The organism is Tamlana sp. s12, assembly GCF_016767215.1.
GTDB classification, from domain to species: domain Bacteria; phylum Bacteroidota; class Bacteroidia; order Flavobacteriales; family Flavobacteriaceae; genus Pseudotamlana; species Pseudotamlana agarivorans.
The window spans coordinates 3,607,672-3,665,342 of record NZ_CP068547.1; the positions used below are offsets into that span (position 1 = coordinate 3,607,672).

Annotated in this window: 38 protein-coding genes (2 of these 38 only partly in view); 19 read left to right on the forward strand and 19 right to left on the reverse strand. The window is 36.4% G+C overall.

All coding sequences use genetic code 11. The annotated features are described in order from the left end of the window. The 3 genes from JJL45_RS15570 to der form a co-directional block, all read right to left on the reverse strand. Nucleotides 1–1,736, reverse strand: the 5' portion of a protein-coding gene (locus tag JJL45_RS15570; protein WP_068604863.1) for a family 16 glycosylhydrolase. Its footprint begins 619 nt before the window's first position; 1,736 of the gene's 2,355 nt are visible here — the first part of the coding sequence; it begins with the start codon at nucleotides 1,734–1,736; the stop codon falls past the left edge of the window. A 165-nt stretch (nucleotides 1,737–1,901) separates the two neighbouring features. Continuing rightward, the gene (locus tag JJL45_RS15575; protein ID WP_068604865.1) at nucleotides 1,902–2,906 is read right to left on the reverse strand and encodes a sugar kinase; all 1,005 of its coding nucleotides are present in this window, start codon (nucleotides 2,904–2,906) and stop codon (nucleotides 1,902–1,904) included. Between the two features lie 174 nt (nucleotides 2,907–3,080). Then, nucleotides 3,081–4,385, reverse strand: a complete 1,305-nt coding sequence (der, locus tag JJL45_RS15580) for a ribosome biogenesis GTPase Der (RefSeq protein ID WP_067151173.1) — start codon at nucleotides 4,383–4,385, stop codon at nucleotides 3,081–3,083. A gap of 165 nt (nucleotides 4,386–4,550) precedes the next feature. Here der and JJL45_RS15585 point away from each other — a divergent pair, with 165 nt between their 5' ends. Continuing rightward, complete coding sequence (locus JJL45_RS15585; protein ID WP_068604866.1) at nucleotides 4,551–5,054, forward strand: GTP-binding protein; 504 nt, start codon at nucleotides 4,551–4,553, stop codon at nucleotides 5,052–5,054. A gap of 162 nt (nucleotides 5,055–5,216) precedes the next feature. Here JJL45_RS15585 and era read toward each other — a convergent pair whose 3' ends face one another. From era to JJL45_RS15600, 3 genes are all read right to left on the reverse strand, one after another. Further along, nucleotides 5,217–6,098 (reverse strand): GTPase Era, encoded by an 882-nt coding sequence (era, locus tag JJL45_RS15590; RefSeq protein ID WP_068604870.1) that lies wholly within the window; start codon nucleotides 6,096–6,098, stop codon nucleotides 5,217–5,219. A gap of 137 nt (nucleotides 6,099–6,235) precedes the next feature. Beyond that, a complete protein-coding gene (locus JJL45_RS15595) occupies nucleotides 6,236–6,832 on the reverse strand; it encodes an FKBP-type peptidyl-prolyl cis-trans isomerase (protein WP_202664195.1) in 597 nt (198 codons plus the stop codon). A gap of 178 nt (nucleotides 6,833–7,010) precedes the next feature. Further along, nucleotides 7,011–7,715: an FKBP-type peptidyl-prolyl cis-trans isomerase gene (locus JJL45_RS15600; RefSeq protein ID WP_068604878.1), complete on the reverse strand. Its 705-nt coding sequence runs from the start codon at nucleotides 7,713–7,715 to the stop codon at nucleotides 7,011–7,013. A 906-nt stretch (nucleotides 7,716–8,621) separates the two neighbouring features. On the opposite strand from JJL45_RS15600, the gene JJL45_RS15605 reads away from it, so the two are divergent. After that, complete coding sequence (locus tag JJL45_RS15605) at nucleotides 8,622–9,575, forward strand: alpha/beta hydrolase (protein ID WP_082935993.1); 954 nt, start codon at nucleotides 8,622–8,624, stop codon at nucleotides 9,573–9,575. 233 nt (nucleotides 9,576–9,808) lie between these two features. On the opposite strand, the gene JJL45_RS15610 is transcribed toward JJL45_RS15605, so the two are convergent. From JJL45_RS15610 to JJL45_RS15625, 4 genes are all read right to left on the reverse strand, one after another. Further along, nucleotides 9,809–10,558, reverse strand: coding sequence for a rhamnogalacturonan acetylesterase (locus tag JJL45_RS15610; protein ID WP_068604879.1), 750 nt, complete (start codon nucleotides 10,556–10,558; stop codon nucleotides 9,809–9,811). Continuing rightward, nucleotides 10,559–12,556: a pectate lyase gene (gene pelA, locus JJL45_RS15615; RefSeq protein ID WP_068604880.1), complete on the reverse strand. Its 1,998-nt coding sequence runs from the start codon at nucleotides 12,554–12,556 to the stop codon at nucleotides 10,559–10,561. It lies immediately after the preceding gene. A gap of 171 nt (nucleotides 12,557–12,727) precedes the next feature. Continuing rightward, nucleotides 12,728–13,507 (reverse strand): T9SS type A sorting domain-containing protein, encoded by a 780-nt coding sequence (locus tag JJL45_RS15620; protein WP_068604881.1) that lies wholly within the window; start codon nucleotides 13,505–13,507, stop codon nucleotides 12,728–12,730. 365 nt (nucleotides 13,508–13,872) lie between these two features. Next, nucleotides 13,873–17,466, reverse strand: coding sequence for a pectinesterase family protein (locus JJL45_RS15625; protein ID WP_082935994.1), 3,594 nt, complete (start codon nucleotides 17,464–17,466; stop codon nucleotides 13,873–13,875). 461 nt (nucleotides 17,467–17,927) lie between these two features. Between JJL45_RS15625 and JJL45_RS15630 the strand changes: the two genes are divergently transcribed. From JJL45_RS15630 to JJL45_RS15675, 10 genes are all read left to right on the forward strand, one after another. Continuing rightward, nucleotides 17,928–20,432, forward strand: a complete 2,505-nt coding sequence (locus JJL45_RS15630) for a T9SS type A sorting domain-containing protein (RefSeq protein ID WP_068604886.1) — start codon at nucleotides 17,928–17,930, stop codon at nucleotides 20,430–20,432. Nucleotides 20,433–20,894: 462 nt separating this feature from the next. Beyond that, nucleotides 20,895–24,155 (forward strand): SusC/RagA family TonB-linked outer membrane protein, encoded by a 3,261-nt coding sequence (locus tag JJL45_RS15635; RefSeq protein ID WP_242521397.1) that lies wholly within the window; start codon nucleotides 20,895–20,897, stop codon nucleotides 24,153–24,155. Nucleotides 24,156–24,174: 19 nt separating this feature from the next. Then, nucleotides 24,175–25,950, forward strand: a complete 1,776-nt coding sequence (locus JJL45_RS15640) for a RagB/SusD family nutrient uptake outer membrane protein (protein ID WP_068604888.1) — start codon at nucleotides 24,175–24,177, stop codon at nucleotides 25,948–25,950. A 31-nt stretch (nucleotides 25,951–25,981) separates the two neighbouring features. Continuing rightward, nucleotides 25,982–27,532 (forward strand): DUF5123 domain-containing protein, encoded by a 1,551-nt coding sequence (locus JJL45_RS15645; protein ID WP_202664196.1) that lies wholly within the window; start codon nucleotides 25,982–25,984, stop codon nucleotides 27,530–27,532. 181 nt (nucleotides 27,533–27,713) lie between these two features. Beyond that, nucleotides 27,714–29,030 (forward strand): polysaccharide lyase family 1 protein, encoded by a 1,317-nt coding sequence (locus JJL45_RS15650; RefSeq protein ID WP_202664197.1) that lies wholly within the window; start codon nucleotides 27,714–27,716, stop codon nucleotides 29,028–29,030. Nucleotides 29,031–29,236: 206 nt separating this feature from the next. After that, nucleotides 29,237–30,685, forward strand: a complete 1,449-nt coding sequence (locus JJL45_RS15655) for a glycoside hydrolase family 28 protein (protein ID WP_068604890.1) — start codon at nucleotides 29,237–29,239, stop codon at nucleotides 30,683–30,685. Nucleotides 30,686–30,690: 5 nt separating this feature from the next. Beyond that, complete coding sequence (locus JJL45_RS15660; protein ID WP_068604891.1) at nucleotides 30,691–31,710, forward strand: DUF4861 family protein; 1,020 nt, start codon at nucleotides 30,691–30,693, stop codon at nucleotides 31,708–31,710. 102 nt (nucleotides 31,711–31,812) lie between these two features. Beyond that, nucleotides 31,813–33,057 (forward strand): glycoside hydrolase family 105 protein, encoded by a 1,245-nt coding sequence (locus tag JJL45_RS15665; RefSeq protein WP_068604892.1) that lies wholly within the window; start codon nucleotides 31,813–31,815, stop codon nucleotides 33,055–33,057. Between the two features lie 11 nt (nucleotides 33,058–33,068). Then, entirely contained in the window at nucleotides 33,069–34,697 is a 1,629-nt protein-coding gene (locus tag JJL45_RS15670) for a glycoside hydrolase 43 family protein (RefSeq protein WP_068604894.1), read from the forward strand. 282 nt (nucleotides 34,698–34,979) lie between these two features. Next, nucleotides 34,980–35,930, forward strand: a complete 951-nt coding sequence (locus JJL45_RS15675; RefSeq protein ID WP_068604896.1) for an alpha/beta hydrolase — start codon at nucleotides 34,980–34,982, stop codon at nucleotides 35,928–35,930. Between the two features lie 161 nt (nucleotides 35,931–36,091). Here the strand turns inward: JJL45_RS15675 and pelA (JJL45_RS15680) are convergent, their stop codons facing one another. The 3 genes from pelA (JJL45_RS15680) to JJL45_RS15690 form a co-directional block, all read right to left on the reverse strand. Continuing rightward, nucleotides 36,092–37,405, reverse strand: coding sequence for a pectate lyase (pelA, locus tag JJL45_RS15680; RefSeq protein ID WP_082935996.1), 1,314 nt, complete (start codon nucleotides 37,403–37,405; stop codon nucleotides 36,092–36,094). A gap of 353 nt (nucleotides 37,406–37,758) precedes the next feature. Next, the gene (locus JJL45_RS15685; RefSeq protein WP_202664198.1) at nucleotides 37,759–39,393 is read right to left on the reverse strand and encodes a RagB/SusD family nutrient uptake outer membrane protein; all 1,635 of its coding nucleotides are present in this window, start codon (nucleotides 39,391–39,393) and stop codon (nucleotides 37,759–37,761) included. A 12-nt stretch (nucleotides 39,394–39,405) separates the two neighbouring features. After that, a complete protein-coding gene (locus JJL45_RS15690; RefSeq protein ID WP_068604898.1) occupies nucleotides 39,406–42,522 on the reverse strand; it encodes a SusC/RagA family TonB-linked outer membrane protein in 3,117 nt (1,038 codons plus the stop codon). Nucleotides 42,523–43,108: 586 nt separating this feature from the next. Between JJL45_RS15690 and JJL45_RS15695 the strand changes: the two genes are divergently transcribed. Then, nucleotides 43,109–44,161: a LacI family DNA-binding transcriptional regulator gene (locus JJL45_RS15695; protein ID WP_068604899.1), complete on the forward strand. Its 1,053-nt coding sequence runs from the start codon at nucleotides 43,109–43,111 to the stop codon at nucleotides 44,159–44,161. A 60-nt stretch (nucleotides 44,162–44,221) separates the two neighbouring features. Here the strand turns inward: JJL45_RS15695 and JJL45_RS15700 are convergent, their stop codons facing one another. From JJL45_RS15700 to kduI, 6 genes are read right to left on the reverse strand one after another with little or no spacing between them, the layout of a single operon-like run. After that, nucleotides 44,222–45,829, reverse strand: coding sequence for a UxaA family hydrolase (locus JJL45_RS15700; RefSeq protein WP_068604907.1), 1,608 nt, complete (start codon nucleotides 45,827–45,829; stop codon nucleotides 44,222–44,224). 33 nt (nucleotides 45,830–45,862) lie between these two features. Continuing rightward, nucleotides 45,863–47,317, reverse strand: a complete 1,455-nt coding sequence (locus JJL45_RS15705) for a tagaturonate reductase (RefSeq protein WP_068604908.1) — start codon at nucleotides 47,315–47,317, stop codon at nucleotides 45,863–45,865. 27 nt (nucleotides 47,318–47,344) lie between these two features. Further along, on the reverse strand, nucleotides 47,345–48,793 hold the full coding sequence (locus JJL45_RS15710; RefSeq protein WP_068604910.1) for an MFS transporter: 1,449 nt from the start codon (nucleotides 48,791–48,793) through the stop codon (nucleotides 47,345–47,347). Nucleotides 48,794–48,837: 44 nt separating this feature from the next. Continuing rightward, on the reverse strand, nucleotides 48,838–50,238 hold the full coding sequence (gene uxaC / locus JJL45_RS15715; RefSeq protein WP_068604912.1) for a glucuronate isomerase: 1,401 nt from the start codon (nucleotides 50,236–50,238) through the stop codon (nucleotides 48,838–48,840). 12 nt (nucleotides 50,239–50,250) lie between these two features. Next, entirely contained in the window at nucleotides 50,251–51,042 is a 792-nt protein-coding gene (locus JJL45_RS15720; RefSeq protein ID WP_068604913.1) for a gluconate 5-dehydrogenase, read from the reverse strand. A 15-nt stretch (nucleotides 51,043–51,057) separates the two neighbouring features. Continuing rightward, nucleotides 51,058–51,897: a 5-dehydro-4-deoxy-D-glucuronate isomerase gene (gene kduI / locus JJL45_RS15725; protein WP_068604914.1), complete on the reverse strand. Its 840-nt coding sequence runs from the start codon at nucleotides 51,895–51,897 to the stop codon at nucleotides 51,058–51,060. A gap of 649 nt (nucleotides 51,898–52,546) precedes the next feature. On the opposite strand from kduI, the gene JJL45_RS15730 reads away from it, so the two are divergent. The 6 genes from JJL45_RS15730 to JJL45_RS15755 form a co-directional block, all read left to right on the forward strand. Beyond that, a complete protein-coding gene (locus tag JJL45_RS15730) occupies nucleotides 52,547–53,266 on the forward strand; it encodes a DUF3575 domain-containing protein (protein ID WP_068604915.1) in 720 nt (239 codons plus the stop codon). Between the two features lie 72 nt (nucleotides 53,267–53,338). Beyond that, the gene (locus JJL45_RS15735) at nucleotides 53,339–54,076 is read left to right on the forward strand and encodes a porin family protein (protein ID WP_068604916.1); all 738 of its coding nucleotides are present in this window, start codon (nucleotides 53,339–53,341) and stop codon (nucleotides 54,074–54,076) included. A gap of 21 nt (nucleotides 54,077–54,097) precedes the next feature. Continuing rightward, nucleotides 54,098–54,778 (forward strand): hypothetical protein, encoded by a 681-nt coding sequence (locus JJL45_RS15740; protein ID WP_068604917.1) that lies wholly within the window; start codon nucleotides 54,098–54,100, stop codon nucleotides 54,776–54,778. 195 nt (nucleotides 54,779–54,973) lie between these two features. After that, nucleotides 54,974–56,020 (forward strand): HAD family hydrolase, encoded by a 1,047-nt coding sequence (locus JJL45_RS15745; protein WP_068604918.1) that lies wholly within the window; start codon nucleotides 54,974–54,976, stop codon nucleotides 56,018–56,020. Between the two features lie 10 nt (nucleotides 56,021–56,030). Then, entirely contained in the window at nucleotides 56,031–56,999 is a 969-nt protein-coding gene (locus JJL45_RS15750; RefSeq protein ID WP_068604919.1) for an AAA family ATPase, read from the forward strand. Between the two features lie 13 nt (nucleotides 57,000–57,012). Then, nucleotides 57,013–57,671, forward strand: partial view of a DUF58 domain-containing protein gene (locus tag JJL45_RS15755; RefSeq protein WP_068604920.1) — the 5' portion only. 292 nt of this gene lie beyond the right edge of the window; 659 of the gene's 951 nt are visible here — the first part of the coding sequence; it begins with the start codon at nucleotides 57,013–57,015; the stop codon falls past the right edge of the window.

Sequence of the window (57,671 nt, forward strand, 5' to 3'; positions counted from 1 at the left end):
TGAGCACCCGTATTTACCGTTAGGAATAGCCCTTCTGACGATTTCAATGAAATGGTTTGGCCTGATTGAGGTACCTCTGTATTGCTAGATCCATCATCTCCACTTCCATCACCGGTTGCTTCTGTAACCGTGATATAACAACTGGCTACGTGATTACCATCTTGTGTCGTTACTGTTACCGAAGCATTCCCTGCCTTTAATGCTGTTATTTGTCCGTTGTTCACCGACAACACTTGGCTATTACTAACCTGCCAAGTTACATTTTTATTGGTCGCATTTTGTGGGGACACGTTAGCAGATAACGTAGTTGAATTCCCTTCCTCTAAAGTCACAGACGTTTTATTTAAACTTACTCCCGTAACAGCTACCGGCTGACTAGTGTCTCCGTCAACTTCTTCAAGGGTAAAATCATCACAATAACCTTGTCCTGATGACCAATACCAAATACGGTAAACGGTATCACTATTACCTGTAGTTACAGAAACTTCACCTGTACTATATGAAGTACTATCAAACTCATAATTTCCAATAAGCGTATTGCTTGAAGATTCGCTAATACCTAAAAAGGTTGAAACTCCTGAGTTAGCCGCTTTACCTTTAGCTGTAACCTTATAAGTTGTATTCGCTTTTAAAGTCACTAATTGTGCGATGCTCGAATTATTTACATATCCAGCATGCTGCCCGCTACTCGCATTGTTTCTTAAAACTTCTGAAGCCCCAGCGCTAGCATTCCAACTTGACAAGCTACCCGTTTCAAATCCGTTGTTTTCTATCACTCCAACCGATGTACTTGGTGGTGTAACCGAGGTGCCACTTTTTTCCCAAACACGAACATAATCCACATACATGGTTGTTGGTATGCCCTTTAGTTTCTCTCTAGTTGCGGCACTAGATTCAGGGTTCACAGCATTATTGCGGTTGTTATAGAATTCCACAAATGGTTTTCGTAGTCCGAGTGACAGAGTAACATTCATTGGACGGTGCCAATACGTATTAGGTTTTCTAGCTACTTCAACGCCATCTATGTACCATATAATTTCTTGCTCGTTTACCTCACAACCATAAATATGAAAGTCTTGAGTTGGGTCCCAAGACGCTCTCCATTTATTTAATTGTTCGTCTGGGTGCATTTTTGGTCGCCTCCAAACACCTTGTCCGTTTTGTTTAACAACAGCATGAAGATTTAAATCGATATCTCTAACATCATCTTGATGGCCTTCATACCAATCGAATTGTTGTAATTCAACAATATCTATTTCACTGTAAACAGTTTGGCCTTCACCTACAGTATAGTCAAAATTACTGTATAGCCAGAACGAAGGACAAACCCCTTCTCCAATATGAGCACCTTTAATTTTAGCCTCAAAATACCCATAAGTAAACGTATTATAGGATTTAAGAATTCCCGATTTGAAATAGGTACCACCATCTGAAGCATTATTCGGGTTTTGACGCATGGTTAGAGCGGCAACACCATCGTTTGATATTTTAACATTTTGATGGTTGTCCCACTTCCATGCTGTGGTGTTAGGAAGGTTCCCAGTTTTGATCCATTTAGCCCAATCTGGCGTGCTATTATTAAACTCATCGGAGGCATTCCACTTAATTGTCCATTGATCGGCAGGGTTCTCAGTTTTGGTTGGCCTTTGAGCGTACGCCACAATTGTAAGCAATAAAAAGCTCGTTGCACTCAGAAAAAATTTCCGGTGCTTTTGGTAAAAATTTGAATTTTTCATCTTGTTTAGTTTAAGTTCTAAACAAAACTACAGGAGACACAAAGGTATAAGTAGCACAAAATTAACCACTTGCAGCACAAAATTATCTTGAAGTAAAAATATTACAAAAAAAAGAAGCTATTCTATATCGAATAACTTCCTTTATCTTTAAAAGCACAATGCTTCTTATCTATTAAATCGTCCAGAAACGTTTCCGTCTAAAATTCTTGTAACCTCATCGATGGTAGCATAATTAACATCACCTTCATAGGTATGTTTTAAAGCACAGGCTGCACTAGCGTAATCCATAGACTTATAATCATCAAAATGTTGTAAGCCATAAATGAGTCCAGCTGCAAAAGCATCGCCAGTACCAATACGGTCTACAATGTGCGTGATATCAAAATCTTGAGTTTCCCTAAACTCCTCACCATTCCACATTCTGGCTCGAATTTTATGCCATGAGGCATTTATAGAGGTTCTTATCTTATCAAATACTTTTTCAATGGATGGAAAGGTTTCCATAAGTAATTTACTAGCTTCAATAAACTCTTCGTTAGTATAACCGTATTCGGTACCTAAAACTTCATTCATTTCATTTATACCACCAATAAAAATGGTAGAACAATGTATTAACTCTGCTAAAGCATCCTTAGCGTTTACTCCGTATTTCCATAACCCACTTCTGTAGGTTGGATCGGCAGAAACTTGCATCCCTTTTTTCTTTGCTAATTTTAAGCCTTCTTTTAAAGTATCGAAACTCCCTTGTGTTAATCCTGGAGTAATTCCGGTCCAGTGAAACCAAGAACCATCGGCTAAAGCCGACTCCCAATCAACCATATCAGGTTGAATACTTGAAAAGGCAGAGTGCGATCGGTTATAGGAAATGGAACTAGGGCGCATTACGGCGCCAACTTCTAAAAAATACACACCTAGAGGACGTCCAGAACGCACAATAGCAGTTGTGTCTAAATCAAATTTATTTAAATAAGAAATGGCTGTGTCTCCAATAAAATCGTCTGAAATACAGGTAATATGCTTAACATTACCACCAAAATTAGCGATAGAAAGCCCCACATTTAATTCGGTGCCTCCAAAATAGAATTCTAAGGTATTGGCTTGAATAAACTTTTTATTTCCAAAAGGAGATAAACGCATTAGAACTTCACCGAAGGTAATAATCTGACTCATAAATATTGTTTTGAAGTGCTAAAAATAACCAATATCTACGATAAAAATATTTGTTTTAGGGAAATTTTATAAAAATGAAAATTCCCCAATTTTTAACAATTATACTGCATCTTTTATAACAAAATTCAGCAAATGCCATTTTTTATTCAACCACCTACCGTAAGTGTTCAAATACTACTTTTTACGCATATAAACACTAATTGGAACCCCGTTAAACCCAAAATGTTCGCGCAATTTGTTTTCTAAAAAGCGTCTGTACGGGTCTTTGATATACTGTGGTAAATTACAGAAAAAAGCAAACTGTGGTTGCGGTGTTGGCAACTGCATGATGTACTTAATTTTAACAAACTTCCCTTTATATGCTGGTGGCGGGTAGTTTTCTATAATAGGCAGTAAAACTTCGTTAAGCTGACTTGTTTTTATCTTCTTAGATCGGTTTTGGTATACCTCAACAGCCGTTTCAATGGCTTTGTAAATACGCTGCTTTGTTAGTGCTGAAATAAATACGATAGGCACATCGGTAAAAGGTTGCATTTGTAATCGGATGGCTTTTTCGTATTCCTTAACCGATTTATGATCTTTTTCAACTAAATCCCATTTGTTCACTAAAACCACAATACCTTTTCTATTGCGCTCGGCTAGCCAAAAGATGTTTTGTACTTGTCCGTCAAAGCCGCGATTAGCATCTAAAACCAGAATACAAACATCAGCGTGCTCGATAGCTCGAACACTTCGCATTACCGAATAGAATTCTAAATCTTCTTTAACCTTAGATTTTCTTCTAATCCCAGCGGTATCCACTAGGTTAAATTCAAATCCGAAGCGGTTATATTTCGTATCAATAGAGTCTCTTGTAGTTCCCGCAATATCGGTTACGATATAACGATCTTCACCAATTAAGGCATTGATAAAAGAGGACTTCCCTGCATTTGGACGCCCAACTACAGCAAAACGAGGTAGTTCGTCTTCAACCACTTCTTCTTTTTCAGGTAAAGCTTTTATAAGTGCGTCAAGTAAATCACCAGTACCACTACCATTAATACTGGCTACGGTGTAGTATTCTCCAAGACCTAAAGCGTAAAATTCCACAGCATCTTCGGCACGCTTCGCGTTATCAACTTTATTAACAACTAAAAAAACTGGCTTGTTAATACGTCTTAAGAGCTTCGCTACATCTTCATCCATTCCAGTTACGCCAGATTCCACATCTACCATAAAAATAATGGCATCAGCTTCTTCAATAGCTAACTCCACTTGCTTATCTATTTCTTCTTCGAAGATATCATCACTTCCTACAACATAACCTCCTGTATCGATTAAAGAAAACTCCTTACCATTCCAATCACATTTACCGTAATGACGGTCGCGTGTTACTCCACTAACGGCATCAACAATGGCTTCACGTCTTTGAATCAATCTATTAAAAAACGTTGATTTTCCAACATTTGGTCTCCCTACAATGGCTACTATATTACTCATAATCTCGATTTAAGGTTAACAGGTTAAAAGCGATTAAATTAAGCTGTCCTGAAAACTTGTGCAAAAATAGGAAATATACGCTTTGTCTCATCTTTTTTATGAAAAGAATAAAATTTACCCCGTATCAAAAAAAATAGTATTTTACTAACCCAAAACCACTGCTCTATGGCATTATCCAACGATATTGTTTTACGTCCGAGATTCAAAATTGAAATTCCTCAATACAATGAAGTCATTTTAAGTGATTTTAAAAATGCAAAAACCACGCAATCCGATTTTATTGTATCTGTTATCGACGAGCATGTTTTTATTAAATTCCCCAAGGCGAAACAAACCTATTGGTCGCCCCAACTCCACCTAGAAATAAATGCTATAGATGAAAACTCGAGTCGTATTTATGGCTTATTTGGTCCGAGTCCTACGGTATGGACATTATTTATGTTTTTACACTTTTTAGTGGCGAGTATTTTTATTGGCTTCGGAATTTGGGCCTACTCCAATTGGTCGCTAGAACAAGATTATGCCATTCAGTTTAGCATTGTCCTTTTTATGATTATAATTTGGATCGCTTTATATTTTGCAGGAAGTATAGGTAAAGCCTCTAGTATTAAGGAAATGCATTTGCTAAACGATTTTATGTACGAGGTTCTAAAAAAAGAAAAGCCTTAATTGCAGAAACAATTAAAGCTTTTTAAACCAACTAACTCAAACCTATTTTTTATACTTACGCATGATTAAAATCAACTAGTACCTATGAAATAGAATTCTGAGGCAAACTTACAGTCTATATATTACCCAAGTGTTACCTAATTAACAAGTTAGCATTAGTTTTTAGTTGTTATAGCCAAAACGTTTTAACTGATTCGCGTTACTACGCCAGTTTTTATTGACTTTAACATATAATTCGATGTGAATTTGTTTTCCAAAAAAGGTTTCTAAATCTTTGCGGGCTTCAACACCTACCCGCTTTAATGCACTACCCTTATGTCCAATAATAATACCTTTTTGAGTTTCGCGTTCAACCATAATAACCGAACGTACTCTAATAATGTTTTCCTCTTCAAAAAATTCCTCTGTATCTACTTCTACGGCATAAGGGATTTCTTTTTTATAGTGTAAAAGTATTTTTTCGCGTATAATTTCATTCACGAAAAAACGCTCTGGCTTATCGGTTAACTGATCTTTAGGATAAAACGGTGGTGATTCTGGAAGTAATTCTATAATTCTATTAAATACTTCATTTACATTAAAACCTTCAAGCGCTGAAATGGGATAAATTTCGGCATTAGGCACTTTCGAAGTCCATGCTTGCACTTGTTCTTCTAATTGGGTTTGATCTGACTTATCTATCTTATTTAATAATAAAAGTACAGGAATTTTAGAGCTTTTAATTTTATTGAAAAAGGCTTCATCTTTTAAAGCTTGCTCGCCTATTTCTACCATATAAATAAGCACATCGGCGTCTTCGAAGGCAGATTTAACGAAATCCATCATCGACGCCTGAAGCTCGTAAGCTGGTTTTATAATACCAGGGGTGTCACTTAAAACTACTTGAAAATCGTCGCCATTAACGATACCCAAAATACGATGCCTTGTGGTTTGTGCTTTAGAGGTAATAATAGATAATTTTTCACCTACAAAGGCATTCATTAAAGTGGATTTACCCACATTAGGATTCCCTATAATATTTACAAAACCTGCTTTATGGCTCATACGATTCTTATTTTAAGCTACAAAGTTACAACTTGCACGGCTTATTCTGTGTAAAATATAGTTACAAAAAAAAAATAGACCTCTTGCCTTTGAAGTTACAAGGCTAGAAAACTACTAGATTAAGGTGCTAGCTAATACTACAAAATCTCGAGTAATTCAACTTCAAAAATTAGAGTTTCATAAGGTTTTATGGCGCCTCCTGGTCGTGGATTTGCGCCATAAGCCAAGTCATGAGGAATATAAAATATGTATTTCGACCCTTCAGGCATGAGCTGCAAACCTTCGGTCCAGCCTTTAATAACTTGTGAAACTTCAAATTCTATGGGCTCACCACGGTTTACCGAACTATCAAAAACAGTTCCGTCGATTAAAGTACCATGGTAGTGTACCTTAACTTTAGAATCTTTAGTTGGCTTTGCTCCTGTGCCTTCTTTTAAAATCTTGTACTGCAAACCTGACGCCGTGGTATAAACCCCTTCTTTAGTTTTATTAGTCTTTAAAAAAGTGGTCCCTGGTTCTGATAGCTTCTCTTCCTCTGCTTTTTGTTTTTTTAGAAAATAATTTCTGATAACGTCCTTTGCAGCCGCTTCGTCAATTAAAGTGTTACCATCATTTAAACTGGCAACAAAGGCTTCAAAAAAGACATCACTATTAAATTCATCAAAGCTTGATTTTACATTTTTTGCAACATCAATACCTATGGCATAACTCACAGAATCTACGGCTGTTTGCATTTGACTTTGCGCTTGGGTAAGAGAACAAACACACAGGAAAACTGCGATTTTTATTTTAAGATAATTCATTTTAAATATTTAAATAGGTTAGGCAAAATAAAGAAATAATTTGGTTTTAAAGCAAAAAAACAGGAAGCTTAGCTTCCTGTTTTTCTATATATTTAAGTATCTAAATCTCTTATTTAACTTCTAAAAGCTCAACATCAAAAATTAATGTAGCATAAGGTTTAATTGGTCCTCCTGGTCTTGGGTTCGCACCATAAGCCAATTCTTGAGGAATGAAGAACTTATACTTAGCGCCTTCAGACATTAATTGTAAACCTTCTGTCCATCCTTTAATCACTTGTGTTACTCCAAATTCAGTAGGTTCTCCTCTATCAACTGAACTATCAAAAACAGTTCCATCAATTAAAGTACCATGATAATGAACTTTTACTTTCGAATCTTTTGTAGGCTTAGCTCCTGTACCTTCTTTTAATACAATATATTGTAAACCACTAGCTGTAGTTTGCACACCTTCTTTAGATTTGTTTGACTCTAAAAATGCAACACCTTCTTCTTTGTTTTTCTCACCTTCTTCAACACGCTTAGCAGCTTCTTCTTGTTGTTTCTTTTGGAAAAAAGCTCTAACAACCTTTTGTGCCGTAGCTTCATCCAACAATATGTTTGTTGAATCTAAAACATTCGTAAAACCTTGAACGAACAATTCATTATCAAAATCATCAAAACTCATTTTTACATTCTTTGCAACATCCATACCTATAGCATAGGATACAGAATCCAACTCGGTTTTAATAGGTTTATTTGAAACCGAAGACTGATTATTACAAGATACCACTAGTAAAACTAAAGTCAATAGACTTAAACATTTCATTATTTTCATTTTAACATTTTTTGTTATTCGAAGCCAAATGTAACAAAATTATAGGGACAAAAAAAAGAAATTAATCCGGACACAAACTCGCAATCTAGCTTTTCAAAATAAGCACAAAAAAAACTGTTCAACCTTCTTGAAGACTGAACAGTTTTAAACTAACCAAACATTTTATATGAAAAACGAACCACTGTTTTACATTAACAGGACAAAGTTCCGAATAAACCAAAGTGTATTTTATGATAAATGTCATAAACCCACACCAGCACTGTTAAACATGTGTTAAACGACTCTTAAAAACTACTAAAACACAAGCTGAAAACTACTTTTTGAGAACTTATTACGAATGATATCATTCCTTTTAGAATAATATAAAACACCCATTTTTAAATGCTAGAAATCGAAGCAAAAAAAAACTGTTCAGCTTTCTCGGAGGCTGAACAGTTTTAAATTAACCAAACATTTTATATGAAAAACGAACCACTGTTTTACATTAACAGGACAAAGTTCCGAATAAACCAAAGTGTATTTTATGATAAATGTCATAATCCTACGCCAGTGCTGTTAAACATCTGTTAAATACACAAAGGACTAATTATAGCAATCGAACAACTCTGAGTGAGAATTTCAAATTAAATAGACTAATTCATTATTTGTCCGAAAACAGCTATAATCCTAGCGTTCTATTAGGGTTAATCACATTTTATTAATGTTAAATTTTAACATAATATTAGGGGATTTAATGAAAATACGTATTTTTCGGCCAAAATAACACCATAACCGATCTCAAAAATATTCCGTGAATATTTTAAAAGGTTAAAAGCCCAAATCAACTAACCGTAGTTCTTTGCATTTTTCAACACTTCTCCCTCAATATAGTTGAAGTTGCCTTGAGCTCGAACTAAAATTGACATCATGAACTTATTATCCAAAATTAGTAGTCTACTATTATTTATATTATGCTGTACTCCTAATTGGACTATCGGACAAACAAGTGAAAGCACCTACAATTTGGTAGATATTTATAAGGCAACCAAACAGAATTACGATTCTGCTAAAATGATTACGCCTTTAAATACCGAGGACATTAAATATAATGAGGACATTGTATATAAGAAAACCCGTTATAAAAAATTAGAATTAGACGTCTACTGTCCTTCTAAAAAGCCTAAAAAACTTATGCCCGCGGTCATACTCGTTCATGGAGGCGGTTGGCTTACTGGTCAAAAAGAAAACCAACGTGTTATGGCACAACACCTGGCACAAAACGGTTTTGTTGGTGTTTCAATTGCCTATAGTTTGAGTTTAGAAGCGCGATATCCTGCTGCCGTTTTCGACGTGAAGGATGCCGTTAGGTGGGTTAGAAAAAACGCTAAGAAATATAAAATAAATCCAAACCAGATTGCTGTTATGGGTGCCGATTCTGGAGGTTTATTAGCTACTTTGGCAGGAGTAACATCTCACCTTAAAATTTTTAGCACAGATGATGAACCTTCTGATGAAATTCAAGCAGTTATAAATATTGATGGCATTGTGTCGTTCGTTCATCAAAACGCCCCTGCTGAAAATAGCATGGCCAGCATTTGGTTAAACGGCTCTAGAGATAAAAATGAAAATGCCTGGAAGGAAGCTTCTCCACTACAATACGTTGGAGAACACACACCTCCTATACTCTTCATTAATGGTCCGAATCCAGAAATTAATGCTGGAAAAAGCGATATGACAACATTATTAAAAATATTCCAAACCTACACCGAAACTCGTACCATCCCAAGTGCTCCGCCAGCATTTTGGTTAATGGATCCTTGGTTTGATATGACCTTGGATTATAGTGTAGACTTTCTAAATAAAGTATTTGGACAATCGTAATACTTTCCGACTAGAATTAAGGTTGGTGCAAAAAAAAACTGTTCAGCTTTCTCGGAAACTGAACAGTTCTAAACTAACCAAACATTTTATATGAAAAACGAACCACTGTTTTACATTAACAGGACAAAGTTCCGTATAAAGTAGGATGCATTTTATGACAAATGTCATGAATCCAGATCACCACTGTTAAAATGGCGTTAAAATGACTGATGTGAGTCAGAAACTTGGGTTGTTTATTTTAATAATTTTGATATATCAGGTACGTTTTTCTTTAGTTCAGCAACCGCTAATTTGGCTACTTCCGTGGCCCCTAGTTTAGATAGATGGGTATCATCATGCTTAGCTTCTTTATAATAAGAAGACGTTCCCGCTTCAAAATGAAGATGTAATAATTTTGATTTCTCTACGCCGTAGCTTGTTTCCAAAATTTCTGTTTCATACTGAAGGTCTATAAAAGGTACATGGTATTCTGAAGCCACCAAGCGCACTTCTAAGGGGTAAGCTCCATGGGTATCAATGAATACGCCTTCCTCATTAAAATTACGTCGTACTATAGATGAAAATAAAACGGGAATAGCGCCTTTTTCGCGCGCTTCTAATACATAATTAATCAAATTGTGACGGTAGGTCGTATGCGGATTCGTATAGCGTTCTGGTGATTTTTCCTTTTGGTCGTTATGCCCAAACTGGATAAAAACATAATCGCCCTTTTTTAAGGTTTTCAAAATGGCATCCCAACGTCCTTCGGCTCTAAAACTTTTAGAACTTCTGCCGTTTACAGCACGATTTTCAATAGTTATTCCATCTTTAAAAAAGGATGGTAAAACTTGCCCCCAGCCATGCTCTGGGTTTTCATCTGGATTCTTTTTGTTAGCCATGGTAGAATCGCCTATCATATATATGGTTGTATTTTGAGCAAAACCATTTACTGAAAATAGGATGGCTAAGGCAAGAACGTATTGTTTTAATTTAAGAAATATCATTTATTTATGGTTTTTACTGAAATCGGTTCCTAAAATATTATCAACGGTGTATTTTTTGGCTTCTTTCTTAGATAATTGGTGCGACCAATTAACGCGTTTGTCTGGCTGAAAACCAGCCCCTGAATTGTTATATTCGGCATAAAAAACTGTTTTTTCAGCTTCCTTTTTATTCCAATTATGCCAGCCTAAAGGTAAAATTTGACTACCTAATTCGCAATACAAAAAAACCGTTTTGGCATGTAAGCGCCAAGGTCTCCCCAGGTATACGGCATCAAGATTGGCATCGGCTGTAAGTTTACAATTTTTAAACACATAACCGAAATCCTCACCTTGGGGTGTTGATGCCGCTGTGATGTATGAATTTGTTTTGCTGTGAATTTGACAGGCGTCAAACAACACTGTAGCCTCACCAAAAATGAAATCGGTACTGCCTTCAATATAGCAGTTTTTAAAATACTGTTTATAACCTTCGCCTGAAGTATACAAGGTGTCTTGAAAACCTAAAAGTTTACAATTTTCAAAATAGCAACGGTTAGCATTTACAGAAAGTGCAATCGCCTGCCCAACAGGTCCTGCCGAGTTTTTTATAGTTAAATTTTTAGCAATAAAATCGTCGCCTTCAATTAAAACTGTGGATGTATGAAAGGTGCTGTTTCTACCTAAATTAGTTTTAGAGAAATAATCGTTATATGAAATGATGGTATGTTCTTGACTTTCTCCTATTAGAGTCACTTTAGTATTCCATGAATACACATGAACTTTTTCGTTATATAACCCGTTTTTTACATGAATAATAACCCGTTGGTAAGGAAAGGCTTTAGCTGCATAAATAGCATCCTGTATGTTATCGAAATCACCACTACCATCTTTAGCCACCACCATGTTATAAGGATCTTTAGCTGATTTTTTTACAAGCTTCGCATCGTATTTAGACTTCCATTTGGGGTATTTAGCTAAAATTTTTCGAGGCGTATCGGTATACCAAGCATAACCACTGCGTCTTTCGATACCGATTTCGGATAAAGTGGCTTTTTTTACACCATCACGATCGCAGAAAAACGGTGTATTATCATCGAGTTCCATAAAACGCGCCCAAATGGGATCGGCGTTTTGGTCTTCAATCATTTTTACATCGATATATTTTCCATTTTTATCTCGAATGGGCTGGCGTTTTAGGTTGGTTATTTTTACTAATTGAAACCATGCTACCGCTTTATTTACGGCATTTATAATTTCTGATGAAGGCTTATCTATGGACATTAAAAGCGATACAATGTTGGCAGACTCCTTTCCGCTTAATGATGGTAATTCATAAGAACGAGCTTTTGCAGGCTCTAGGCTATGTTCGTCATACTGTGCACACCAAGCGGTTAACACGCCGTTTTGTTTGTATTGTGTTTTAAGGATACAGTCGATGCCCTTATTAAAAGCCTCCTCTACTCTAGACGACAAGTCTGGAGACAACGTAATAGACAATTCATCGGACTGCTCCTTCAAGGCTTTTAAAAGCTCGAGGATGTTAACCATGGAATCATCGTTGTAAGTAATATGGGAATAATAGCCTTTTCTTAAGGGGTAAAACTGAGGCCATCCCCCATTATCGTATTGGGCTTTCAATAAGTATTGAACCCCTTTGATGAACGCCGATTTGTAGCGCGGGTCGGGCACCTGCTGGTATACCTTAGACAAAAACAACATTTCTTGAATGGTAGCGCCATTATCGGTAGTCACATCTTTACTGCTCGACTTTAGTTTTTTTAAATGAGATATTTCTGAAGGACTTAAACCCTTTTGCATTTGAATATTCTTAGGCCAGCCTCCAATATCGCGTTGGTAAAGCAATACATTTTCTGCTATGTCTATAGCTTCCTCTGAAGCAAACCAAGCGCCTTCATCTTGATGCACAATTCTACTCCATGATTTGGGATGCACTTGTGCCTGTACTTGCTGACAAAATACTATAATAAAGCCTACGAATAACAGCTTAAAATCTCGCATAAGTTTCGTTTATTTAATCGATTGCATAAAAATACTAAATATGATACATTTAAGCCTCTTAATTACTAAACAAAAGCAGAAATATCTAAGGTAAATTATTCTAAAAGCAAAAAGGGCATCCATAATGGATACCCTCTTTTAGTTCAAATAAGTTATTGTTGTGGTAACAATTTATTTTACTAGTAATTTCACTGATTTTTCGCCCTCAAATGTTTTTACGGTTGCGATGTAAAGCCCCGTTCTTAAAGAAAATCTAGTATCACCAGAAGTGTTTAAAGATTTCACTAAAGCTCCTGTAAGCGAGTAAACATTAATAGAAGTTGCACTTGAAACATTTGAAACTAACACTTGGTTTCCAACCGCTTGTATTTGAGTTGAGACTTTAGAATCAATATCCTTATTACTTAAAAGGGTAGAACTCACCTCTATTTTATAATAGTTTACAGCGTTATCAGATGAAAAAATATGAATATCAGTTCCCGCACCGGTATAATCCACTTCTAGGTAACGCGTATCTGTATCCCCTGGACTATCCAGTTTAGCTAAAACATTCCCATTACCATCGCTAATAATTAATGCACGAGGTGTACTTGTCCCACTAAATCGGTACCAAACTTTAACAGCTACTGGACCGCCTACTTCAAAATGAAAGTAACGACGCGTTGGTAACCCATCTGTACCTACCGCACTGTGTCCTTGACCTCTAAAACGATTTATTGATGTATACCCATCAGACCAGGTTTGAGCATTTGGTTCTCTTTTTCCAAAAGTTGAACCTCCAGGCACAATATTTAATCCTCGTATGGTAGTTGTTGTGGCGTAATCATCCCCTTCTGGAAATTCTGAAGTATTACCACCTAAGTCCCAAACTTCATCAGAGACTACTTGTCCTTGTATTGTTACCGAAAAAAGTAAAATTGGTAAAATAATTAAAAGTAATTGTTTTTTCATTTTTAAATAGTTTTTAGTTATTAAATTTAGTTATTGTAATCGATTGCCTAAATTATATATTATTTCTGATTAAACAAAATAATTTTCATTTTTATCATCATAATTTTTGCTTATTCGTGAAAAAAATATAGTTCTGTTACATATTTATCACCTATTAACGTTAAGAGATTCGGTTTTTCCTAAATAAAAAGAGGCTGTCCTAAAAAGTTGATTTTACATCAATCTGAATTTATTTCAGATGCCCATAATCATTATTTTTTTTAATGATATGATATTCTGTATCGTTTACAGAATAGCTATTTGTTCCACTTTTTGAGACAGCCTCCTAATTCTTGAAAAACCTAATTACTAGGCTTACTTGGTTATTAATGTGCTAAAACTTTAACTACTTTAACACCATCGGCATCCTTAACCTTAATAATATAGATGCCATTATTTATTTGAAAACTACGATCTGTAGCGGTACTAAATGTTTTTACAACGGCTCCTGTGATATTGTATACTTCAATCTTAGTATGAGATTTCACGTTCGCTATATACAAATGACCTTTATAACCCTTAATTTGTACAGTATTGGTAGCTTCTGTCGGATTAGTCACATCTAAAACAAACGCTCCTATGGGGTCCCAATTGTCGTTGCCCTTTGTAAACTCAAACGGTACAGCATCGGTCCCATCTTTTAAAACAGGAGTTGTTAACATAGTAGACCATGATGCACGGCTTCCAGAATTATCAACTGAGGCCTGCTCTATGGTTCCATATTCATACATTAAATCCGATTCGCCACCTAAAGAACTTGTCCACCCCACTGGATTAATTAGAGACAAACCTTCAGAACCTGGGTAGGTTGATGCATCGATAGTCGTTTCTAAAAACACAACTTCACTAGTATTAGCGCGCCAAGGGCGGCCAAAATAACCTGGTTTAGAACCATGTTGAGAAGCTGTTTCCACACCTGGAATAGTAGATTTAACATGACATTGGTACATTAAATACCCTCTACCACTGTCTTGTTGAGCTGCTGTAATATAAGCCGCATCACTAGAGTAATCGCTGGTGTTTAATACAAAATCGGTTTGATAGAATACAGCTGTCATTCCTCCAAAAATATAATCTACAGCACCCATCATAGCACCTTTATATACTACAACACGAGATCCTGTACCACCGTAAAAAGTATCTTGACGCCCTATAACGCGGCAATTATTTAAGGTTACTTTATCGGTGTTATTAGCAATACCAATAGCAGCAGCTTGGGTGACATAACCTTTAGATCGGTCTTGTACATCGGTGTTACCGTAATCTGTTGGTCTTACAGGTTCTGAGGCTGAATTTTTCGCTTCAACAACATCTTGTGACTCTTTTAAAGATATATATTGATTGAAGGAGTTTTCCAGAATAATATTTTCGGCAGTAAATCCGTCAGCAGCAACAACAACTGTCGCATTCCAATACGACGATCCGCCACCTGTTCCTTCTTTATTTTCGTAGTTCGTGTATCCGTTTGCTTTGTTAACCGCTAAGGCTTCAGCACTCCATTTGTTGTCTGGCCCTTGGCTATAGAAGTTATATTTTTGTCCGTAATAAGACGTAATTCTAACGGCATTCGCATCAATATCAACACCCTTATTCAGAATAGCAATACTTGGAGATGAAGATGCATTTTTTAAGGTGACATTTTTGACGTTAATCACTAACATTTCTTCATAGTTCCCTGGATCAATTAAAACCGTAACACGCTCATCATTTGGGCGGTCCATTTCGGCTATAGCTGCTAAAGCTTCCTTGATAGTAAGATAGTCTTTACCAGAACCTACAGTAATTGTGTCGGCAAAAGCTACCGCTGGCGTCACTTGAATATTAGTAAAATAAGTAGTACCTAATACATTTAAAGTTACAGTTCCTGCTGTAGTCTCGGTATACATATATTCAACACGTTCTATCAAACTGGTGCTGTTACTATTTCCTATTACAGGTGTTCCACCTTCAATAGTAAAATTCGCTTGATAGTAATAAGACACAATCATTTTATCGCCCGGATTCATAGGCACTTCAATGGTATTTGAATTTCCTGCTACTAAGTGTCCTTTAGCTACTTCATTTTTAACACCAGAAATCACTAAACCTTTGTAATGTGTATCGCTTGTTACGATGTCTTTATCATCAAAACTCCAGTTTGTAACTGGGTTAAAGGTTAAATGGGTAGATGTATTAGCTCCGTTAACAGTTAAATTTGCAGTTAAAGCCAATTCAAGCGCATAAACGTCTAAACCACTATAACTTACCGTATACACGCCATCACGTAAAGCTACTGCATCAACATCGGTAAAACTATACGCATAGCTATTATCATTTAAATTGGTAAAAGTTAATTCCAACGCAGCATGTTGTGTAGCATCTAAATCTGGCGTATTAATATCTACCGTGTACAATGGTTTTGCTGTAAAATCTATATCGGTAGTTTGTGCTGATGTAATGGTAATGGTACTGCTCGCCATTTGATAATCATCTACACCTTCAGAAATAATAGTATAAGCAACACCCGACTCCAGGTCTACCGAGTAAGTCGCCGCACTTGTATTTATAGAAACAATCGGACTATAAACCGTATTTACAGAAGGATCTGGCTCATAGGTTAATGTTAATTTACTTAAATCGGTTAAACCTGTTATAGATCCAGTTAAGGTATGTAAGTCTACTTTGGCAACAGTAACATCGTGCGTGGTTGTCGCGTTAGTCGCATCAAAGGTTAATCCGCTTGAAATCACATACCCATTAGCGCCACCAAGGCTTAGGTCGTAGCTATGACCAATAGGCAAAGCAACATTACAGCTTCCAGACGAAACAACTTCTGAGAATACTTTCCCAGTTTCACGATTGGTAAAATCTAAAGTATAGCCGCTAGGAATTCCTGCAGCAGCAGCCTCATCAATACTCACGGCTACAGTAACAAATTCGGCTGGTTTTCTAAGTATTCTATAATAACTAGGTTTGTCTACAGGATCGTAGATTTTAAAAGTTCCTGCACTTTTTGCTACAAAATTTATTTCTTGTAAGGTTGCTCCAACAGTAACCACATCATTTTGATCGCCTGCCGTTGTGTTTTCAAAATGAAGTTCACCTACACCATTTTGAGCCAACATGAATATCGTGATCTCATCATCTTCATCTAAATTGATAGTCCAAAGTCTTTGCATACTTGAAGACGCCCCATTTTGATATATTCTTCCTGTATACCCTGTTACGCCATTAATATTTTCATCGGTACGGGTTAGATTGGTATTAGTAGTTCTTAATCGGTCTGAACTAGGCTTTCCTGTCCAGTTTAACAGACCAGCATCAAATGATTCTGGTAGGTTTTCACCTGAAGTTCCAGGAGCTACACCAGGGTACCAAGTATTTATTGCTGCTTCATCGAGCATATTGTCGTAAAGAAACGCATCAAGTTGTTCTGCACCAAAATCCCAAACTTGCGTTTTCACCACGGTAACTGAGGTATTAACAACTTCAATTTTCGGCGTATAAGCATCAGAGCCTGTAAAAGCGAAATACAAGGTAGTTGCTCCTCCTAAATAGGTGTATTCGTAAGTTCCCGTTTTATCGACAGTGACTTTTACATTGTGACTTCCTAAATCTGATCCACCAGATATTGTGCCACCATCCATATTTCCGTTACTATGAACAGAACCATAAAAACGTACCGTAGTATTACCACTTGCAACATCTAACTCTAAAATATTTCCGCCTTTAAACACATAACCATAGCCTGAACTGTGGTAATTTGTGGTGGCATCAGGCGTTCTAATTTTTCCATCAGCAGAGGCTAATATCCCCGACCCAGGAGAGGTCTCTGTTAAATTAGTTTCAACGCCTAGCTCGTAGGTCGTTGTTGTTTGTCCGTATGACATAAATGCCATAAGGAACAAAGCCATCATCATAAAAAAGGAATTTTTTTTCATTGTACTTTTAGTTTAGGTTATTATTTAGTTTAGTTGCGCACCTTTATTTTATTAGTTGACCCCTTCGTTTTTTTCATTTTGCAAAGGGATGACTAGTATGGAGTGCTTTATTTATAGTTGATATAAGAGTCAATCATAAGATGGTAATCCCTCCTTTCAAGGCTACATTATAAATTGCAGAGAGAAATCACGAAATTACAATCGATTGCACGAAAGTATAAGATTTATATGAATTTACAAACTACACATCGTATAATTTAACATTTGCTCAAAAAAACAAGCATTAATTTATAAGATTACTAATATCTATACCGCTGACATATTAAATATTTGCCCCTTTCATCGAATAAAATGAATTTTGAATCGAATTAATAAAAATAAATATATTTTTGAGCAATCGATTACATTTTATTGTAATTGATTTAGCAACAAACCACTAATAACTAAATACAACTTGAACTATGTTAAAAAAATTACTTTTTATCACCGTGTTTATGCTGACTACCCTCAGCATTACAGCACAAAACATTAACATTACTGAATCTGACGGATGGTTAGAATCTGCCTTTGTAAAATGGGATCCCATTAATGGCGCCGACCACTACAACGTGTATTACTCTGGCGAAGGATATACCAACAAAAAAATTGACGATCAACTTATTAGATGTTACTCGGGTTACCAACGCGCCGACATTCTAGGACTTAAAGCAGGCACCTACACCATAAGTGTTGCAGCTGTAGTGTCTGGTGTTGAAGGTCCGCTTAGCACAACCGGAAACATCACTGTTTTACCTCACGATCGAACAGGGTTTGCTTTTGCCAACGGAGGCAACCCGAGTGCCTATAACCTAGATGGTACTGTAAAATCGGATGCCGTTATCTTATACATAACCGAAAACACCAAAAACACCATTGAATTAAACGTCACCGGAGCAAACGCTAACCCTTGTGTTGGTCTGCAAAACATTTTGGAAGGTTTTAAAAAAGGTCAAGATAATCGCCCTTTAATTGTTCGTTTAATCGGACAAATTACTGATTTAGATTATATGGATAAAGGTGATATTGTTATTGAAAACAAAAACAATACATCGCAATCTACAACTTTTGAAGGTGTTGGCAACGATGCTACGGCAGATGGCTGGGGTATTCGCATTAAAAACGCTAACAATGTTGAAATTCGTAACATCGCTACTATGAATTGCGACAGTGATGAAGGCGATAATATTGGATTACAACAAGACAATGCTTATGTATGGGTACACCACAACGATTTCTTTTACGGTGGCTCAGGAGGTGATTCCGACCAAGCTAAAGGCGATGGTGCTTTAGACAGTAAAAGATCGGGATATGTAACCATTTCATACAACCATTTTTGGGATTCTGGAAAATCTAACCTCTTAGGTAATGGCACCGAATCTCCTGAATATTTAACTTATCACCACAACTGGTACGATCACTCAGATAGTCGTCACCCACGTATTAGAAGCCATAGTGTGCATGTATATAACAACTATTACGACGGAAATTCTAAATATGGGGTGGGCGCTACAAACGCTTCCTCAGTATTTGTTGAAGCTAACTATTTTAGAAACTGCAAGTACCCTATTCTTACCTCTATGCAAGGGTCGGATGTATTTGATGAAAGTAAAAACGCTAACGATTATAGCAACATGCCAACTTTTTCTAAAGAAGATGGCGGATCAATTAAAGCTTACAACAACTATATTGAAGGTGCGCGACGCTTTGTAGCCTATGGCGATTCCTGTTTTCCAAATTCTACAGTAGATTTCGATGCCTATGTGGTTAACAGTAGAAATGAAACGGTTCCAAGCTCTGTAACTTCCTATAAAGGTTCGAACACACATAACAACTTCGACACTAATGGGACTATCATGTATAGTTACACAGCAGATTCACCTGAAGATGCTAAAAACAATACCATGACATATGCTGGCCGTATGTTTGGAGGTGATTTCACTTGGGCTTTTAACAATGCCACCGACGACACGTCGTACGATGTAGATTCTGCTTTAAAAGCGAAACTAACAAGCTACACCACATCATTAGTATGTATTCAAGGTGATCAAGGTCCCGATCCAGAAATCACGCTTAATGCTACACCTGCCGATACTTACGTAACACTTAATTGGTCGGTGAACCATTATGCTGCCACTTCATATTCCATTTACAGAAACACGAGTACAGATATAGCTTCAAGAACTAAATTAACAGATATCAGTGATGCGAGTATCTCAACCTATGAAGACTCCAGTGTAACAAATGACACCGAATATTTCTACTGGGTCGTAGCTGATGCTGCCGTAGAATCGAATGTCGCTTCAGCCACACCATCATCAAATCCGATTATACCACCTTCAGGAGATGAGGAACATAACTATACCGAATCTGGAAAAACCAGTTCTTTTTATAACATTAACGGTAATCTTTCAACATCTAAAGGTACGGTAACATACCATGCATTAACCCTAACACAGTGTTTAAAAATTGAATCGTCTACCAGCATCACATTTAATGCCCCTAGCGGAGGAACCTTAACCCTAGTATTTAACGAAGATCAAAGTGGCAGTATAAAAATTGACGGGGTATCCTATAATATTGTAAATGGAATAGCTAGCATAGACCTAGACGCAGGAAGTCACGAAATAACAAAAGGTGATACGGCCAATTTATATTATATGAATCTGGAATACGACACCTTAAGTATAGACAGTGAACAATCAAATACAATGAAACTTTACCCGAACCCTGTAACTGACTATCTATATATTAAGGCTTCTGCTCAAGTTGAAAAGGTAGAAATTTACAGTATACAAGGTGTATTGGTACAGAAACTAGAATCAAAAAACCTTCACCAGTTAAACTTAAGTGAACTTAAAACAGGTGCCTACTTAATAAAAACGTACTCGGGACATCTAGTTACTGACAAAATAATTCTTAAAAGGTAGCCTTGTAATTTCAACCTACCATTCAAAACACCCCTCTATAAAACAAACCATAGAGGGGTGTTTCATTTTTACTCCAAGATAGCGCCACTTCCGTGATTTATATTATATCATTTTTAACATAAATAAGGTAATAAAATTAACATTTAAGGGAAATCAAAATCAAATATAATAGCATCTCAACTTTCAAATCATAGAATTATTCTATTTTTTTAGTGCTTTGTAATGAATATTACTTATTTTTTTTGCCATAAATTTATAATTAGACAAAAAAATGATTAGCGAACAAATCTCGACAAAAAGAAATATTTTAACATTAAACTAACCGATTATTAACTTTTAATTTGGATTTTATTATAATTCACATATCTTTGTGTAATCGATTACAAGTAGTTGCACTAAACAACCAATTCAGTTACTACAAATCGAGTAGATAAATATTTTATAACTAAACTTTAATACTTTATGACTAACTTTTTTTTATCAAATCAAATTTTTTCCTTTCTAAAAGGAAAAAAAATTAGTCCCTATATAAAGGTGCCTTTGGCCCTATTTGTAGGATTGCTAATGTTAGGCGCTCAAAGCGTTAATGCTCAAAATTCGATTACCGTTACAGGAGAGGTACTGGATGGTGATATAGGTGGCCCTCTACCAGGGGTAACCATCCTGGTAAAAGGAACTAACAAAGGTACGACGACAGACTTCGATGGTAACTATACCTTACCAGATGTAGATTCGAATGCAACTTTAGTGTTTTCTTATGTAGGATACTTATCGCATGAGACCGCTATTTCTGGTAAAAGTGTTATTAATGTCACACTTAAGCCAAGTTTAGAATCTCTAGACGAAGTTATCGTAGTAGGTTACGGAACGACACGTAAATCGGATTTAACAGGTTCGGTTGCTAATGTTGGTGGAGATGTTTTAGAAAAACAATCCATTGCCAGTGTTGGTGAGGCTTTAACAGGCCGTATTGCCGGTGTACAAGTAACTTCTGCAGAAGGTTCTCCTGATTCTGAAGTTCAAATTAGAATTCGTGGTGGCGGATCGATTACACAAGATGCTTCACCTTTAATTATTGTTGATGGTTTCCCGGTTAACAGTATGAGCGATGTATCGCCTACAGATATCGAAAACCTTACGGTTTTAAAAGACGCTTCTTCAACGGCCATCTACGGTTCTCGTGGTGCCAATGGTGTTATTATCATTACTACAAAAAGTGGTAAAGCAGGAAAAATTCAAGTAAACTTCAATGCCTTTTACGGAGCTAAATCTATTGCTAATACCATTGATGTATTAGATCCTCAAGATTTTGTAAACTGGCAATACGAATATGCCATGTTAAGAGAAAACCCAAGTTCTTACGAAAAGTTCTTTGGTTTATGGCAAGATCAAGACCAATATGATGGTGTTAAGGGTAATGATTGGCAAAAACAAATTTACGGGCAAATGGGTGAGGTACAAAGCCGAAACCTATCGATTCGTGGTGGTTCAGAAAAAATTAACTACAACTTTAACTATGCTTTATATGACGAAAAGGCCATCATGGTTGGATCTAATTATAAAAGAAACAACTTATCGTTTGCTTTAAAAAATAAAGCTAGTGACAAGGTGGATTTAACTTTAACCTTCCGTTACTCTGATACGGAAATTACGGGTGGTGGTGCGAACGAACAGAATTCAGCTTCTTCTTCCGATGGTCGTTTAAAACACAGTGTATCGTACTCGCCTATTCCAATTTCTGGACTTAGTACTGATGAAACAGATCCAGATATTCAAAATCAATTATTTAACCCTTTTGTTTCTGTTGAAGATAATCAACGTATAAAACTCAGAAAAAACTTTAACCTTTTAGGAAGTTTTGCATGGGAATTAGCGGAAGATTTAACCTTTAAAACAGATCTAGGTTTAGATAATTTTTACAACCAAGATTACAGGTTTTTTGGTAAAACATCTTACTATTCAAGAAACAACACCTTAGAGGGGCTTGGTAACCTACCAGCTTTACAATTTACGGACCAAAAAACAGAACGTTTTAGAAACGCCAATACATTAAACTACGATTTTAATAAAGTATTGAACGAAAATCACAATTTAAAAGTGCTTGTTGGTCATGAGTGGATTTTCACTAGAAACAATAGATTAACAAATACTGTTCAAGGATATCCTGAATTTTTCGACATAGATGAAGCTATTAAATTAACAACAGAAGGTGTTCCTGTTGGAACGGATAACTACTACAGTCCAGACGACAAATTATTATCATTCTTTGGTCGTGCTAACTACAGCTTAAAAAACCGTTACTTATTAACAGCAACATTCCGTGCCGATGCATCAAGTAAATTTTCTGAAGAAAACCGTTGGGGCTATTTCCCTTCTGCTGCAGTAGCTTGGAAAATGTCTGAAGAGCCTTTCTTAGAGGATGTTAGTTGGATTAACGCCCTTAAACTTAGAGTAAGTTATGGTGAGGCTGGTAATAACGAAATTCCAGTGGGTCAAACCGTACAAAACTATAGATCTAGTGAAACTTTACGTATTAATGATGTTACCAGTTTTTGGGCACCATTAAATGTACTAGCAAACCCAGACTTAAAGTGGGAAACGACTATCACACAAAACTTAGGTCTTGATTTCGATTTATTTAAAGGTACATTAAGTGGTTCTGTTGAGGTTTACAAAAACATTACAACCGACTTATTAATGAACTTCCCAACACCAGGAACTGGTTATGATACCCAATATAGAAATATGGGTGAAGTTCAGAACTCAGGTATAGAGGGGGTATTAAACGTTGCTGCGATTAATAAAGAAAACTTTGGTTTAAGTTTCGCGCTTAACATGTCTAGAAACGTTAATAAAATCAACTCTTTAGGAATCATGGAAGATTTTGGAGAGGGTACAGGATGGGCCTCAACAAATATTAACAATGATTACGAAGTAGCTGTAGGCGGACAATTAGGAACCATGATCGGTTTCAAAAATGCAGGACGTTATGAAGTTGATGATTTCAACTATGACCCTACAACGCAACAATACACCTTAAAATCTGATGTTCCTGACAGTGAACCTGTTATTGGAACGTTAAGACCAGGGTCTATGAAATTAGTAGACGTTAATGGAGATAACGTTGTAAATGATGATGATATCGGTGTTATTGGTAATGTAAATCCTGATTTTACAGGTGGTTTAACGATAAATGCTTATGCTTATGGATTTGATTTCACGGCTGCATTTAACTGGAGTGTTGGAAATGAGGTTTACAACGCCAACAAAATTGAGTTCACTACAGCAAACGTTGCTCAAGGCCAATACAGAAACTTAAGCTCTATTATGGGAGAAGGTGAAAGATGGAACAACATTGATCCTAACACAGGGCAATTAGTTACAGATCCTACACAATTAGCTGCCATGAACGAAAACACAACCATGTGGTCTCCATTTATGCAAAGATATGTATTCAGTGACTGGGCTGTAGAAGATGGTTCATTCTTAAGATTAAACAATATTTCTTTAGGGTACACAGTTCCTGAAAGATTTTCGTCGCAAGCAGGTTTATCTAAATTAAGATTTTACTTATCTGCTAACAATGTGTTTATCCTTACTAACTACTCTGGTTTAGATCCAGAAGTAAACACGAGAAGAAAAACACCATTGACACCAGGGGTGGATTACTCGCCATATCCAAAAAGTAGACAAATCATTTTTGGACTTAACCTTAACTTTTAATAAAAAGATTCTTTAGAAGATGAAAAATAAATTTTTAATAATTACAGGATTACTAATAGCAGGATTGCTAAGTTCTTGCGGTGACGATTTCATGGAAGCTCCAGCAAAATCGACACTTGATGAGGAATTAATATTCTCTACCCCTGGTTTAACCAAGGGAGCTATTGATGGTATTGTTGAACCGATGATGGAAACCAACTCTTACCGAGGACGTTTTATCCCGTTTTACGGTACAAATACAGATACAGAATTTTTATACGATTCTGAGAATGACGGTGATGCCGAAGGCGAACTAGCACGATATGTTGCCACAGCGAATAACGGTTCTATGAATCGTGATGATAATGCTTGGGCCATGATGTATAAAGGTATCGAACGTGCTAATTTATGTATTAGAGGTTTACGCACTTACGGCAACCCAGAACCAGGAACCGAACTTGGACAATATTTAGGTGAAGCTTTAACATTACGTGCCCTCTATTATGCCGATTTAATGAAAGCTTGGGGTGATGTAGTCGCACGTTTCGAACCTATTAATAGCGAAACCGTTTACTTACCTAAAAGTAGTCGTGATGACGTTTACAAGCAAATCATTGAAGATCTAGACGAGGCTTCTACCCTAGTGGCTTGGCCAAACCAATCCGCCCTAACAACTAGTGTAGAGCGTATCAACAAAGCCTTTGTTAAAGGTTTAAGAGCACGTTTAGCGATGGTGGCTAGCGGATACCAACAATATCCTGACGGCATTAGACGAAGTAAAGACCCTGAATTATCGGTTGCTAACATGTATCAATTGGCCTTAGCAGAATGTCAATCTATTATTGGAAGCGGAACTGTAAGCCTATTCCCTACTTATGAAGGGCTTTGGAGAAATCTTAACGAAGAAAACCTAACTGCTGGTTTAGAGTCGCTTTGGGAAATACCTTTTGCGCCGGGTCGTGGTCGTGTTACCTATACCTTTGGTATTCGTCACCTGAGCAAAGATCAACATACTGCTCAAGCTAGAGGTGGTAGTGCAGGACCTCCTGCAAACTTATTCTACGATTTTGATGAAGCTGATGAAAGAAGAGATATTAGCTGTATTCCATACGAGTGGGGAACTGCTGTAGATGGTTTTTCTAAACAAGAATACACAGACTCTAAAAGATGGTATTTTGGCAAGTACCGCTACGAGTGGATGAACCGTATCGTGTCATCAGACAACGACGATGGAATGAACAAAATTTATATGCGTTATGCCGAAGTTTTATTAATTGCTGCCGAAGCTGCCAACGAATTACAAGGTCCTGGCGCTGCTGCACCCTACTTAAAAGAATTAAGAAGTAGAGCCTTTAAACCTGCCGATCATAGTACAAAAGTGGATACTTATGTAAATGCTTTAGGTAGCAAACAAGACATGCTTAATGCTATTATCGAGGAGCATAAATTTGAATTCACAGGTGAAATGGAGCGTAAACAAGCGCTTATCCGTTGGAACTTATTAGGTACCAACTTAGCGGAAACAAAAGTTAAGTTAGCTACGCTTAAAGCCCGTGATGGTGAATATAGCGATGTACCTTCTACAATTTACTATAAGTATGCTGCAGATGGCGAAACCTTAATTACTTACGGATTAAACAGAGGTGAAACCTTTAACCCAGGAGCTGATTATACCGCTATTAATTGGGATAGAGTAACACAAGATAGAATTGACTACCTATACAGCGCAGATCCTGACACCAAACAATTCTGGCCAATTTGGCAAGTATTTATTGATGGTAGCAATAACACATTGACTAATGATTACGGTTATTAATCATAATAAAACAACTAATAAGCATATGATTATGAAAACTAAATATTTATATAAAACCATCTTCGCCTTGGTACTAACTGTGCTCGTAAACAGTTGTGGGTACAACGAAGATTTAGTAGAAGAGTTAGACTTTAAAAGAGAGTTCGCCCCTGTAGGCCTAAAAGCAACCGTTAGAAATCAAACTTATGTGGAACTAGACTGGACCATAGAAGAAGAGGTTTCTGATTATATTGTTGAGTTTAGTGCAGATGACCCAGATTTTAATACCATTTTCTTGTCTCAAGAAGTGAATAGTTCTGAATTACCCGTTACCATCCGATTAGAAGGTGAAACCGTTTACTCTATTCGAGTACAAGCACTTAGCTCTAGAGATTTAGACGATTCAAAATGGGCATTCGGTGAAGCAACCACTTTATCTGAGCAAATTATGGAGCCTTACCAACCAGGTGATGCTCAAGCGACTTCTGCCACATTAAGATGGGAGCCTGGATCAAATGTTACCACTTTAAATTTTAACGACGGTGCTGTTATACACAACATTACAGCTGATGAAAAAGCAGCTGGTGTAGCCACTGTGACAGGTTTAACTTCAGAAACTGAATATTCTGTTATTTTATTTAATAACACAAAAAACAGAGGGCAAGCAACTATTACAACAACCATTGCCGTTGGAAATAACACTTTACTTTCTCCAACTGATGATATTGTTAGTGCTATTAATAATGCTATGCCTGGAGACATCATCCTTTTTAATGAAGGCGATTACACAGCCCAGTCGGCTGAAGTAGATTTAACAAAATCAATCACCTTAAGAGGTTTACATCCAGATTTCAAGCCACAGCTTAAACTAGCCTTTTCAGTATTAGCTGGTGCAACCGATGTTAGCTTAATTGATTTAGTATTAATGGGAGAAGGTAACGGACAAACAATCAACCAAGATGTAGTAAGATATAACGAGGCTGATAACTACAACTCGTTAACTATTACAGGCTGTGTTATTAGTGATTACAACAAATCATTTATAGCCGGTAGCACGACAGACGCTATCATCCAATCGGTAGTTGTAGATAATTGTATCGTTACAGACATTTGGACTAATGGAGGTGATTTTATCGACTTTAGAAACTCTAATGTGTTTAATATTTCGGTAACCAACACGACATTTAACAACTGTGCTCCAGAGCGCGAGTTCTTTAGAATTGACGATGCTGGTTCGCAAACACAAAATGGTAAAAACTGTAATATTATTTTGAAAAACTGTACGTTAAACGCTTGTTCAAATAAAAGTTCAGAAAGATTGATGTATGTAAGATTCCAAACGAATACTATTACTTCGCAATACAACCTTATTACTAATACAGAATGTAGAGGTTATTCTGATCAAAGTAGAACAGATCAAAATCCAACATTTGGGGGTAACAATTACTACAATGCTGATGGGTTCTATGACGTAAACGAAAGAGTTCACGACACTTCTGGATTTACTGAAAACCCTGGGTTTGTTGATCCTTTAAATGGCGACTTTACGGTAACCAATCAGTTAATTATAGACAATAACATTGGTGACCCACGTTGGTTATAATCCTTGGTTTCATTAATTTGTGTTAATAAAAAAGGTATGCCATGTGTATACCTTTTTTTGTTAACTAAAGTCTGTTTAATTGAACACCTTTTTTCTTCAGAAAATCTAATAAAGCATTTAAATAAGTCTTGAAAGTACTGAAATACATATTTTTATAATGAATAAAAACACATCGTTTTTTATGATCAAAAAAACACTTTTATACCTTATCCCCCTACTCCTCGCCTGTTCTATCCATGCCCAAGACTTAGCTTTCCCAACGGCTGAAGGGTTTGGACGATTTGCCACAGGAGGTAAGGTCGGACTCATATACACCGTAACCAACCTAAATGATAGCGGCGAAGGCAGCCTTCGTAAAGGCATACTTAAAAAAGGACCACGAATTATTGTTTTTGCGGTATCTGGAACCATCGAATTACAATCCGACTTGGATGTAAATCGTGGCGACCTCAGCATTTTAGGACAAACCGCACCTGGTGACGGTATCACCCTCAAAGGCTACCCGTTCACCATAAAAGCCGATAATGTGATCCTTCGTTATTTAAGGTTTAGAATGGGCGACACCCACAATGTTGAAGGCGACGCCCTAGGTTGTAGAAATACCAACAATGTAATCATAGATCATTGTTCTATTAGCTGGGCTACCGATGAAAATGCATCCTTTTACGATAATACAAATTTCACCCTGCAATGGTGCATCATATCTGAAGCCTTAAACCGATCGGTACACAAAAAAGGCGCTCATGGCTATGGCGGCATATGGGGTGGTGTGAAAGCTTCATTTCATCATAATTTATTAGTTAGCAACAACAGTAGGAACCCAAGATTTAGTGGTTCTAAAACCACAGCAAACTCTGAAAATGAATTTGTAGATTTCAGAAATAATGTGATTTACAACTGGGGGGAAAACAATATTTATGGTGGCGAAAAAGGGCGATACAACCTCGTTAATAACTATTTTAAATCGGGACCTGCAACAACCTCATCAAAACTAGACCGTATCGTAGATCCTTCCCAACCTTATGGTCAATTTTATGTGAACGGCAATTATGTGCATCGCTTTGAGGCCATCAGTAAAAATAACTGGAATGGCGGTGTACAGTGTGAAAATCCATTGGAGACTAAATTAGAATCTGAAATCTCAATAAACCAGAACATAAAAACCGATACCGCCGAAGAGGCTTACGAAAAGGTATTAAAATATGCTGGCGCGAGTTTATTTAGAGATGCGCCAGATGCTAGAGTGGTTCACAACACCAAAGAAGGAGGTGCTGATTATAAAAACGGTATCATTGATTCCCAAGATAATGTAGGTGGATGGCCCATTTTAAAATCTGAAGAAGCTCCAGTAGATAGCGACAAAGATGGCATCCCGGACGACTGGGAGAAAAAACACAAACTCAATCCCAATGAAAATGATGCCCATTTAAACAGTTTGGATAGTCAGTATAGTAATATTGAGGTTTATATAAACCAATTAACTATTAATCCACTGTAAAATCGAAGTCTGACTCCATTTAATCCAGCTAAAAAATCAGTAAAACAAATTATCCTAAATAGATTAGACAATTGGATGCCAAACTTTTAACCCTATACCCTTTTAAAAGAATTAAAATAATTAGCATAATATTATCCAATAAAATTATGCAGATATATACAACTTCATTATTTTTATACAATCGATTACATTAAACTTATTTCGAAATGAAAACATACACAAAAAAAGTACTTTATTCTATACTATGCCTAGCATTTTTCAGCTTTAGCATGCAATCCTGTAAAGTGGAAAAAAAAGAAAAAGCTAAAGCAGATGCTTTTATTGAAGCTGATAACATCATCAAATCCATAAAAGTTCTTGAATTTCCAGATAAAAACTTCAACATTGTTGATTATGGCGCCGTTTCAGATGGAAAAACGCTAAACACAGAAGCAATCGCTAAAGCTATAAATGCTTGTAATGAAGCTGGCGGTGGAAAAGTAATTATTCCTACTGGCGATTTTCTAACAGGTCCTATTGAATTAAAAAGTAATGTAAATCTGCATTTAGAAACAGGTGCTAATGTGTTATTTTCTACAAATCATAAAGATTATTTACCTATTGTACACACTTCTTATGAAGGAGTTGAGTTGATGAACTACGCCCCACTTATTCGAGCTTACAAACAAGATAATATTGCTGTTACAGGAAAAGGGGTTTTAAACGGACAAGGAAGTAACGAAAATTGGTGGCCATGGTGTGGTAAAGATGTATACGGTTATGTTGAAGGTGATGTTAAACAACACGATTCCATCAACCTACCGCGATTACGTAAAATGAACGAGGATCAAACCCCAATTGCCGAGCGTACTTTTGGTGATGGGTACCAATTGCGTCCTACATTTTTCGAACCTATGGATTGCGAAAATGTATTACTTGAAGGTGTTACCATTACAAATGCGCCTTTCTGGGTAATTCATCCTTTACGTTGCAATTACGTTAGAATCGATGGCGTAACGGTATCTAGCCACGGACCGAACAACGATGGTTGCGACCCTGAATACAGCAAAAACGTACATATTGCAAACTGTACTTTTGATACCGGTGATGACTGTATTGCTATAAAAGCAGGTAGAAATAATGACGGAAGACGTGTTAATATTCCAAGTGAAAATATAGTGATTGAAAATTGCGATATGAAAGATGGTCACGGTGGTGTGGTTTTAGGCTCTGAAATTTCTGCAGGGGTAAGAAATGTTTTCGTAAGACACTGTAAAATGGACAGTCCGAATTTAGACCGTGCCATTCGTATTAAAACAAATACGCTTAGAGGTGGTTTCGTTGAAAACCTTTATGTACGCGATGTTCAAGTAGGACAAGTAAAGGAAGCTGCACTAAAAATAAACTTGCATTACGGTATTTATGCGAATCAAGAAGGCGAGCATATTCCAACCATTAAAAATGTACATTTAGAAAACATGACTGTTGAAAACAGTGGTAAATACGGGGTTTTAATTCATGGACGTGAAGAAGCTATTATTGAAAATGTAACGCTTACCAACGTGCATATTAAAGGGGCTCAAACACCAATGAAAGTAGAAAACTCAGAACCTGTTGTATTTAAAAACACAACCATTAACGGCGAAGCATACGATACGAAACCAACTACCAAATAAAGACCATGAAACAATTAACCTTAATATCAATTGTCTTTTTAAGTCTATTTTCTTGTAAAGACAAACAAACAAAAACCGAAACTGAGGTAACTACCAACGTAGTAACAGAAGCTCCAAAAGCCCAAAAAACCTATGCCGAAATTTCTATCGCTCAAGGCGGAACTTGGGTCGATGGTCCTAGAGGACATATGGAATATGCCAATGGAACTTCGTTTAAAAATGTAGATGAACTTCAAGTTCCTAAAGAACATACCGATCACACATGGTACATTCGATACGAAGGTCCAGGTTGGGAAAACAGTCAGGTTGGCTACCGCTTGTACCTAGATTGGAGAAATGCCATCGACATTTTTGGTAAAAAGGTTGACACTATGGTGCTTACTGAAGTTGGACAAGATGGATTCGATTCTTACCACGAAGCCTCAGACTGGGGGCAAGACATTTTAAAAGCAGGAAAATCTATGGGTATTGGTGGTTACGGTCGTATTGTAGCTGATACCATCGTACATTTCCAAAATGTGAAAGATACGCATGCAGCCATTTCAAATACCGATAACGAATCAGCTATTACGATTTCTTACAAAGACTGGAAAACGGGTGATGACAGCATCGATTTAAAATCGGTATTAAGTATTTATCCTAACGATAGATATACTAAAGCTGAATTAACGCCTTCAAAAGCCATAGAAGGTTTATGTACAGGAATTGTAATCGCTAAAGGCATTCCTGCTACCAAAAAGGTTGGTGAAAAATGGGCTTATATCGCCACTTACGGGGCTCAAACATTAGCCAGTCCTCCAGATAATTTAGGTATGGCCCTTTTCTATAAACTTGATGAAGTTGCCGAACAAAAAGAAGGTCAACACGATCATCTAGTGATATTTAAACCAACTACTAAAACTTTGACTTACTACTTTTTAGGAGCTTGGGAACAAGAAACTAACGGGATTAAAACCGAAGACGCTTTTATCGCCGACCTAAACAACAAATTAGCAACATTAGACCAAACCGACGCTATAAACTAAATAAACTTATGAAAGCCCATATTAGGTATTTAGTAAACATGGGCATGTCCTATCGAAATCATTAAACAACTGAACCAAAGGTTCTTGACAAAACTTAAACAGATGAAAACTACAACCTATATCGCATTATTTACACTAGCCTTAGGCTTAGCTACCACGTCGTGTAAAGATGCCAAATCAGAAACGGAAACTAAAGCAGAAACCGCTGCTGTCGAAAAAGTGGTACCTGAAACCTTAAAATGGTCGGAACGCATGATGCTTTCGGAAATTGAACGCTTTCCACAAGCATCTCTTTTAGATTTTAGAGATAAACCTAAATGGAGCTACACCAACGGCTTAGTTTTAGACGCTGCTGCACGAGTTTACGAACAAACTAAAAACCAAAGCATCTATCAATATATTTATGATTATGCCGATGAAATGATCGATAGTACCGGAAACATTTTTACCTATAAATTATCAAATCAGAATTTAGATATGATAAAATCAGGCGATGTTTTACTGTATTTATATCCTAAAACAAAAGAACAACGCTTTTTAACGGCTATGGAAACTTTAAATAGCCAAATGGAGTCGCAACCTACAACTTCTGAAGGTGGTTACTGGCATAAAAAAATATACCCGTATCAAATGTGGTTAGACGGTTTATATATGGCAGAACCTTTTCATTTACGTTATGCTAAAACGTACATTGAAGATCAGGCTAAGAAAAAACACATCTATGACGATGTAGTACTTCAATTTGATCTAATCCAAAAACACAGTCAGGATAAAGAAACGGGGTTACTTTACCATGGTTGGGATGAAAGTAAAGAACAACGTTGGGCGAATAAAGACACTGGAAATTCACAACACTTCTGGTCTAGAGGTATGGGATGGTACGGTATGGCGATGGTTGATGTGTTAGACGATTTACCTAGCGATCACCCAGGAAGAGCCCGCATCATTAAATACTTAAACGAATACGCAGAAGCCATTGCTAAAGTTCAGGATGAATCTGGATTATGGTGGCAAGTTCTAGATCAAGGTCCTCGTGAAGGCAACTACCTAGAAGCTACAGGAACCGCTATGTTTACTTATACTTTAGCTAAAGGCGCTAATAAAGGTTACTTACCTGTTAAGTATTTAACTATTGCAGAAAAAGCATATGATGCGCTTATTGATAAATTAGTTACCGTTGAAGAAAACGGCGTAGTAAACCTTAACAAATGCTGTGGTGTAGCAGGTTTAGGCGGAAACCCTTACCGTGATGGCTCGTACGAATACTACATTGGCGAAATTATTCGTTCTAACGATCCTAAAGGTACTGGGCCTTTTATTATGGCGAGTTTAGAATTAAATAAATAAGAAACATTTCAATGAAGTTATATACTTTAATTTTCTGTTGCTTATTTAGTACACTTCTCATAGCCCAAACCGAGAAACCTTATGTTTCGGAAGTTTGGGTTGCCGATAACGGCGACGGCACCTATAATAACCCGATATTATATTCCGATTATTCCGATCCTGATGCCGTTCGAGTTGGCGATGATTATTATATGACGGCTTCAAGTTTTAATGCAGCTCCTGCCCTACCAATTTTACATTCAAAAGATATGGTAAACTGGCAACTCATCAATCATGCTTTGCCTGAGCAGGTTCCTGCTGAAACGTTTAAAACGCCGCAACATGGTAATGGGGTTTGGGCGCCTTGCATTCGTTATCATAATAACGAAATTTACATCTATTGGGGAGATCCCGATTTTGGGATTTATATGGTGAAAACCAAAGATCCTTACGGCAAGTGGGACGACCCCGTTCTTGTGATGCCTGGTAAAGGACTCATTGACCCTTCGCCTCTTTGGGACGATAATGGCAACGCCTATTTGGTTCACGCTTACGCAGGAAGTCGTGCCGGAGTTAAAAGCTTACTTAGCGTAAACAAAATGAATGCTGAAGGCACTAAAGTTTTAGATAAAGGCACCCATGTTTTTGATGGTCATGACCATCACGAAACCGTTGAAGGATCTAAATTTTACAAGCGAAACGGGTATTATTACATATTTGCGCCTGCTGGCGGTGTTCCCACTGGTTGGCAACTTATTTTACGTTCTAAAAATATTTACGGACCTTATGAAGAGAAAATAGTTTTAGAACAAGGTAGTACCAATATAAATGGACCACATCAAGGAGCTTGGGTAGAAACCCCTGAGGGAGAATCCTGGTTTTACCACTTCCAAGACGTTAATGCTTACGGACGCATTGTGCACCTACAACCCATGACTTGGGAAAAAGATTGGCCTGTAATGGGTAAAGATTTCGATGGCAATGGTATTGGTGAACCTGTACAAACTCATAAAAAACCTAATGTTGGAAAAAGCTATCCCATTGTAACCCCTTTGGAAACTGATAATTTTGAAGGTCAAAATATAGGCTTACAATGGCAATGGAACGCCAATAATGATGTGGTTTGGCATGCTAAATTGCCAGGAAATGATTATTTGCGACTGTTTTCCATAAAACCCACCGAACCTTTGAACAATTTATGGCTCATGCCTAACCTATTGCTTCAAAAATTTCCGGCACCATCATTTTCGGTTTCAACAAAAATCACTTTAATTCCTGAAGAAGCTAAAAGCGGAAAGTCAGCAGGATTGATTATCATGGGTATGGATTATGCTTCGCTTAGTATTAATAACGATTATGGAAATTTTTTCATCAAACAAGTGGTTTGTAAAGATGCTATAAATGGCGCTTCAGAAGAACTTATTGAAGAGAAAAAACTTAAATCGAATACCGTCTATTTTAAAGTAAGCGTTATTGGTCCCGATGCGATGTGTCAATTCAGTTATTCTGAAAATGGCAAAAAATTCAAGAACATAGGTAAACCTTTTAAAGCTAAGGAAGGTAAATGGATTGGCGCTAAAGTGGGTTTATTTTCAATTAGTACTATGACAGCTAAACGCGGCGGTTATGCCGATATTGAATATTTTAAGGTTGAAAAGTAAATAAACTTATAAAATATAAGTCTTAGAACTTAAAAGGGATAAAATCTGAAATCTAAACTTGTCAAAATTATATAAGCTCAAGCTTTATTAATATTTTTGACAAGTTTTTTTTTATTAAAATCAAGACGAAGAAAAAAAACAAAACGCATAGTGCTGTGGCTGAAAATCGCCTTACGTTTTTATTGTAAGTATCCCCGAATCCCAATAACACTTTCATCCAGCATAATCAACTGAAGATGCTCGATTTGTTTATTAAGAAATACAAGAATTAAATCCTACGTTATGATAAAGAAGCATGTATTTAAAACCCTCGTGATAACATTTATATTAATTATAAACACCTCCATTTGGGCTCAAACAACATCAGAATTTAAACCCTACACGATTGAAAGCACCTATGAAAAACTTAGGAAGAATTATGAGGATATCGCCCCTATAAAACCTCTAATTTCCGACCAGATTTTTTATGGAGAAAACATCGTCTACAAAACAGTAGATTCAACTGAATTAAAGCTTGACATCTACATACCAAAGGAAATACATGTTAAAATGCATCCTGCCGTATTGCTTATTCATGGAGGTGGCTGGCTTACAGGACAAAAAGAAAACCAACGTGTTATGGCGCAGCATTTGGCGCTTAACGGTTTTATTGGCATTGCTGTGTCGTATAGACTCGGACTCGAAGCTCCGTATCCTGCAGCCGTTATTGATATTAAAGACGCTATAAAATTTGTAAAAAAGCACGCTGCCAGATACCATGTAAACCCGGATAAATTAGCCATTTTAGGAACCTCAGCTGGTGCTCAATTGGCCACCTTAGTTGGTGTCACTCCAAATGCTGAAACCTATGAATCAGGAGCTTCTATATCTGATGAAGTACAAGCTATAATTAATGTCGATGGTATCGTATCGTTCATTCACCCTGAAGCGGCAGCTGAAGGAAAAATGGCTAGCATTTGGTTAGGTGGTACCCGCGAAGAAAACTGGGCACATTGGAAAGAAGCCTCTCCTTTAGAATATGTTAACGAAAACACGCCTCCAACACTATTTATTAACAGCGCTCAACCTCGTTTTCATGCTGGTCGTGATGATATGGTTAAACAACTAAACCAGTATAACATATACAACGAAGTTCATAACATTCCGGACAGTCCGCATTCCTTTTGGCTGGTACATCCTTGGTTTGAAACTACTTTTACACAGACCGTAAATTTTTTGAATAAGGTGTTATGAAAAGCTTTAGGCAGTATGCTCTTTGCTAGTAATCTTTACCTTATTAATTAATATTCAATAGTAAATATTAAACGGTTTCAAACAAAAAAAGGTGCTTGTGACCGAACACAAGCACCCAACAACAATAAAAAACTAACTGTGTTAAAAAACACTACCAAATTCTAAATACCATGTTTACTTTTCCAGTTGGAATATTCTGATTCTATTTTTGAAGGCCAGTTACCATACCAAGCATAGCCTGCTCTTCTTTCTTGCTCAATTTCTGCAAGTGTCTTTTTCTTAATACCATCTCTACCACAGAAAAATGGTTCATTGGTTTGTAAATCGTAAAAGCGTGCCCAAATTATATTTCCAGGAGATGGAACCACCTCAACATCTGCTTGCCCATCAGTGGTTATTTTTTTCGTATCAATATCATAAAGTTTGGCATCTTCAAACCATTGCATCGCATCCTGAACGGCTTGTTTAATTTCTGAAGAAGGACTTTCTACTAACATCAGTGTTCTCACAACTCCAACCGATTCAGATCCACTAATAGATGGTAACTCATACGATCTAGCTTGAGCAGGTTGTAAAGTCACATCATGATGTTGTGCACACCAGGCTGTTTTCACACCATTTACAGAAATCTGGGTTTTTAACATCACATCTATCCCTTTATTAAAGGCTTCTAAAGCTTGAGATTTATAACCTTCATCGAAATTTTCTGTGTCATTTTCACCTTTAGATATATCCCACATAAGTTCCATAACATTAGCCATAGCATCATCGTTATAAGTAATTTGATATCTATATCCACTTCGGTCTGGGTAATACTGAGGCCATCCTCCGTTATCGTATTGCGCTTCAAAAAGATATTTTAATCCGTTTTCTGCTGCATTTAAATAGGCTGGATTAAAGGTTTGCTTAAAAGCCTCTAATAAAGCACGAATTTCACCAATGGTGTGATCGTTATCAATATTGGTATCTGTATTATTCTTTTCGCTTAAAGCTTGAGCTTTTTCTGTGGCGGTTTGCTCACGATTGTATCCTGAAAAGTCATTATGAGGTTCCTTTGGCCAACCACCATTACTACGTTGCCATAGTAACATGTTTTCTGCCTTTAAAACGGTGGCGTGTATTACTCCTGAAATTTTAATTACCAATTCGCCTGTTATTTCGCTACCATCTTTAGCGGTTGCTATAACTGTAACCTCGCCGTTATCTCTTGGTGTTAGCACACCAGACAAACTAACTTCTGCGATTTTTTTATCGGATACGCTCCAGTCTACGTTTGTATTTGTAGCATCAGAAGGTGCTAGGTCTGCCGACAAATTAATGGGTTTTCCATCGGTGATATCGCTACCTAAAATGGTAATACTTGTTACCAATACGTCGTCTGGGCTTTCTTCCTTTGTTTCATCATTATCACTGCTACAGGAAGCCATTAGAAGCAAAACCATAACAAGGCTTGAAAATTTAAAAAATTTGTTCATATCTATTTAATTAATCAGTTTTAGTGCAATCGATTACAAAATTAGATAATTTCATAGAAACTTTCATATAAATTCCGTTAATTTATTTTAAGTATTTGTTAAAAACAGATTGTTTAAACGATGTTATTCCCTTTTATATTATTCTATTGAAACCTTTTTTTAAGATACTGTGCATTTATCGTAATGCACTAGATTCCTTTGCGTACTATAAGGGTTTGGTTTATTTGTAGCCTACAATTTATTTGCACAAGTGATATTATAAACCAAAGTCCTAGAATAAAAAAAGAGGCTTCTATAAACAAGAAACCTCCTTTTAAAACTAACTTAAATATTAAAACTAACCGCTTTAATTACTATTGATACGCAGGATTCTGCTTGAAATCTCTATTTTGATTTAAATCGATGGCTTGTTGTGGGATTGGTCTTAAAATTTTAAGTTCCCCATTGGCACCATTAAAGCTACTTGTTTCTATTAGCTTATTGTACATAGACGCTCTTTCGACTAATTTACCTGTACGTTTTAAGTCGAACCAACGGTGGTACTCACCTAATAATTCTCTAGCACGTTCATCTAAAATATAATCGATATCAAACTCGGCAGCTGTAGCAGGAGCTACACCAGCTCTTCTACGCACTTCATTAAGTCTGTCGAGACCTATACCAGCATTTGTTTGTAAATAGGCTTCGGCAGCTACTAAATAGGTTTCCCCTAAACGTGCTAACACAATATCTCTTGTACTCGATTTTTCTCCAAATGCAACATTTTCCAATGGGTCATCAAACTTTTTCACACATATTGTTCCGTAATCGAAAGCCACCACATCGGTGTGCTCTGAAGAATACTCTCCCCAGTTATGGTATTCGAAATCAGCCGTTAGATTTTTAGTTGCTAAATAATTTGCTTTATCAACATCTGTAAACCAAGATGGCTCATAGAAATCTCTAATAGGTTGATTTGTTAAATCAGCTACTCTATAGTAGTTAAAATAATAATCGTAAACCTCTGTCATAAAAGTGGCTTCCCAACGGGTATCACCTTGCTCATATAAACCTAAAGCGAAATCTGTAACCGTATAAGCATAATCTCTATAAGGTGCAGTTGCAACCCCATCTATAATAACTTCCGATCCTCCTAAGTAAGATCCAAAATATTGATATTGCGGACTACCTATGCCGTCTGGATCGGCAGAAATAGACTTTTCGTCATACTGCACAGAGAACAGAGTTTCTTCATTGATATCATTTAATGGAGCCCATAAATCTTCAAAAGATAAATTAAGTGATTGCCCTGCGATTACCTCGTCAGCTAATTGTGCAGCCATGGCAAAATCGTTGGCCTCGCCGAAAGACTCGTAACCTCTTGTTAAATATACTTTCGCTAATAAGTTTTTAGCGGCTCTTTGGTTTACACGTCCAATATAGGCAGCCGTACCAACCGCTGCTATCGATTCGTTTAAATCGTTAATTATGTACTCATAAACTTCATTAGATGGCACTCTTTCGAATTCCAAAACTGGTGTATTAATAAAATCGGTAATCGCAACATCCCCATAAGTTTGCACTAATAAGAAATAAGATAACGCTCGTAAAAATTTAACTTCACCTACTAGACCAGGAAGCTCTGGAGTTTGCTCGGTAAGTTCGGCGTAGTGCAGCGCACGATTGGCTAACTGAATTAATACGTAAGCTTCATTATAAATAATGTCAACATTCTCCGAAATTGGGTTTAACCCCGTATATCGCGCTAGCCCTACTGGAGCTTGGTCTCTACCATCTGAATACAAATCGGTACCTAGAACAAATAAATCTGGGGCATCACCGTAAATGTTTCTTAATTGTGCGTAGTTTGAACTCACCAAATCATTAAATCCCTCGGCAGTTACGTAAAAACTTTCAGCCGATTCACTAGATAAGTTCTCTTCTTCAATAAAGTCGCTACATGAACTGAATGTAGCCATTAGTATTCCTAAAATTAATATTTTTCTCATTTTCATTTTTTTTTAAAGTTTTAAACTTACTCCTAATTGGTATGTCACAGAACTTGGACGACCTGTACCTAAACTAGCACCTGCCCATTCTGGATCCCAACCATCGTAATCTGTAAATACAAATGGGTCTAAAACGTTAGCATAAACTCTTAAACTTTGAATTTTTAGCTTTTGTATAATGTTATCACCTAAAGTATAACCCAAGGCGATGTTTTTAATTTTTGTAAAAGAAGCATCTCTGTAGAAAGCAAAGTTTGTTGACCAATAATCACCTTCTCCTCTTGGACGAGGGTTCGTGTTTGAATATTGTTGTGGTAACCCTGCACCGTTTGCTGGTACGTAGTAACTATCGAAAGCTAATTTTTGACGTCCTCTATCGGCTGTATCAGCAAAGTTATCGTGGAAGTTACTTAATACAGTTACCCCTTGACTTGTAATTGCCGACACAGAGAAATCGAAGTTACCCACTTTTAAAATAGAAGTAAGACCTCCTGTCCAATCTGGTTGCTCTGTCCCTATAATAGCACGGTCTTCATCGGTAATTGCGCCATCATTATTAAGATCTTTAGGTCTTGCTTGACCTTCTTTCATTCCATAAGAAGCAGCTTCTGCAGCTTCAGAGTCTTGCCAAACGCCATCAAAAACATAATTATAATGTGGATTTAAAGGCTCTCCAATAAATAAGCCGTTACCTGGATCATCAAATTCACTTTGTCCGTTAGCCGACTCTACCGCATTGGTATTTTTAGTGAAAGTAAACGTCGTCGTCCAAGTCACTAATTTCGTTTGGATGTTTCTAGTAATTAAACCAACTTCAACCCCTTTGTTACTAAGAGAACCTATGTTATTGTTGATAAAACCAGATCCAGATTCAACAGGTAATTTTTGAGGAAAGATTAAGTCATCCGATAATCGGTCATAAATATCTAATGTACCTTCAATACGTTGGTTAAAGAATCCGAAATCAAGACCAAAGTTTAATTCTCTTGTTCTTTCCCAACCTAAATTAACGTTAGCTACTTGGTTTGAAATATACCCGTTTGCAGGGTTTCCATTAAAATCGTAGTAGGTTTGGTTTGGAATACCGTTTAAAGTACTGTATGGTGAAACGTTATCATTACCTGTATATCCAATACTAGCTCTTAATTTTAAGTTTGAAACCACACTACTTGTGTTTAGGAAACCTTCTTCTGAAATTTTCCAACCTAAGGCAAGAGAAGGGAATGTGCTCCATTTGTTACCATCAGCTAACACCGATGATCCATCCCATCTATTAGAAGCCGTAATTAAGTATTTATCCTTATATGCATAATTTAAACGTACTGCATAAGAGCTTAAAGTATTTTTTCTATAATCTAATATAGGATTACCATCCGAATCTAGTTCTGTTAAATTAAATGACCCTTGTGCACCAGAACCTAAGTTATACCAATCTTTTTCGAATGGTTGGTTGGCTGAATACGCATAAGAATGTTCAGTTTGGTTAGAGTATAAACTCTGAAGCCCTAAGAAGCTAATCGTGTGTACGTCGTTAAACGTTTTGTTAATATTAAACTGATTATCCCAAGTAAAGTTGAAATTTTCAGTTTTTGTAATGCTTGCGTTATTACCTTGAGTACCACCACCATTAGAAAACTCACCCGCATAACGGCCTAATCTTAAATTCGTGCTACCTGCCGAGAATGTGGTTCTAAAAGATAACCAATCTAAAGGCTTATAATCTAAAAAGATGTTTCCTAAAGTTACCCATTGTTTTCTTTCTTGAGAGGTATTTTGAATCTCTACTAAAGGATTTATCGTACTGGTTTTATTAAATGCCCATGATCCATCAGGATATGTTAATTTACCTGGTTGATAAAACAACTCGCCCTCTAACTGATTCCCATCAGCATCAACAGCCCATGGTGACGTAAGCGGATTTAAACGTAAGGCTTCTTGCATCGCTAAATCACTCCCTAATTGCTCTACTCTATTGGCAATAGTAAGGTTTAAGCCAAAAAGAAATTTCTCATTAATTTTATGATTTAACCCCGCTTTAAAGTTGTATTTTTTGCTAGATTCTCTATCAATAATCCCTTCATCCTTTTGCATACCTAAACCAACATTATAAGACAAGCCGTTTTCAGCTCTTCCCGAAAGCGACACATAGTTATTTTGCATGTAACCATCTTTCAATACCTCATCGCCCCAGTCGAAAGAATATCCTGCATTGGCTCTTTTAACAAGTTCTGGACTGTTATTTCCAGCAAACCCTAAATTAATAGCAGGCGTATCTCCCATAGGATTTCCCTGATTTAAATAAGCTACTTGGTGATAAGCCCACCATTCTTCTCCAGACATAAAATCTGGCATTCTTGCCACTTGAGTCACACCAAATGACGACTCAACAGAAACATTTACGCCTCCTTTAACTGAATCACCACCTTTAGTTGTTACAATTACAACACCGTTAGCTCCTCTAGAACCGTAAATCGCGGCAGAAGACGCATCTTTTAAAACATCAATTCTTTCAATATCTTGTGGGTTTAAAAAATCGATACCATCTGTAGGCACCCCATCAACAATGAATAAAGGATCACTTGCACCATAAGAATTTGCTCCCCTAATGTTTACAGTAAAACCATCACCTAAACGGCCAGAGTTATTTGTAATGTTCACACCTGGAACAGATCCTTGAATCCCTTCTAATGGACTGTTTACCTTTCTTTCAGTAATGGTTTCAGAATCAACACTAGCAATAGCTCCTGTTAAATCCGATTTTTTAACGGTTCCGTAACCTACAACCACCACTTCGTTTAGCGATTGTGCGTCTGGTTCCAGAGATACCTTTATACTCGACTGTCCTGCAACAGCAACATCTAAGGTCTTGTAACCTATATAAGAAAATTCAAGATGTGCATCTGGAGTAGATACGGTTAGCGTATATTTTCCATCAAAATCTGTAGAGGTACCATTTCTAGTACCTTTTTCAATTACGTTAACACCTGGTAGGGGTGTATTCGTTTCGGAATCGATTATGACTCCAGTCACTGTGGTTCCTTGTTGGGCATAAAGGGTGTTTAGGAATAAAAACACAAATAATGCCCCGAAATGTTTAGCACATTTCAGAAATAAAGATTTACTCTTCATAGTTCAATTAATTGTTTAGTTAAAGTTTAGTTTTCTAATTACAACTTTGTAATCGATTACGAAACAAATAAAAAAAAGTTGGATAAACAAATATTATCGGATATTTTCTAAAAATTTTGTTAATATATTTATGATTTGTAAAAAAAATAGCGGCTTTTTTAGGAAATTATAACCTCTAACAAAAAGCCAGTAAAACTGACGTGAAACCTTGTAAACAATGAGTTCTTTACCGTTTTTATGAGGATGAAAATATGATATTCATAAATAAAAAGACACTAAACTTTCATATTCTCACATTTAACATATTTTATTTATAAAAAACAATTATAATGAGCGTATTTTCCTTCTAATTTTGATTTATTTTTGTAATCGATTACTTTTAATGCTATATTGCATTATAATTTACAATTATTTTTAGGCGAAAAAATAAAAAACCAACATACATTCAACGCTTTTTCCCTTTTAGTTCTGTAAGTTAACTAGATAACCAACTAAGCATTTACGCCAAAAATTTACCATCTAAAACTAAATTTGGTCAACCATTTTTTTTAGTTAATTTTGACGTGAAGATATACCCATCTTATTAATGAAGAAAAAAACCACAATTTATGACATTGCCAAGAAATTAGACATTACTGCAGCTACTGTTTCTCGTGCATTAAATGACAATCCAAAAATTAGTGTCGCAACCAGAAAGCTCGTATTGGAGACTGCTCGAGAAATGAATTATGAGCAGAACAGACTTGCAAAGGCCTTAAAAAGTGGTAAAAGTTATAACGTTGGCGTTGTAGTACCCCGAATTAATACGAACTTTTTTGGTTCGGTGATTAGAGGTATCGAAGAAGCCCTCTACCCTGAAGGGTATCACATTATTATTTGTCAGACTCATGATGATGAACGTATAGAAACGAGTAACATCAACTCTTTACTCAATCTACAAGTTGACGGTATTCTTATGTCGATACCAAACATTCAACGTGACAATAACGATCTTTATAATAGTGTTTTAAAGGAGAATATTCCTTTAATATTTTTTGATAGAAAGAAAGACATAAACGGTGTGAGTTCTGTAACTATAGACGATTTCAAGGGAGCCTATGAAGCCACGCAGCACTTAATTGATCAGGGGTACAAACGTATTGCCCATATATCTAACGACAGACGCCTTCAAATATTTAACAACAGGTATTTGGGCTATAAGCAAGCGGTTATAGATAATGGTTTAGAATTTGACGAAAATTTAGTCATAGAAGCATTAAGTAAAGTTGAAGAAGGGCGAAGAGTTGCTAAAATATTTTTAGAAATGGATAATCCTCCTGACGGCATATTTTCTGCCAGTGACTTCTCTGCCTTAGGTGCGATTAAAGAATTTAAGGATCATGGTTTACGAGCTCCTGAAGACATCGGGGTTATCGGATTTAGTAATGAACCCTTTACGAAGCTCATGGAACTATCCATTACAACCGTAGATCAATCCCCTATTGAAATGGGTAAATTAGCTGCCGAAGTATTTTTAGAGGAAGTTAATAACTCTAAAAATATTCGTTCTCAAAAGAAGGTGGTCCTCGATCCACAATTAATCATCAGGCAGTCCTCTTTAAGAGAAGCCATTCCAAATCAAAACGATCAAGCGATATAATAAAAAAACCAAGATTTTTCAATCTTGGTTTTTTTATGTTTCATTTATATTTTTTTATGACTATAATGACACTCCGCGTTTCCAAGGAATAAAATCATTTTGATTTAATAGCTTGGCTTTGGTTTGTATTCTACCACTAGCCACTTCAATGATAAAATCTAACATCTCTTCAGCCATTTCATCAATAGATTTCTCAGCACGTATAACAGCGCCAGTTTCTATATCAATAATATCTGGCATTTTTTCTTTAAGCTCTGTATTAGATGATACTTTAATGATTGGTGCAATTGGATTTCCTGTTGGCGTTCCTAATCCCGTAGTAAACAACACGACATTACATCCAGATCCTACCAAACCAGTCGTACTTTCTACATCGTTTCCTGGTGTACATAATAAATTTAAACCAGGCTCCTTAATATACTCGCCATAATCTAAAACGCTTACTACAGGTGATGTACCACCTTTTTTAGCAGCCCCAGCAGATTTCATCGCATCGGTAATTAAACCATCTTTAATGTTACCTGGAGACGGATTCATATCAAATCCAGAGCCTGCATCGACCACCGATTTTTCAAAATCTTTCATTAGTTGTAAAAACTTCTTGCCATCTTCCTCGTCTACACAACGGTTTACCAGTTCTTGTTCTACTCCGCATAACTCAGGAAATTCAGCTAAAACAGCCGTGCCATTAAGCGCGACTAATAAATCGGAAACAGCGCCTAAAGTTGGATTTGCAGAAATTCCTGAAAATCCGTCGGAACCACCACACTCTAAACCTACTTTTAATTTAGAAATTGGTGCTGGTTGGCGTTCTTGCTTATTAGCTTCTTTAATGGCCTCAAAAGAATCCTTAACGATTGCTGTTAACATCTCATCGACAGTCCCCATTTGCTGCTGCTCGTAAATTAAAACAGGCTTTTCCATATTAGGATTTATCGCATTTAAAGCTTCTTTAAACACACTAATTTGAAGGTTCTGACAGCCTAAACTTAAAACCGTAGCACCTGCGACATTAGGGTTATTTACATAACCTGCTAATAGTTTCGCTAAAATTTCGGAATCTTGACGAATACCGCCGCAACCTCCTGGATGCGTTATAAATTTAACGTCTATATTTTCAAACACATCAGTTGATGTTGGTGTTTCGGCAGTTTCCTCGTGTCCACTAACCAGTGAACGTAACAACATTTGATGCGGATTCACCTTTTGTTTTAAAAGTTCGCGTTCAAAAATATCTTTTAAAATTTCAATGTTTCTGTTTTCACAAAACACTAAAGGAAAAAACAGCCACACATTTTCGGTGCCAACTTGGCCATCTGGACGGTGGTACCCCATAAAGGTTTTATCCTTCCATTTTTCAACATTTGGTGCGGTCCATGAAAAAGATTCTGTTTTACCAAATACTTTATCGCTTTGATGTTTTACATTATCAACGGTTAAAACATCACCCTTTTCAATCACCCCATTGGCAGTACCAACAAGTACGCTATACATAATAATTCGGTCTCCAGATTCAAATTTTTGTAAAGCAATCTTATGCTTCGACTTCGTATCTGAAAGAATTTTTATGTCTTCCCCTTCAAAAGAAACAACCTCTCCAGCCTTTAAATTCACAAGGGCTACAGCTACATTATCCGGGTTATTTACTTTTATAATTTTTTTTTGCATCCTATTAACTTGTTACAGTTATCTTTTAAATTCTTAAAACGACTTGCTAAAATTAGCAAAGCCTTTTTCTACACCATTGGTATCGATTTCCTTTAAAGCTAAAGCAATGGCTTCAGTTAAATTTTCAACTTGAGTTAAATCTTCTCCCCAATAATCCTCATGACTTAAAACAGCCTTTGTGATTTCAGTATAATCGTTAGACTCCCAAATTTTGGCAAAATGAGCAACGATATCTTCGCTATCTTGAACAGGTAAAGCCTCGCCGTTAAAAGTGCCTTTATAAAAACGAATTAACGAAGCAAAAGCAAAGGTTAAATGCGTTGGCACTTTGTTGTGAAGCTTAACATAACCTAATAAGCTTGGCAACACACGAACTGTAAATTTAGAAACGGTGTTTAAGGCAATACTAGATAGATTATGAATGATAAACGGATTTCTGAAACGATCGAAAATCTCATCAGCAAAACTATTTAACTCGTCACGATCCATGTCCAGCGTATCAATAATTTCATTGAACACGGCTTTTTGAATAAACGGTCCTGTAAAGGCATCATCAACAGATTGTTTTACGGTTTTATTTCCGTAAAGAATTGAAAATGGCACCATAGCCGTATGCGCCCCGTTTAAAATACGCACTTTTCTAGTACGGTAAGGTTGCATATCGTCTACAATCTTAACGTCTAAATCGGTTTTATTAAAAGGTAATTTTGCTTTTAAATCATCGCCACCTTCAATCACCCATAGTAAAAAGGCTTCGGCAGCAACAATTAAATTATCTGAATAATCCAATTGGGCATTATACGCTTCAATTTCATCTTTTGGATAGCCTGGTACAATACGATCTACCAAAGTACTATGAAACGCATTGTTTTTTAATATCCATGATTTAAAATCGTCCCCCAATTTCCAATCTGAACTGTATTGTAAAATTATCTCTTTTAAGGTTTCAGAATTATGATTAATCAACTCGCAAGGAATAATCGTTAAACCTTTGCTTGCATCACCATTAAAATGCTTGAAACGCTCGTGTAAAAGCAGGGCTAATTTTGCTGGAAATGAGCTTGGTGGCTGCATCTCTGGCGTATCGCTACTTACATAAGAAATACCTGCTTCGGTGGTGTTAGAAATGATAAATTCTAAAGCTTCCTCCTTAGCTAGACTTAAATAATCATTAAAATTCGCATAAGGATCTACTCCTTTAACGATATTTGAAACCAATTCAATATCCTGAATTTCTTTGCCTTTTTTAACCCCTTTCATAAACAAAGTGTACAAACCATCTTGATCGTTTAGCATTTTAACTAAACCACGATCTATTGGTTGAACAACGGCTATTCCTGCTCCGAAATCTGCTTTTTTATTTAATTCCTGAATGGCGTAGCCTACAAAGGCTCTTAAGAAGTTCCCTTCTCCAAACTGAACAATTTTAATGGGTAGTTTAGCTTCTAACCCGAGGTTTTCTCTATTTAATTTTTTAGTAGTAATCATATTTGGTAGTTGTAAGTCATATAAAGTTTATAGGTCTGTTATGGGTCTATACTTAGGCACTAAAACCTTCATAACCGTCCAACCTATTAAGTAACATACAGCACATATTGAAAAGACAATAAAATATCCAGACTCGATACCTTTAAAGCCCATAAATGCCATATTTGTGTTTTCGCTAAAATCAAATAAAAGTCCAGAACCTTTATTAATAAATGTAGACCCTAATCCGCCAGCTAAACCACCAATTCCGGTAACGGTAGCAATGGCTTTTTTAGGAAACATATCGCCTACTGTGGTAAAAATATTTGCCGACCAAGCTTGGTGTGCAGCTCCTGCAATTCCGATAATGATAACAGGAATCCAGTAGGTATAATGCCCTAAAGGTTGTGCGATTAATGCTAGTAAAGGGAAAAAAGCAAAAATTAACATAGCTTTCATACGTCCTTCGTAAGGATTCATGCCTTTTTTATCAACAAAATACGTTGGCAACCATCCCCCTATTATTGACAGTAAGGTGATCATATATAAAACAAATAATGGGAAAGCCGCTTCGGTAGAATCCATACCATAAACCGAGCTTAAATATGCTGGTGTCCAGAATAAGAAAAACCACCAAACCCCATCGGTCATAAATTTACCAAAGGCAAACGCCCAGGTTTGTTTGTATTTAAAACATTCCATTAAAGACACTTTTTTAGTCGATTCTGGAACATAACCTTCAATCTTACTATCTGCAATAATATCTTGTTGAATGTATTCTAATTCAGCAGCATTTACTTTTGAATGCTTTTCTGGTTTTTCATACATAAATACCCAAAAGCCCATCCATACAAAACCTAAGGCTCCAATAGCTATAAAGGCCATTTCCCAACCGTATGCCTCGGCAATAAACGGAATAGTAATAGGTGCAGCAAGTGCGCCTACAGTAGCTCCTGCGTTAAAGATACTTGTTGAAAAAGCACGGTCTTTTTTAGGGAAAAATTCGGCAGTAGCCTTAATGGCTGCTGGAAAGTTTCCTGCTTCACCCAAAGCCAATACAAAACGTGCAAAAATAAATAGCGTGACACTTACAGATATCACTAAGCCTGTATCACCTACGGTATGAAGCACATCTTTAGCACCTTCAAACCCTAAAAACCAATCTCCTGTAATATATCCAGCCGTTCCAATGCCTGCGAAGGCATGTAAACAGGCACCAACCGACCATACGCCAATGGCCCAAAGGAATCCTTTTTTGGTATCCATAATGTCTACAAAACGACCTGCAAACAATAAAGACACCGCATAGAAAATAGAAAATAAAGCGGTAATATTACCGTAATCATTATTGGTCCAATGAAATTCTGGCGCAATAAAATCTTTCCAAGTTAACGAAAGGACTTGCCTGTCTAAGTAATTTATGGTTGTCGCCATAAATAGAAGTCCGCAAATGGTCCATCTATAATTGGTAGGTTTGGTTTTTACATTTTCATTCATAACTAGTAGTTTGTGGTGTTAATAGTTTAGTTGGTATTATATTTTTAAAAGTCGAAATAATTTTTCGCATTGTTATAACTGATGTCGGAAACCATTTTTCCAATCCACTCCATATCATTAGGTAGTTCGCCGCGTTGAATTTCATCTCCTAAAAGATTACAAAGAATACGACGGAAATACTCATGACGTGGAAAAGACAAGAAACTTCTAGAATCGGTTAACATCCCAACAAAGCAGCTAATTAATCCCATATTAGAAAGGGCATTTAATTGCTTGGTCATCCCGTCTTTTTGATCTAAAAACCACCATCCAGAACCAAACTGTACTTTACCACGCACACTACCGTCGTTAAAGTTACCAATCATGGTTGCCATAACTTCGTTATCGGCTGGATTTAAGTTATAAATAATGGTTTTTGTTAATTTATTTTTACTATCTAGACCGTTTAAAAAAGCAGATAGTTTTTGAGCTTGAGGATAATCGCCTATCGAATCCCAACCTGTATCCGGACCTAAAATGCGGTGCATACGTGCGTTGTTATTTCTTAAAGCGCCTAAGTGAAATTGTTGCACCCAGCCAAATTCATGATAGGTTTCGCATAAATATACCAATACGGCACTTTGAAACTTTAAAGCCTCCTCATTTGTAATTGCTTTATTTGCTAATTGCTTTTGAAGGATGCTATTAACTTCAGCTTCGGTATAGCTTTCATAGTAAATTTGATCTAAACCATGATCACATAACCTACAGCCATTATCATGGAAAAACTGAATGCGTTTTCTTAAGGCATCACATAAATCTGTAAAGGTATTGATAGCAACATTTGCCGCTTTCCCTAGTTCTACTAAATAATCGTTAAAACCTTCGTTAGAAATTAAAATCGCTTTATCAGGACGGAAGGCCGTACTTACTTTTACGCCAAAATTTTCTTTAGCTAATTTTTGATGATGCTCTAAAGTATCGATGGGATCTTCGGTAGTACAAACCAATTCGGCATTTACTTTTTTTAGTAGACCGCGACAGCTATAACCATCCGAATTTAATTTGGCTTGGGTTTGTTCCCAAACTTTTTCGGCCGTTTTTTCGCTTAGTAAATCGTTAATATCAAAATATCTAGCCAATTCTAAATGCGTCCAATGATACAATGGGTTACGCATTGTGTAAGGTACTGTTTTTGCCCAGTTTAAAAACTTGTCTTTATCGGAACCATCACCAGTAATAAACTTTTCGTTGATACCTAGAGTTCGCATCGCGCGCCATTTGTAGTGGTCGCCGTTTATCCAAACATTAGTGATGTTATCAAAGGTTTTATCTTCTGCAATTTGCTGCGGAGGTAAATGGTTGTGGTAATCTATAATAGGCTGATTTTTTGAGTAATTATGATATAACTCTTCAGCATATTTATTTTCTAAAAGAAAATTGTCATTGATAAATGTCTTGCTCATATCTTAAAAGTATTATGCTTCGTTAGAAGGTTTACCTATGGTTGCTAAAATTCCGCCATCCACATAAACGATATGGCCATTTACAAAATCACTGGCTTTCGAGCTTAAAAATATAGCTGCGCCTTGTAAATCTTCAGGATCTCCCCAACGCGCTGCGGGCGTTCTATTAATAATAAACTCATTAAAAGGATGACCATCTTCGCGTATCGGTGCTGTTTGAGAAGTCGCAAAATACCCAGGACCAATCCCGTTAGTTTGGATATTAAAGCGCGCCCATTCGGTGGCCATACTTCTGGTTAGCATTTTTAAACCACCTTTAGCCGCTGCATAAGCACTAACAGAAGTTCTTCCTAGTTCACTCATCATGGAGCAAATATTTATAATTTTTCCGCCACCTCTTTCAATCATGCCTTTTGCGACATGTTTAGCCATAATGAAAGGCCCTACTAAATCTACTTTTAAAACCTGCTCGAAATCTGAAACTTCCATATCGATAATAGGTGTTCTTTTAATAATTCCGGCATTATTAACTAAGATGTCTATGGGACCTACCTCCTCTTCAATTTGTTTAATAGATTCAACAACTTGACTTTCGTTGGTCACATCAAAGGAATAACCATAAACGGTTAATCCGCATTTTTTATATTCTTCAATAGCTGCAGGCAATGCTGAAGGCGTGTTGTTATTTATGACTAGTGTAGCTCCTGCTAGCCCTAAACCTTTAGCCATAGCCATACCTAAACCGTGGCTAGCACCGGTTACCAGTGCCACTTTTCCAGTGATATCAAATAATTTTACAGACATAATATCGTTAATTTTTTATCTTAATTCATTATTACTACACACATCCATATCGCCATAATCTAGGTTTTCACCTGCCATACCCCAAATAAAGGTATAGTTACTTGTTCCAGACCCAGAGTGGATGGACCATGGTGGAGAAATAACAGCTTCATTGTTAGCCATCCAAATATGTCTGGTTTCTTGAGGCTGACCCATAAAATGACATACCGCCTGATCTTCTGGAACTTCAAAATAAAAATAAACCTCCATACGTCTGTCATGAACGTGAGATGGAATGGTATTCCAAACACTTCCCGTTTTTAATGAAGTCATTCCCATTTGTAACTGACAAACATCAACCACACTATTTACAATATATTTTCTAAGGGTACGTGCATTAGCCGTTTCTGGCGAACCTAACTCGATAACCTCAACATCATCTTTTCCGATTTTTTTATTAGGATATGCCTTATGAGCAGGTGTCGAATTGATATAATACTTAGCAGGCGCATCAGCAGAGTTACTTTTAAAAACCACACTTTTATTACCTTGACCAAGGTAAAGCGCTTCCTTATTGTCGATATCATAATCGGTGCCATCTACTGTAATCGTACCTGCTCCACCTATATTTATAATCCCCATTTCTCTTCTTTCTAAGAAAAATGACGCTTTAAGCGGATCGATAGTTTCTAATGCAACAGCCTTCTTTACAGGCTCAACTCCAGTTACCATAAATCTATCATAGTGGGTATAAACCCATTTGATTTCATCTTGACTAAATAAATTTTGAATTAAAAACTCATCTCTAAGTTGTTTCGTGTCGTAATTTTTAACGGCTTCAGGACTTGAAGCGTATCTCATCTCGTAATTTTTCATATCAAATATTATGTAATCGATTACACAAAAGTAATCATTTAAAATTTATATGCAATATTTTTTTACTAAATTCATGTTATTTAGGTGTGAAATTTGAAATTAATTAAAAAAGAAACAGTTACATATGGTCTTTTTTTATTTATTATTAATTTACAAAATACAGTCTTAAGGCTTTAAACCTTCTAGGATGTTAAGGTTAATTGCTGCGATTTCTGCAATGTCTTTTCATGAAGAAATCTGATAATGCCTCTTCATAAAAAATGGTTTGAAAAGGTATAAAAAATAATCAGATTGAAATCTTTCCCTAGACCTTCTGTCCAAAATTTAATCATAAAATCACATTACAAATGCGATTTTTTTGTCTATTAAGTAAATAACCGAAACATGATGTTTTTTTGGTAAACTAAAAGCAGTGAAACAATACCCCAAATAACATAGAAACGAACAAATGTAATAGATTACAAAGATACAATATTGAGAAATTTAAAAAACTTATTTTAAACAAAAAGACATCAAACTTTTTAACATCCTAAATTTATTAAACTTTATCCCTGTAATTCCCAATCCTAAGTCAAAATAATGTACTAATTTTAACCATTCCATAATTTATGATGTATCTTTAATTTACCCTTTCAAAATCGTGATTATTATGAAATATATTTTTACACTGTTATGCGTTAGCGCTTTTTCACTTATTTGTAACGCACAAGAAAGTCGCCCTGTCAAGGCAAATGAAATTGCCTTTGTTGCCACCGACCTTATTGATGGCACCTTTCAGTTTAAATACGAACGCTTAATAAGCGATCATTTCTCTGTTGATTTAGGCATTGGATATAAAGGAACTCAAGGGCTTATAAAACTTTCAGGCCTAGACACAGAAAAGATTAAAACTAGTGATTTAACCTATTCAGGTATTAAATTAGTTCCCGAAGGAAGATACTACCTAAACAACATAAGACAAACAGGAATGATTGGCTTTTACATTGGAGCCTATGTTAAATATTCTGGGTTTAATTCTGATTTAGACGGTATTTATATTAACGATTCTGGAACTACTTTCGAACTAGAATTTGAAGCCAAAATAGGTGTGACTTCTGTAGGACTCATGGTGGGTTATAAACTACCGATTTCGAAAAGATTTGCTGTAGACTTTCTTATTGCAGGGCCTGGAGCTGGATTTTACAACTTTTCTTTAGATAATAAAAAAGATTTACCCGATGAGTTTTACGATGATTTTAATGAAGCTTTAGAGAAGTATAGTCTTTTCGATTTTTTAGAAAGCGATTTTCGATTTAGTCAGGTAAAGCGTAAATCAGACCTTAGATTGCCTTCATTTCGATATAGCATATCCTTAACTTATGCTTTCTAATACCTACAGAAATCAGTTAAATTATTTTGATCGTATTCCTTCAAGAACCCGTATAGCATTACACATTAAATTATGAAAAAAACATTACTATTAGGCTTTATTTTTTTTACTTTATCAACATCCATACACGCTCAAGCAGCTTTATTTGCCCTGCTTTTTGGAGATAAAGTAGCCACCGAAAATTTCAATGTAAGTCTGGAAGCTGGTGGAACATTTATGAGTTACTCTAACCTAGAAGATCACGGCAGATCTAAAATGGGTATCAATTTTGGTATTGGTGGTAATATTAAGTTAAACGACAACTGGTATGTTTGTCCGAATATCTACTTCATGGCCAAACGTAACTTATTTCTAAACCATTATTCTTTAAATTCTGGAAACCCAGAATTGGACCTTCTTTTTACAGATGTCCCAACACGAATAAAACTAGACTATATTGATGTCCCTATATTTTTTTCCTACCAAACTAACAACAAAAGATACCGCTTCAGTTTAGCACCTCAAGTTTCCTTTCTTCAAAAATCTCGAGCTGAGTTTCAACGATCAGAAGGCGATTTTACTCAGAATTTCGATGGATATACTCGTGATGTTGACTATGGCATGATGGCGGATATCGGATACATACTTGGGAAAGCCCATAAAGGCAAAGGCCTTCACATTCATCTTAGATATTATTTTGGGTTTACCGATATTTTAAATGACCAAATTAGCACAGCTTTTAATCGTTCTAATTACCTATCTTTACACCTTAGTTTGCCCTTTATTACTGATGAATTGGCAGAAAAAAACCTAGAATCATATTCCGATTAATTAAAAACAACTTATTACCTAATGAAAAAAATCAATACGCTTACTTTTATCCTTGCGACTCTATTTTTAGTACAAGCTTGTAAACCAGCCAAAGTCGTTAATTCTTGGAAAGCCGATGGTTCTATCGTAGACCTTTTCAAAACTAAAAATGTACTGGTTATTGGCAGAACAGCGAACAATCAGGGACGTATCGCTTTTGAAATGGAAATCGCCAATGCCTTAAGAGCAAAAGGCATTAAAGCCACCGAAAGTTATACAAAAGCCCCACAAATACACCCAGAATTAGAAATGAGTGAAGAGCGTGTTGCGTTTATTAAAAGCTTAATGGATAGCGAAGGCTATAATGCTGTAGTTTTAACGGTTATTAAGGATAAAAAACAAACGGTTACCCAATCGACAAACGGTATTTATATGGGTATGGGCTATGGCGGATACCCTGGATATTACGGCGGATTCTATGACTACTACATGCAACCTTATGCCTACGGGTCGTATTACGGGTCGTTTGGTGGATATATTCCAACCTCAACATCGACTTCAGTAAGTACCGACTATATTTTAGAAACTGTGGCTTATAATTTAGATGAACCAGCCGACAAACAATTGGTAGCTGTAGTGACAACCAGCCTTGGAGACCCTAATGATGCACACAAAGCTGCTGAAAAATTAATTCCAAAAATCATGGAAAGTTTAGAAGACTAAATTCAAAAATCACTCTAACTTATAAAAACCTAGTCCGTTGAATATTTTCATCGGACTTTTTTTATGCATTTTATTAGCGTTTTCTCCTCGCTTTAATCACACACTTCCGAATTAGAAAAGTTGTTAAAAAGAAGTCTAATTTTATTTAAAACATTTTTTTCTTTATCTTCATCCTAATTAATTATCCTAATCCATATGAACAATAAAAATACCCTTCAGACATTACTTTTTGCCTTTATTTTAGTTGTAATTTCAAGCTGTAATTCTAAAAAAGAGTCAGAGACCGTTCTCGCTCCAAAACCTGAAACTGAAATTACAGACCCGCTTCCATCTTGGAATGATGGCGCTACAAAAGAAGCTATTACATCCTATATCAAAGACGTCATTACTAGTGGAAGCCCTAATTTTATTCCAATCTCCGATCGCATCGCTACTTTCGATAACGACGGCACCCTTTGGAGTGAGCAACCCATGTATTTCCAACTTTTCTTCGCCATGTATCGCATCAAAGCCATGGCACCAGAACATCCTGAGTGGAAAAACAAGCAACCTTTTAAAGCCGTTTTAGAAAACGACATGAAAGCTTTAATGGCATCAGGTGAAAAAGGACTTTTAGAATTGGTTATGACTTCACATTCTGGTATGACTGCTGAAGAATTTGAAGACCTTGTAAAAGATTGGTTAGCACATGAAACGCATCCACGCTTTAAAAAACCGTTTAATGAAGTCATTTTTAAGCCCATGCTTGAACTCTTAAGTTATTTAAGAGCTAATAACTTCAAAACCTATATTGTTTCTGGTGGTGGTGTTGAATTTATGCGACCTTGGACCGAAGAAACCTATGGCATTCCAAAGGATCAAGTTATTGGAAGTAGTGTTAAAGCTGAATTTACGTTTGAAGACGGTAAAGCACAAATAAAGAGATTACCTCAAATCGATTTTATAGATGATAAAGCAGGAAAACCTGTTGGTATTAATAAGTTTATTGGTAAAAAACCTGTGTTTGCAGCTGGAAATTCCGATGGTGATTTACAAATGCTTCAATACGCGGCTTCTAGTAAATATAAATCTTTTCAACTCTATGTACATCATACCGACGCCGACAGAGAATGGGCTTACGATAGAGAATCTCATATAGGAACTTTTGATAAAGGTTTAGATTATGCCCAAGAACATAGCTGGACTATTATCGATATAAAAAACGATTGGAAGGTGATTTACCCTTTTGAGACAAATAACTAAAACTATACTTATGACGCCATTTGAATCTGTTTCCACTTTAAAAGAACAAATGTCTAAATCAATCATCGGACAAGCAAAGCTCATTGACACCATCATATTAGTTTTACTTGCCGATGGTAATATGCTGTTAGAAGGATTACCTGGTTTAGCCAAAACAAGAGCGATAAACGCGCTATCCAAAAACTTAGATTGCGGTTTAAGCCGTATACAATTCACACCCGATTTATTGCCATCGGACATTACAGGAACTGAAATTTACCTCCCTAATGAAACTGAAAAATTCATGTTTCAACAAGGCCCTATTTTCAGTAATTTAATTTTGGCTGATGAAATTAACAGAGCGCCAGCGAAAGTTCAATCGGCATTATTAGAAGCCATGGAAGAACGCCAAGTCACCGTTTCAGGGAAAACCTATAAAATGGAAGATCTATTTATGGTTATGGCGACGCAAAACCCTATAGAACAGGAAGGGACTTACCCCCTACCTGAGGCTCAAATGGATCGTTTTTTAGTACATACTATTATTGATTATCCAGATGATAATGCAGAACTAGAAATCATGCGCCTCAACAAAAGAGAAGCGGCTCCCGAAACCACTAAAGAAGTTTTAAAAACCATTCCGCAGCAAGTCATTTTTGATGCTAGAAAAGAAATATCAAAAATTAAGGTTTCCGAAGACATGGAAAAATATATGGTGAGCTTGATTTCCGCCAGCCGATACCCTGAAAAATATGATGCCGAATTGGATAAACTTATTGATTTTGGAGCAAGCCCAAGAGGAACTATTGCTTTAGACCGCTGTAGTCGAGTTCATGCCTGGATGGAAAATCGTGATTTTGTAACACCTGAAGATATTCATAGTGTCATTAAAGATGTATTACGCCACCGTATCGCCATTAGCTACAAAGGAAGAGCTGAAGGTATTTCGGCCGATCAAATTATCGATAAATTGATAGAAGTTGTGGCCGTTGTAGCTTAAAAAAACACTCTTTATGAAAGCGTCCAAGTCTGATAAAAACCCAAATGTATTTCTTACCCTCGAACACCTATTAAAGTTCGAACTTATAAGTTCTATCATTAATTTGGGTTCAGGAAAGCAAAAATCAAACAGCGTTTTATCGGGACATTATGCTTCGAGATTACGAGGTCGCGGATTGGATTTCGAAGAATCCAGACCTTATGTTTTAGGCGATGATATAAGAAAAATTGACTGGAATGTTACCGCTAAAATTGGTAAAACGCACACCAAAATATTCACCGAAGAAAAAGAAAAGCCGGCTTTTATTTATGTAGATCAATCGGCTAGCATGGGATTTGGATCTACCAAAAAGACCAAATCTGTAGTTGCTGGCGAACTGGCTTCCATTTTAGCTCATAAAATAAAAAAAGGAGGCGATCGTGTTGGCGGTATGGTCAATTCTGGAAAAACATATGAGGTCGTTACCCCGAAAAGGGATCCAAGAAACATCATTTATTTTTTACAGAAAATAGTTGACGCCAATCATAAGATTTACCAACCTGAACCTTTTGAATTTGAAAGTACCTTAACCGAAATCATTTCAAAAATAAATAACATTGTTACCCACGATTATGTGGTTTATATCATTAGCGATTTCCGAAGGTACAGCGCTTCAGTAGTGCAATACCTAAG

Coding starts and splice junctions, on each gene's coding strand:
- JJL45_RS15730 (WP_068604915.1), top strand. CDS start 52,547: ATGAAATATATTTTTACACTGTTATGCGTTAGCGCTTTTTCACTTATT.
- JJL45_RS15690 (WP_068604898.1), bottom strand. CDS start 42,522: ATGAAGAGTAAATCTTTATTTCTGAAATGTGCTAAACATTTCGGGGCA.
- der (WP_067151173.1), bottom strand. CDS start 4,385: ATGAGTAATATAGTAGCCATTGTAGGGAGACCAAATGTTGGAAAATCA.
- JJL45_RS15665 (WP_068604892.1), top strand. CDS start 31,813: ATGAAAACTACAACCTATATCGCATTATTTACACTAGCCTTAGGCTTA.
- JJL45_RS15610 (WP_068604879.1), bottom strand. CDS start 10,558: ATGATATTTCTTAAATTAAAACAATACGTTCTTGCCTTAGCCATCCTA.
- JJL45_RS15645 (WP_202664196.1), top strand. CDS start 25,982: ATGAAAACTAAATATTTATATAAAACCATCTTCGCCTTGGTACTAACT.
- JJL45_RS15735 (WP_068604916.1), top strand. CDS start 53,339: ATGAAAAAAACATTACTATTAGGCTTTATTTTTTTTACTTTATCAACA.
- JJL45_RS15575 (WP_068604865.1), bottom strand. CDS start 2,906: ATGAGTCAGATTATTACCTTCGGTGAAGTTCTAATGCGTTTATCTCCT.
- uxaC (WP_068604912.1), bottom strand. CDS start 50,238: ATGAGCAAGACATTTATCAATGACAATTTTCTTTTAGAAAATAAATAT.
- JJL45_RS15720 (WP_068604913.1), bottom strand. CDS start 51,042: ATGTCTGTAAAATTATTTGATATCACTGGAAAAGTGGCACTGGTAACC.
- JJL45_RS15695 (WP_068604899.1), top strand. CDS start 43,109: ATGAAGAAAAAAACCACAATTTATGACATTGCCAAGAAATTAGACATT.
- JJL45_RS15675 (WP_068604896.1), top strand. CDS start 34,980: ATGATAAAGAAGCATGTATTTAAAACCCTCGTGATAACATTTATATTA.
- JJL45_RS15710 (WP_068604910.1), bottom strand. CDS start 48,793: ATGAATGAAAATGTAAAAACCAAACCTACCAATTATAGATGGACCATT.
- JJL45_RS15605 (WP_082935993.1), top strand. CDS start 8,622: ATGAACTTATTATCCAAAATTAGTAGTCTACTATTATTTATATTATGC.
- JJL45_RS15635 (WP_242521397.1), top strand. CDS start 20,895: ATGACTAACTTTTTTTTATCAAATCAAATTTTTTCCTTTCTAAAAGGA.
- JJL45_RS15595 (WP_202664195.1), bottom strand. CDS start 6,832: ATGCAAACAGCCGTAGATTCTGTGAGTTATGCCATAGGTATTGATGTT.
- JJL45_RS15700 (WP_068604907.1), bottom strand. CDS start 45,829: ATGCAAAAAAAAATTATAAAAGTAAATAACCCGGATAATGTAGCTGTA.
- pelA (WP_082935996.1), bottom strand. CDS start 37,405: ATGAACAAATTTTTTAAATTTTCAAGCCTTGTTATGGTTTTGCTTCTA.
- JJL45_RS15640 (WP_068604888.1), top strand. CDS start 24,175: ATGAAAAATAAATTTTTAATAATTACAGGATTACTAATAGCAGGATTG.
- JJL45_RS15670 (WP_068604894.1), top strand. CDS start 33,069: ATGAAGTTATATACTTTAATTTTCTGTTGCTTATTTAGTACACTTCTC.
- kduI (WP_068604914.1), bottom strand. CDS start 51,897: ATGAAAAATTACGAGATGAGATACGCTTCAAGTCCTGAAGCCGTTAAA.
- pelA (WP_068604880.1), bottom strand. CDS start 12,556: ATGCGAGATTTTAAGCTGTTATTCGTAGGCTTTATTATAGTATTTTGT.
- JJL45_RS15750 (WP_068604919.1), top strand. CDS start 56,031: ATGACGCCATTTGAATCTGTTTCCACTTTAAAAGAACAAATGTCTAAA.
- era (WP_068604870.1), bottom strand. CDS start 6,098: ATGAGCCATAAAGCAGGTTTTGTAAATATTATAGGGAATCCTAATGTG.
- JJL45_RS15600 (WP_068604878.1), bottom strand. CDS start 7,715: ATGAAAATAATGAAATGTTTAAGTCTATTGACTTTAGTTTTACTAGTG.
- JJL45_RS15740 (WP_068604917.1), top strand. CDS start 54,098: ATGAAAAAAATCAATACGCTTACTTTTATCCTTGCGACTCTATTTTTA.
- JJL45_RS15625 (WP_082935994.1), bottom strand. CDS start 17,466: ATGAAAAAAAATTCCTTTTTTATGATGATGGCTTTGTTCCTTATGGCA.
- JJL45_RS15685 (WP_202664198.1), bottom strand. CDS start 39,393: ATGAGAAAAATATTAATTTTAGGAATACTAATGGCTACATTCAGTTCA.
- JJL45_RS15585 (WP_068604866.1), top strand. CDS start 4,551: ATGGCATTATCCAACGATATTGTTTTACGTCCGAGATTCAAAATTGAA.
- JJL45_RS15745 (WP_068604918.1), top strand. CDS start 54,974: ATGAACAATAAAAATACCCTTCAGACATTACTTTTTGCCTTTATTTTA.
- JJL45_RS15620 (WP_068604881.1), bottom strand. CDS start 13,507: ATGAAAAAACAATTACTTTTAATTATTTTACCAATTTTACTTTTTTCG.
- JJL45_RS15655 (WP_068604890.1), top strand. CDS start 29,237: ATGAAAACATACACAAAAAAAGTACTTTATTCTATACTATGCCTAGCA.
- JJL45_RS15705 (WP_068604908.1), bottom strand. CDS start 47,317: ATGATTACTACTAAAAAATTAAATAGAGAAAACCTCGGGTTAGAAGCT.
- JJL45_RS15650 (WP_202664197.1), top strand. CDS start 27,714: ATGATCAAAAAAACACTTTTATACCTTATCCCCCTACTCCTCGCCTGT.
- JJL45_RS15630 (WP_068604886.1), top strand. CDS start 17,928: ATGTTAAAAAAATTACTTTTTATCACCGTGTTTATGCTGACTACCCTC.
- JJL45_RS15660 (WP_068604891.1), top strand. CDS start 30,691: ATGAAACAATTAACCTTAATATCAATTGTCTTTTTAAGTCTATTTTCT.